Origin of the sequence: Mesorhizobium sp. M7A.F.Ca.US.008.03.1.1, from assembly GCF_003997495.1 — a bacterium.
GTDB lineage: Bacteria > Pseudomonadota > Alphaproteobacteria > Rhizobiales > Rhizobiaceae > Mesorhizobium.
Map to the genome: position 1 here is coordinate 1 of NZ_RZRU01000038.1, position 42,091 is coordinate 42,091.

Sequence of the window (42,091 nt, forward strand, 5' to 3'; positions counted from 1 at the left end):
CGCCGACAACTCCAGACATGCCAGCCCTTGGGCTGCAAAGGTCTATCAGGACGCCAGAAAGCGAGGGTGCAGACACCCTCATGCCGTTCGCATCCTTGCCAGAGCTTGGCTCAGAATCCTCTGGCGCACCTGGCAGGACGGTACACTCTACAATCCAGACAGACACCCCGCCGCAGCCGTCTTGCTCGCCAAAGGTTGACACAGGAAGTCTCATGCGGCAGGCCCCGCTGAAGTGCGGCCTTCCAAACCGATCATGTCGCCCAGTCTAGACATGCTTTTCCTTAGCCTCGCTCCGTCGGCTTCGCAATCGGTCGCCGCGCCGCAGTCATACGCCGCGTCAATCCGTGCCATGGCGCAACGCCAGCGCCGCCGAGACCGGACCCAGCACGCCAAGAAACAGGGTCAGCGCGGCAAGAATGAGGAAGGGCTGCAAAAACGGATCGGGATTGGCGGTCGCCCCATAGCTTGCCGAAACACCGAAGATCAGCACCGGGATGGTCAGCGGCAGCACCAGCACCGAGATCAGCAGCCCGCCACGCGGCAGCGCCACCGCCACCGCAGCACCGGCGGCGCCGATGAACGTGATGGCCGGCGTGCCGACCAGAAGGGTCAGCGCCGTGGCGCCGATGCCGAGCGGCTCCATGTTCATGAACAGGCCGAGCAAAGGAGCCGCGATGACCAGCGGCAGCACGCTGCCCGCCCAATGCGCCAGGCATTTCACTAGCACCGTCAAGGCCAGCATGTGGCGATCATTGCCAAGCACCAGGAGATCGAGTGAGCCGTCCTCGCGATCGGACTGGAACAGCCGGTCGAGGCCGAGCAGGCAGGACAGCAGCGCACCGATCCACAGGATCGCCGGACCGATGCGAGCCAGCAGCTTCAGATCCGGCCCGACTCCGAACGGGATGGTGGCGATGACGGCGAGGAAGAAGATGACCCCGGTCAGCGCCCCGCCGCCGGCACGGATGTTGAGGCGGATGTCGCGCAGGAAGAGGGCTAGCATGATTTGAGATGCCTTTGCCAAGGCACCCCCCTCTGGCCCGCCGGCCATCTCCCCCTCAAGGGGGAAGATTGGCAGTTCATGCGTCTCGCCGGCCTTCGGACGTTGGAGATTAGCGAAGGCCGACGCGAGTTCCGATCTCCCCCCTTGAGGGGGAGATGCCCGGCAGGGCAGAGGAGGGCGCCGTAGAGCACCCACATCAACCGGCTTCCCCCATCACCAACGCCTGTGCCCCGTCCAACCCCAGCGGCAGATGCGTCGCCGCGACAATCATCCCACCATCCGCGCAATGCTTCGTCATCAGTCCCGCGAACCGCGCCTCCGAAGCCTTGTCCAGCCCCGCCGTCGGCTCATCCAGCAGCCACAATGGCCGGTGGCTGACCAAAAGCTTGGCGATCGCCGCGCGGCGCCGTTGCCCGGTCGATAGATAGCCGAACGGCAGGTGGCCGATGCCGCCGAGCCCGACCGTTTCCAGCGCCTCTTCGACGCCGAGCTGTCCGTCGCCATTGAAATCGCGCCAGAAGCGCAAATTCTCAGCCACGCTGAGCGCCGGCTTCATTGCGTTATGGTGGCCAAGGTAATGACAGGCCGAGGCAACAGACGGGAACGCTTCGCCGCCACCCTCGATCCTCACGCTGCCTTCCGCCACCGGCAGCAGCCCGGCGATCACCCGCAGCAAGGTCGACTTGCCCGATCCGTTCGGCCCGGTGACGATGAGCGCCTGGCCCTCCTCAAGGGCAAGGCCGATGCCGGAAAACACCGCGTCGCCGCCTCGCTCGCCGCCCAGATTTTCGGCGATCAGCCGCATTCCTCGCCTGCCCTGAAACCATGTGTCGCGGTCGCTGCCGCATCGCACAAATTTGCTTTCCAACTGTCTAGAACTATTCCAGAAAATTCTCTATATGCGGTGCATCCGTGCCAGCGGTCGGCACGGGAACAGAATTAGCGCCGAACCAGCGCACGCGCCGCCTTGAACGGCTCGGGTTGCTTGGGAACGGACAGCGGAAATGGCCGTACCCGCACCTTTGCGCGTGATTGCATGCCATCGGCGTCCGTTCCCTTTCAGGCTGAACAGACAAGGATCGCACGTGTCAAAATCCCTCGACAGTTTCAATTGCCGCCGCACGCTGACCGCAGGCGGCGCGGAGTATGCCTATTTCGACCTCATCGAGGCCGAGAAGAACGGCCTCACCGGCATCTCTCAGCTGCCCTATTCGATGAAGGTGCTGCTGGAAAACCTGCTGCGCAACGAGGACGGCCGCTCCGTCACCAAGGAATCGATCCAGGCGGTGGCCGGCTGGCTGACCGACAAGGGCACCGCCGGCGTCGAGATCGCCTATCGCCCGGCCCGCGTGCTGATGCAGGACTTCACCGGCGTTCCGGCCGTGGTCGACCTTGCCGCGATGCGCGACGCCATGGCTTCGCTCGGCGGCGATCCGCAGAAGATCAACCCGCTGGTGCCGGTCGACCTCGTCATCGACCATTCCGTCATCGTCGACGAATTCGGCACGCCGATGGCCTTCGCCCGCAATGTCGAGCTCGAATATGAGCGCAACGAGGAGCGCTACAAATTCCTGAAATGGGGCCAGCAGGCGTTCCGCAACTTCCGCGTCGTGCCGCCCGGCACCGGCATCTGCCACCAGGTCAACCTCGAATATCTCGGCCAGGTGGTGTGGACCAACACCGAGGACGGCGAAACCACCGCCTATCCCGACACCTGCGTCGGCACCGATTCGCACACCACCATGATCAACGGCCTGGGCGTGCTCGGCTGGGGTGTCGGCGGCATCGAGGCCGAGGCGGCCATGCTCGGCCAGCCGGTCTCCATGCTTTTGCCTGAGGTGATCGGCTTCCGCCTCACCGGCAAGCTGAAAGAGGGCGTCACCGCCACCGACCTCGTGCTCACCGTCACCCAGATGCTGCGCAAGAAGGGCGTCGTCGGCAAATTCGTCGAGTTCTTTGGCCCGGGCCTCTCCAACATGACGCTGGCCGACCGCGCCACCATCGGCAACATGGCCCCCGAATATGGCGCCACCTGCGGCTTCTTCCCGGTCGACTCGGAAACCATCCGCTATCTCACAATGTCCGGCCGCAGCGAAGACCGCATCGCGCTGGTCGAAGCCTATGCCAAGGCGCAAGGCCTGTGGCGTGAAACCGGCTCGGCCGACCCTGTCTTCACCGACCTGCTCGAGCTGGAACTTGGCTCCGTCGTGCCGTCGATGGCCGGCCCCAAGCGGCCAGAGGGCCGCGTCGCCCTGGAAGGCATTCCGGAAGGCTTCGCCAAGGCGATGGAGACCGAATACAAGAAGGCCGCCGAAATCCACAAGCGCTACGCCGTCGAAGGCACCGACCATGATCTCGGTCACGGCGATGTCGTCATTGCCGCCATCACCTCCTGCACCAACACCTCGAACCCGAGCGTGCTGATCGGCGCCGGCCTCCTGGCCCGCAACGCCAACCGCCTCGGTTTGAAGCAGAAGCCATGGGTGAAGACCTCGCTGGCGCCGGGCAGCCAGGTGGTGGCTGAATATCTGGAGAAATCCGGCCTGCAGAAGGAACTCGACCAGATCGGCTTCAACCTGGTCGGCTTCGGCTGCACCACCTGCATCGGCAATTCCGGCCCGCTGCCGGCGCCGATCTCCAAGACCATCAACGACAAGGGCTTGATCGCCGCCGCGGTCTTGTCCGGCAACCGCAACTTCGAAGGCCGTGTTTCGCCCGACGTGCAGGCCAACTATCTGGCCTCGCCGCCGCTGGTCGTCGCGCACGCGCTGGCTGGAACCGTCACCAAGGACTTGACGACCGAGCCGCTTGGTGAGGACAAGAACGGCAACCCGGTCTATCTCAAGGACATCTGGCCAAGCTCGGCCGAGATCCAGGAGTTCATCGAGAAGAACGTCACCCGCGAACTGTTCGCCCGCAAATATGCCGACGTCTTCAAGGGCGACGAGTACTGGCAGAACGTCAAGGCGCCGGAAGGCCAGACCTATGCCTGGGACGACAACTCGACCTATGTGCAGAACCCGCCCTATTTCGCCGGCATGACGTCAGGTTTCGGCAAGATCGGCGACATCAAGGGCGCCCGGGTGCTCGGCCTGTTCGGCGACAAGATCACCACCGACCACATTTCGCCGGCCGGATCGATCAAGGCGGCCTCGCCGGCCGGCAAATACCTCACCGACCACGGCGTCGGCGTCGCCGACTTCAACCAGTACGGCACGCGGCGCGGCAATCACGAGGTGATGATGCGCGGCACCTTCGCCAACATCCGCATCCGCAACCACATGCTGGGCGAGAACGGCCGCGAGGGCGGCTACACCATCCACTACCCGTCGAAGGAAGAGGAATCGATCTACGACGCGGCGATGGAATACAAAAGGGAAGGCGTGCCGCTGGTTGTCTTCGCCGGCGTCGAATACGGCAACGGCTCGTCGCGCGACTGGGCGGCCAAGGGAACCAATCTCCTTGGTGTCCGCGCGGTCATCGCCCAGTCCTTCGAGCGCATCCATCGCTCGAACCTGGTCGGCATGGGCGTTATCCCCTTCGTCTTCGAGGAAGGCACTTCATGGGCATCGCTCAACCTCAAGGGAGACGAGCTGGTCGAGATCGACGGCTTGAGCACCATCAAACCGCGCCAGACGATGATCGCCAAGGTCACCTATGGCGACGGCACGGTGAGGAACGTGCCGATCATCTGCCGCATCGATACGCTGGATGAGCTCGATTACTTCAAGAATGGCGGCATCCTGCAATACGTGCTGCGCGACTTGGCTGCGTAGGAAATAGTGAGTAGGAAGTAGTGAGTAGGGGAAGAACCTCTCACTACTCACTACTCACTCACCTTCGGCGCCCCAAAACGCGCCGCTGCCGCCAGAAGCACGCCGAGCATCAGCCCGTTGAGGATGTGCCAGAGGAAGTGAGTGCCGAGCGGGAAGCTGCCGCAGACCAGCGGGTCGATCATCCGGCAGACAACTGACACCACGAAGATCGCCGATCCCGCCAGATTGTACCAGCCGGCCCGATTGCCGCTGGCCGCCACCAGCGTGCCGAAGAAGGCGAGCGCCAGGAACGGCGGCAGATAGCCCGTCGTGCCGTTCGACGCCTGGCGCAGCCAGTCCGGCACGGCCAGGGTTATCGCCCCGGCAATCACATAGAAGGCAATGAAGATGGCGATGGCCTTGCCCCATGGCAGGCCGAGGAAGCGGCGCAGGTTGAACAGCGTGTAGGCCAGCGTGAAGCCGGCGATCGGCAGCACGTCGGCCCAGACCGTGCCCTTGGTGGCAAAGGTGTGGAAGATCGTCGAGCCGATGCCGATTGCCACCACCCACCAGGCCAGCACCTCGGCGAAGGTGCCGGTACCCAGCCTTCGCACCTCGCGCACGCCCCACAGGCCGGCCGCGATGAAGGCGAGGTTGGTCAGGGCGTTGACCGGCTCGGACCAGAATTCCGGGCCGGTCCGCTCGCAATAGAGGTCGACCGGCGCCAAAAACGTTTGCCACATCGTGATTGCCGCCCGAATCGGTTTCTATCCTGAAGCGCAGACCTTCTCCTATTGCGCCGTTGCGGTCGGCTGCAATGGCAAAATTTCACCGCAACGTGACTTCCCGTTGACTTCCGCTTCTGCCACATATTTTAGCAATCAAGATAAAGCCGGCACCACCGGCGGGAATCGGAATGGCAATGGCCTCGCGAAAATCATTGTGGCTGGCAGCCTTTGCGCTGGCCTTCTCGGCGTCTGTCAGCGCCTTGTATGCCGGCGAGTCCGACAAGCCACAAATCGAAAAACCATTGGGTGTGGTCGAACTGTTCACCAGCCAGGGCTGCAGTTCCTGCCCCCCGGCCGATACGCTGTTCTCCGAACTTGCCGCCAAGGAAGACATCGTCGCGCTCGCCTATCACGTCGACTACTGGGACTATCTCGGCTGGCAGGACACGCTGGGCCGCAAGGAGAACACCGAGCGGCAATACGACTATATGCGCGCCTTCGGCAGCCGCTCCGTCTATACGCCGCAGGCCGTCATCAATGGCCGCGTCCACGTCAACGGCGCCAGCCGCGGCGAGGTCGATGGCGCGCTCGCCCGCATGGCCAAGAGCGGCGAAGGCATGCGCGTCCCCGTCAAGGTCAGCCGCACAAGCGACCGCGTGATGATCGACGCCGGCGATGCCGGCAACGGCCCCAGCGACGCCCATGTCGTCATCGTCTATTTCGACCCGCCGCAGACGGTCAAAGTCGGCGAGGGCGAGAATACCGGCCGCAAGATGACCTACTGGAACGCCGTCACCGGCATCCAAACCGCCGGCATGTGGCATGGCAAGGCACAGCGCTACGAACTGCCGATGAGCGAGATTGCCAAGAAGGGCGGCTGCGCCGTGCTGCTGCAGTCGGTCGGCAAGGACGGCATGCCCGGCCCCATTCTCGGCGCTGCGTTCATTCACAAGCCGTAACGGACGCCGGCGTCGCCCCCATCTTCGCTAGGACTGTGGATGGGAGGCCCCCCTCATCCGGCCGCTTCGCGGCCACCTTCTCCCCGGAGGGGAGAAGGTGTAAAGCGCCGCCGCGATCTCCTCTCCCCTCGGGGAGAGGTCGGATTGTCCCGAATTGCCCCTTCGCAATTCGGTTGGCAATTCGGGTGAGGGGGACGCGACGCTCGGTGAAAAACCGCACTCGACGCACCAGATATGAAAAAACCGACGTCAGCTTGCTTCTGACGTCGGTCATTTAGGTTTTGGGATCGTCGCACCCGGTTCTTCCGAAGAAGAGCCGAGGTTGGTTCGATCCGACGCAGACCCGTGGGCGGGGGGCTTGGGGTTTACGAGCCGGTGCCGGACCGAACCGTCTCAGGCAACGCCGGTAAATTCGTCGGACATTGGGGCATGAGCGCGGATAAAAAAAGGTGGAAATGTGGCGAAGCATCACCAATTCCAACACGGCGTTTCAAAAAAGTGACTGGACGTGACGGAAACAGCGCGGCGCAAGGCGCTTCGCCAGGTCTTGCAATTCAGCCGCGAACACGCCAACTTTGGTTGGCAAAGATTCATTTTGAAGGATCGAGGCATGACCGATGACAGCGGCGGGACAGGGGATGGGGACGCATCCGCAATACTGATCCCGCTGCACGAGGCGCGACGCGAGCGCCTCGATCAGCCGGTGCGGTTCGACCGGCGCGAGCTGGATCAGATCCTCAGGCTCTACGGACGCATGGTCGCCGCCAATGAATGGCGCGACTACGCCATCGATCATCTCGCAGACCGCGCGGTGTTTTCCGTATTCCGCCGCACCAGCGAAGTGCCGCTGTTCCAGATCGTCAAGGATCCGAAACTGGCCCGCAAGCAAGGCGCCTTTGCCGTCATCGCCGCCGGCGGCCGTATCTTGAAGCGAGGCCAGGAACTCGGCCGCGTGCTTGGGATATTCGATAGCAAGCTGAAAGTGGTCGAGGCCTGAGGAGGAGGTTAGGCAGGGAATTGAAGAACTGGAGAATTGATGAAAAGGCACTCGACGCCTGATCTAACCGCCTTCTTCTTCAGTTATTCAGTTATTCAGTTCTTCAGTTTCTCCAATTCCCCAATTTCCCAATTCTTCATTTCCTTCTTCAGTCCCCTCTAAGGCGAAACTTCCGCTCCGGCAGCGAACTGGGATCGGTGGCGCCGATGCCCCGCCATTCAGCGACAGCTGCATGAACACCGTGTCCAGCCAGCGCCCGTGCTTGTAACCGGAGCCTTCAAGGCGCCCCGAATGGCGAAAGCCGAGCTTTTCGTGCAGCCGCACCGAGGCACTGTCGGGACGGCCGTCGCCGATCACCGCGATGATCTGGCGAAAGCCCGCCGTCCGCACCGCCTCGATCAGGCTTTGCATGAGCTTGAGTCCGACGCCCTGGCCCTTGGCCTCGGGCGCGACATAGACCGAATCCTCGACGATGAAGCGATAGGCCGGGCGCGGCCGGAAGGCGCCGGCATAGGCATAGCCGAGCACGGCGCCGTCCTTTTCCGCCACCAGGTAAGGAAAGCCGCCGGCCACCAAAGCGTCGAATCGCGTGCCCATCTCGGCGCGGCTTGGCGGCTCCAGCTCATAGCTCGCCGTGCCTTGGGTCACCGCGTCGGCATAGATGTCCGTGATCCGGTCGAGGTCGGCCGCTGTCGCGGGTCGAATCGTAATAATGCTCATAATTTATGCATGCCATTTCTCTGCTTGCAATAACAGCAAAGCCCGGCACAAAAGGAAAGGGCGGCCGTTGGGCCGCCCTTTTGGAACTCGATGGTCCAGCGCTGCTGAACTAGCGACGGTCGCCCATGAACTGCAGCAGGAACATGAACAGGTTGATGAAGTCGAGATAGAGCCTGAGCGCGCCCATGATGGCCTTACGACCGGCGACATCGGTAGCATCGCCCTCGAAATACATCTCCTTGATCTTCTGCGTGTCGTAGGCGGTGAGGCCGGCGAAGACCAGCACACCGATCGCCGAGACGGCGAAAGACAGAGCCGACGACTGCAGGAAGATGTTGATCACCGACGCGATGATGATGCCGAACACGCCCATGATCAGGAACGAGCCCATCGCCGTCAGGTCACGCTTGGTCGTGTAGCCGAACAGCGACAGCGCACCGAAGGCCGCGGCGGTGGCGAAGAAGGTCTGCGAGATGCTCGCTGTGGTGTAGACCAGGAAGATCGACGACAGCGACAGGCCGACGAGACCGGCATAGACCCAGAACGTGGTCTGCGCGGCAGCGACGCTCATCGACTGAATCCTGAACGACAGGAAGAACACGGCGGCCAGCGGCGCCAGCATCACCACCCAGCGCAGCGGCGAGCCGAAGATCGCGTAGCCGAAGGAGGTCAGCATCTCGCCGCTCGGCAGCGTCGCGACAGCCGAAGCCGGATCGGTGGTTGTAGCCAGCATGATCGTGCCGACGGCGGCAAGACCGGTGATGAGGAGGCCAAGCCCCATCAGATTGTAAACCTTGATCATGTAGGCGCGCAGGCCCTGATCGATGTCGGCACCGACGCTGACGCCGGGCACGGCGCGCGTCTGGTAGTTGCGAATGGGATCAGCCATTGTAGTCCTCTATTTGCTTCTGCCCCGTCCGGTGTCAGGTCCTTCCGGACCCAGGCGCCGCTGGCAGGGCTCCAGCATGCCTGTGGCGAAATATGATGGTTATTCGCGTCAAGAACAAGACCGTAACCGGATGTAACGGTTCGTGAGGGGGCGAAGTGCCGATTCCTCGGCTTTTCGGACCGCTTTCTTACCAAGATTTAATCCAGGATGCCCATTCCGGCCTGTCGTCACAGGTTGCGCAGCACCGGTGCTGCCTTGTGGCCGAGCACCCGCCAGGTGCCGGCGAGACCAATGCCGACGGTGATCACCAGCGAGAACAAAATGGTCGCCGCCGCCACCTCGGGCATGAAATGCGACGGCAATGTCATGATGCGCGCGACGACGAACCAGGCGGCGGCGCTGCCTGCCGCCAGCGCGAAGATCGCCGTGGCCAGCCCGATCAGCATGTATTCGAGCGAGAAGGCCGATATCAGCGTCCTGCGCGTCGCGCCCAGCGTCTTCAGCACCACCGCGTCGTGGATGCGCGCCCGGTTGCCGGCGGCAAGCGCGCCGGCCAGCACCAGCACCGAGGCGATCAGCGCCACGCCGGCCGCGGCCCGGATCGCCGTGCCGAGTTGCCCGACCAGCCGGTTGACGACATCGAGCGCGTCCTTGACCCGCACCGTCGTCACCGCCGGGAAGGCGCGGGTGACGGCGTTGAGGATGCGGGCGTCGTCGGCCGTCGAGGCACTCTTTTCGGTCAGCGTCGCCATCCAGCCATGCGGGGCGCCTGCGAATGTGTTGGGCGAGAACACCATGACGAAATTGATGCCCATCGTCTCCCATTCGACCTGGCGGAAATTGGCGATCCTGGCCGTGACATTGCGGCCCAGCACATTGACGGTGATGGTGTCGCCGAGCTTCAGCCCGATCTCCTTGCCTTCTTGCGCCGAAAACGAAACCAGCGGTTCGCCGCTGTAATTTTCGGGCCACCAGCTGCCCTCGGTCAACGTCGCGTTCTCCGGCTGCCTGGTGTCATAGGTCAGGCCGCGGTCCCCCCTCAGCACCCAGGCGCCTTCCGCCGGCACTTTCACCTTGTCGACATCGACACCGTTCAGCGCCATCACCCGGCCGCGCAGCATCGGCACCTTGGCCAGCACGCCCTGCGGCGCCTCCTTGCCGATGAGCGCCGAGAAAGACGCGACATCGGCGCTCTGGATGTCGACGAAGAAGAAGTTCGGCGCCCGTTCCGGCAGGCTGCCGGAGATCTGCCGCCTGAGATTGCCGTCGATAAGCGCCAGCGTCACCAGCAGCGTCAGGCCGAGCCCCAAGGACAGCACCACCGATGGCGTCAAGGCGCCTGGCCGATGAATGTTGCCGATGGCGAGCCTGAGCGCCACGAAGCGCACGCGCGGGCTTTTCCTGGCTGCCCATTGCACCAGTGCGCCGACCACGCGCAGCACCAGGAAGGCGAAGACGGTAGCGCCGACAAAGATCGAGGCGATGCGCTGGTCGCCCGAGAACAGAATGGCCAGCGCCGCCAGCAACAGCGCGATGCCTATGGCCGCCGCGACATAGGCGGGGCGCGGCAAGCCGCGGCCTTCCAGCCCCATCTCGCGAAACAGCGCGGTTGCCGGCACATCGCGGGCGCGGCCGAGCGGCAGCAGCGCGAAAGCCAACGTCACCAGCAGGCCGAACAGCGCCGCCATGCCGAGCGCGCCGGGATAGAAGCCGCCTTCGGCCGGCACCGGAATGACGGATTGCAAGGCCGCACTCGCCGCGAACGGCATCAGTGCGCCGAGCACAAGGCCCAGCACGATACCCAATCCGGCTATGATCAGGATCTGCACGAGATAGACGGCAAAGACGAAGCCGCCCGAAGCGCCCAGGCTCTTGAAGGTGGCGATGACGCCGCGCTTGCCGTCGAGATAGGCGCGTACCGCATTGGCGACGCCCACACCGCCGACCACCAGCGCCGTCAGCCCGACCAGGGTCAGGAACTGCGAGAAACGTTCGATGTTGGACGACAGCGCGGGCGCCGCGTTGCTGCGTGTGCGGATCGACCAGCCTGCTTCGGGGAAATCCGTGGCGGCCTGGTCCTGGACGGCCTTCAGCCGCACCTCGTCGGCATCTGCCGGCAACCGGATCTTGTAGGCATTCTCGACCAGGCTGCCCGGCTGGATCAGTCCGGTGGCCGCCAGCCCTTCGGTCGAGATCATCAGCCTTGGCGCGAAGCCGAAACCGTCGGACACGGCATCCGGTTCGGCGACCAGCCTGGCGCGCAGTTCGAAAGTGGCGGTGCCGAGCTTCAGCCGGTCGCCGATCTTGACGTGCAACCGCTCGAACAGAAGATCGGGTGCCGCCGCACCGAAGACGCCGAACTCTTCGCCGAACAGTTCCTGTTTCGACAGTGCCGGCGCGGTCTCCAGCGTGCCATAGAGCGGATAGGCATGGTCGACCGCCTTGGCCTCGACCAGCGCCTGGTCGGATCCGTCAGCCAGACGCGCCATCGAACGCATGCTGGCGGTCCGGGAAACCGTGCCGAGCCCGTCAAGGAAGCTGCGCTCCGCCTGGCTGGCGTCACGCTGGTTGATCTGGAAGCGAAGATCGCCGCCAAGCAGCGTCTGGCCCTGATTGGCGACACCGGCGGTGATCGAACGCGCCACCGAGTTGACGCCGCCGATGGCCGCGACGCCGAGCGCGATGCAGGCGAGGAAGATCAGGAAACCGGACAGGCCGCCGCGCATCTCGCGCAGTGAGAAGCGGACCGCGAGCCTCAACGTCCGGGATAGCGGCATCAGGCCGTCACCTTGACAGGCGCCGGCGCCTCGATCCGGCCCGAGCGCATCGAAACCTGGCGCGAACAGCGTGCCGCAAGCGCCGGATCATGGGTCACCAGCACCAGCGTCATGCCGCGCTCGGCCGCCTTGGCGAACAGGAGGTCGGCGACCTGCCGCCCGGTCGCCTGGTCGAGATTGCCGGTCGGCTCGTCGGCGATCAGGATGCGCGCGGACGGCGCCAATGCCCGGGCGATCGCCACGCGCTGCTGCTCGCCGCCCGACAATTCGCCGGGATAGTGGGTGACGCGGTCGCTGAGGCCAACTGCCGCCAGCTCGCGTGCCGCCACCGAAAACGGATCGGCATGGCCGGCCAGCTCCAGCGGCACCGCGACATTTTCGAGAGCCGTCATGTTGGGAATAAGATGGAAGGACTGGAATACGATGCCAATGTTTCGGCCACGAAACGAAGCAATCTGGTCCTCACTTTTGCCGTTGAGCAATTCGCCGGCGATTCGGACCGTACCCGAATCGACCCTTTCCAGGCCTGCCAGGACCATCAGCAATGTCGACTTGCCGGAGCCCGAAGGTCCGACGATGCCGGTCGCCTCGCCAGCCGCCACATCGAGGCTGACGCCCTTCAGCACATGGACGGAAGAGGCCCCTTCGCCGAGGGTCAGGGATACGTCTTTCAGCGCGATGACGGCTTCTGTCAAAATGAAAGCGTCCTATATGGAGGATGAAGGCTCTGCTTGCCGGAAGCCGTCGCCGGAAGAATTCCTTGTTCATATGGGGCCTGCCGCATGTCTTTCAAACGCAGTATTGCCGCAGGCTTGGTGGTTTTCCTCACCGTTTGCGGCGCCATGTCGTCGGCGCGTGCCGAGCCGTTCAAGATCGTCGGCTTCGGTGACAGCCTGATGGCGGGCTTCGGCCTTGGCCCGGAGCAGGGCTTTACCGACAGGCTGCAGGCGGCGCTTGGCGCCAAGGGCCACGATGTGACCGTCGCCAATGCCGGCGTCTCCGGCGACACGACGAGCGGTGGCCTGGCGCGGCTCGACTGGTCGGTGCCGGACGGCACGCAGCTGGTCATCCTCGAACTCGGCGCCAACGACATGCTGCGCGGCGTTTCGCCCGACATCACCAGGAAGAACCTCGACGAGATGCTGAGCAAGCTGAAGCAGCGCAAGATTGCCGTGCTTCTGGCCGGCATGCGCGCCGCACCCAATCTCGGTCCCGACTACCAGAGCGCCTTCGACGCCATTTTTCCGGACCTGGCGAAGAAATACGACGTCGCGCTCTACCCGTTCTTTCTCGACGGCGTCGCCAGCCAGCCCGGCATGCAGCTCGAGGACGGCCTGCATCCGAGCGCACAAGGCGTCGACCAGATGGTCGAACGCATCCTGCCGACGGTAGAGAAGGTGATCGCGACCGTGCCGGGCGATTCCTAGCGGATTGGAACTGTTTCCGCCCGGCGAGCTTTTAACAGGGACTGTGGCCAACAAACCTCTTGCTCCGTTTGACTATCGATGATTCGCTATGGGTGACAGTTCGATTCGAGGAAGGGAGGCTCTTCATGCCGCGTCTTTTCACCGCCCTCGAAATTCCGCGTGACGCTGCCCTTTCGCTGTCCCTGCTGCGGGGCGGCTTGCCGGGAGCCCGCTGGATCGATGTCGAAAACTACCATCTGACGCTGCGCTTCATCGGCGATGTTCCCGGCCATGTCGCCGACGAGATCGCCAACGCGCTCGACCGCGTCCACCGCCCTTCCTTCTCGCTGGCGCTGTCCGGGGTCGGCGCTTTCGGCCAGAAGAAGCCGCATGCGGTGTGGGCGGGCGCTTCCGCCTCGCCTGATCTGGCCGCCCTTCAAGGTGAGATCGACCGCATCTGCCAGCGGCTCGGCATCCCGGCCGACCCGCGCAAATTCATGCCGCATGTGACGCTGGCGCGCTTACGCAATTCGACCCCGCTGGACGTCGCCCAATATCTGTCGGCGCGCGGCAATTTCTCGACGCTGCCGTTCCGCATCGGCCGTTTCGTGCTGATGTCGTCGCGCGATTCGGTCGGCGGCGGACCCTACATCGTCGAGGAGGCCTGGCCGCTGTCAGGCACGGACGCCCGCGCCTCCAGCCTTGTCGCCAGCGCCTCCGACGCCTCGCGGATCATGCGATAGGCGGAAGCGAAGGCTTCTGCCTCGTCATGATAAGGATCCGGCACGTCGCGTGCCTTTCCCTGCGCGAACTCCAGGAACAGATGGATGCGGTCCTGCACGGCCGCCGGCGCCAGCGCCTTCAGGTCGGCGACATTCGACCGGTCCATGCCGAGGATCAGGTCGAAACGGTGGAGGTCCTGCGGCGTGACCTTGCGCGCCCTCTGCCCGGAAATGTCGACGCCGTGCCGCACCGCAACCGCGATCGCGCGTCGATCGGGGGCAGAGCCGGCCTCCCAGTCACTGGTTCCCGCTGAATCGAGCAGCATATCCCGGGCCGACCCGCGCTCGGCCCAAACCGCGCGGAAGACACCTTCCGCCAGCGGCGACCGGCAGATGTTGCCGAGGCAGACGAAGAGAATGGAATTTATGGGCTTCGCGCTCATCGATCCGTCGCTATGGTGAGGGTCGTTTTCGAATAGCACAGGATAGGGACATGGCGAGAGAGAAACTGGGCAGGCAAGCCGCTGAAGCCGCATTGACCGGTCTCGACGGCTGGGCGCTGGCGGAAGACGGCGCCTCCATCAAGCGCACATTCACCTTCGCGAATTTCTCCGAGGCTTTCGCCTTCATGACCCGCGTCGCGCTCGCAGCCGAGACCATGGATCATCATCCCGACTGGTCGAATGTCTACAAGACCGTCGACGTGACGCTGAACACCCACGATGCCGGCGGCGTCACCGCGCTCGATATCGATCTGGCCAAGAAAATGAACCGTTTTGCCGGCGCCTGAGGCCTGGTATCGCCTCGGCAGGCCCAAATCGGCACCGGCATCTTGTAGCGGGGGTCGGGTTTCACCACATTTTCCCCCGCGGGCATGCGCCGGGATGCGCACGGGCTCTGCAAGGAGAAACTGATGGCGCAACAATCCGGTTTTGATTTCTTCGGCTTTGGCGGCAAGCTGGCAAACGAGGGCGAAGTGCGCGAGAAATTCTGGCGCACAGCCAAGAAGGCCGCGCGGCAGATCCCCTTCATGGAAGAGGTGGTGGCCGCCTACTACTGCGCCATGGACAAGAACACGCCGCTGCGCGCCAAAGGCATTCTGCTGGCCGCGCTCGGTTATTTCGTGCTGCCGGTGGATGTCATCCCCGACTTCGTCTTCGGGCTTGGCTTCACCGACGACATCGCCGTGCTCACCGCCGCGATCACCGCCGTCAGTGCCCACATCACCACTGCGCACCGGCAGGCCGCCAGGGACGCCATGGCCGACAAGGGCTGAACACGCGCGCGGAACGCCGTTGAAGCCGGCTTTCAGCGACAGCGTAAAAAGTCAAACTCTTGCCGCTTTCGTGGCCTCCAAGTCGCCAAAGGGATGTCGCGACACCCGCTCGCAAGGCGGCGGCGCGGGAATGGCGGTGGTTTCCTCGGGTGAGGGTCCTTTTCTCTTCGGAAATTCACCGTTTGGTAACCCAGATTAAATCAAAATGAAGCGACGGGCAGGACGCCAAGCCGGCCTGCCTCCGCACCATTTGGAATACGGGAAAAGCGATGCGCGGATTGATTGCTATAGTTTCGAGCCTGGTCCTGGTGGCCGTGGCAGCGCCGGCACTGGCGCAGTCGGCGACCAAGATCGGCCAGCACAATGCCTGGGGCACCTACAGTTACCAGGCATCGGGCGGCAAGGTCTGCTATGTCCTGACCGTGCCGACCGACAAGCAGCCGCCGACGCTCGACCATGGCGACATGTTCTTCTTCGTCAGCCAGCGGCCCGGCCAGCAAGTGTCATACGAGCCGCAATTCATTGCCGGCTACAGCTTCCAGGAAGGCTCAAAGGCCACCGTGACCATCGACAAGAAGACATTTTCGATGTTCACCCGCGGCAAATCGGCCTGGGTCGAGAATGCCGCCGAGGAGCCGGTGCTGATCGCCGCGATGAAAACCGGCACCGACATGAAGGTGACGGCCAAGTCCGGCCGCGGCAACCCGACCTCCTATGTCTTCTCGCTGAAGGGCATTTCGGCGGCGCTGACGTCGATTGCCAAGTGCAAATAGGCAAAGAGTGCAAGCACGCACTTCGTTTTGAATGAAAGGCCGGGCCGCAAGCCCGGCCTTTTTGCTTTCAGCCTTGCCCCGATCCCGGCCCGGCCTCCGCTCGCCGTCGCCGGATCGCCTCGGCGATGAAGACACGCGACAGCACGTGGTAGAGCGGTTCGTGCGAGATCATGCGCGCCGTGCCATAGCCCAGCATCGAGGCCAGCATCAGCGCGATGACATTGTCGTGATTGCCGGTCATCTCCAGGATGATGACGAAGGCTGTCATCGGCGCCTGCACCACGCCGGCGAAGTAGCCGGCCATGCCGAGTAGTGCCGCAGCCCCCGTGCTGACGCCGAAGAGGAGGCCGAGCGAACTGCCGATGCCGGCGCCGACCGCCAGCGAGGGCGCGAAGATGCCGCCCGGAATGCCCGAGATCATCGACAGCAGTCCCGCCAGGAACTTTTCGGCAAAGAAGATTGGGGGCAGCGGCGTGCCTTCGACGGCGCCGCGCGCCTGCATATAGCCGGTGCCGAAGGTCAGCCCGCCCGACGCGATGCCGATCACTGCAACCAGCAGCCCGCAGACGGCCGCGACCAGCAAGGCGCGCCGCAAAGGCTGCCCAGTGTTCCAGCGCCGGATCCGGCGTGTCGCCTTCAACGCCAGCAGCGAAAACAGCGCGCCGAACCCGCCGCCGATGATGCCGCAGGCAAGCACCAGCGGCCACTCGGCGGCAAACGAGATCGTCTCCCTGGCGACGCCGAAATAGGTGTAGTTGCCGAGCAGGCCGAGCGAGGCGAGGCCGGCCAGGATCACCGCCGTCAGCACCAGCCCGTTGGTGCGCGCCTCGTAGGTGCGGCCCATCTCCTCGATGGCGAAGACGATGCCGGCCAGCGGCGTGTTGAAGGCGGCGGCGATCCCGGCGGCCGACCCGGCCAGGATCAGGCCCCGGGCCTGCACCATGCCGCCCCAGCGTGCCGCCTGCAGCATCAGCGACGCGCCGACCTGCACGGTCGGACCCTCGCGGCCGATCGAGGCGCCGCAGAACAGGCCGACGATGGTGAGCATGATTTTGCCGACCACCAGTTTGAGGGACAGGATGTGGCCGCGGTCCTCGTCGTCGCGAAGATGGCGGGCGGCGATCGCCTGCGGAATGCCGCTGCCTTGCGAGCCGGGGAAAAAGGTGTGGGCAAGCCAGGCGCACAGCACGAAACCCAACGGCGTAATGGCAAGCGGGAGATAGAAACGCCAGCCGCCTGCGTTTCCTGTCATCAGGTGAAACAGTTCCTGCGCCCTGTCCGCCAGCACCGCGAAGAGCACGCTGATCACACCGATGCCAAGCGCCCCGGCCCAGAACACCAGGCGCGGCTGCCACACCCGCCGCGAGCCCCACATCGCGCGCGAACGCCGCAGCATGGGATATCTTCGCGATGTGCCGGCCATGTCTGTCCTCGGGCGGGGAGTATCGAGCTCTAACACGTGCAGGCCAGAGGTTAAACCGGCACAACCCATGACTCTGCGCTCAACCTGTGCTATGCGCCGCGCTTCCTTTCCGGCACGATGCGTGAAATCGGCCGCAAACCGCTTATATCAGTGCAACCATGACCCTTTCATTCGATCTCACCACTGACGGCGCCCGCGACGCGTTGCGCGCCCGCTCGGCAAAGCCCGAAAAGCCGTCGCTGATCGGCCTGACGCGGGTCGAACTCGCCGAGGCTCTGGTTGCATCAGGCACTGTGCCCGAGCGCCAGGCGAAAATGCGCGCACAGCAGCTGTGGCACTGGATGTATGTGCGCGGCGTTTCCGACTTTGCCGGCATGTTCAACATCTCCAAGGATCTGCGCGCCGAGCTGGACAAGCACTTCACCGTCGCCAGGCCCGAGATCGTCGAGGAGCAGATTTCCGCCGACGGCACGCGCAAATGGCTGTTCCGCTTTCCGCCGCGCGGCGCCGGCAGGCCGGTCGAGATCGAGACCGTCTATATTCCCGAAGAGGGTCGCGGCACGCTGTGCATCTCCTCGCAGGTGGGCTGCACGCTGACCTGCTCGTTCTGCCACACCGGCACGCAGAAGCTGGTGCGCAATCTGACGGCTGAAGAGATCCTCGCCCAGCTTTTGACCGCCCGCGACCGGCTCGGCGATTTTCCCGACCGCGACACGCCCGACGGCGCCATCGTGCCGGCCGAGGGCAGGAAAGTGTCCAACATCGTCATGATGGGCATGGGCGAGCCGCTCTACAATTTCGAGGCGGTGAAGAAGGCGCTGCTGATCGCTTCCGACGGTGACGGCCTGTCTCTGTCGAAGCGGCGCATCACGCTGTCGACCTCTGGCGTCGTGCCGGAAATCTTCCGCACCGGCGAGGAGATCGGCGTCATGCTGGCGATCTCGCTGCATGCCACCAACGACGATCTGCGCGACTTGCTTGTGCCGATCAACAAGAAGTATCCGCTCGCCGAGCTGATCGCCGCCTGCCGCGCCTATCCCGGCCTGTCGAACGCCAAGCGCATCACCTTCGAATATGTGATGCTGAAGGACGTCAACGATTCCATCGAGGACGCCAAGGGACTGATCAAGCTGCTCAAGGGCATTCCGGCCAAGATCAACCTGATCCCGTTCAACCCGTGGCCGGGCACCAATTACCAGTGCTCGGACTGGGAGACGATCGAGAAATTCGCCGATTACATCAACAATGCCGGCTATGCCTCGCCGATCCGCACGCCGCGCGGCCGCGACATTCTCGCCGCCTGCGGCCAGCTCAAATCCGACTCCGAGCGCATGCGCAAGGTCGACCGGCTGGCGCTGGAAGCGATGATGATAGCGGGGCACGGCGAGGCGTGAACCGCCGCTTCGCCCGGTTGAAACGTCTAGCCATCATGGCGGTCGGCTATGTCGCCGCGGTGCTGACCTCGATTCTGGTGCCGGTGCTGCTGATCGCGCTTCTGGAAGGCATCGATGATGGCAACTGGTCCATCATTTTCGCCTTCGACTGGCTGGGCTCCTTCCCGCTCGCCGTGTTGACCGTAATGATCGGCGCGCTGTTGATCGTCGGCCCGGCGCTCTTTGTCGCCGAACGGTTTTCACTTCGAGGATGGTTCTACTTCGCCGCCATCGGTGCGATCACGTCCATCGCCTTTGGCGTATCCATGCCGCGCTCGGCCAGCAGCTTTGTGTTCAATCCGGGCTTTCTGGGTTTTCTCGCCACCGCCGGCATCGCCGCCGGTTCGGTCTACTGGCTTCTGGCTGGACGCAGGTCCGGCACGCGACAGAATCCGGGCCGAGATTGATGGCGCGTCTCGTCGGCTACCTCGTCCGTTTCACCGTCATCCTGTTCGGCTATGCCGTCGCCTCGCTGGCGGCGAGCGCCTTCCTCAACATCCTGTTGCTGGCATCGCTCGGCTACACGCCGGAGCATGCGCACCCGACGGCAACGGCATCCCTGTATTTCTCAATTCCCTTCGCCGCCCTGTTCGTCGCCTATTTCGCCCTGATGCCGGCCTCTGTCGTCATCCTGCTTGCCGAAATCCTGGGCCGGCGCGACTGGCTGTTCTATGCGCTGGCAGGCGCGGTGGTTGCCGGTGTTTTCCTCGGGCTTTCCGACCACAGCGATGACACCGCCTTCGCCGTCAGGGACACCAGCGCCATCATGGCCGTGATCGGCAGCGGCATGGTCGGTGGTATCTTTTATTGGCTCAGCGCCGGGCGCTGGGCCGCAAGCTGGTGGCAAGGCGAATCAGGATCAGGAGAGGATAGCCGGACAGGATGACGGCGCCTACTTCGCCTGGGCTGTCAGGATCTTGAGCGCGAAAGCGGAAAACACGCCGGCAAAGAGATAGTCGACCACCCGTGTGACGCGGGGGCTGGCCTTCATCGCCGCCGAAAACTTTTCCGCCGCCAGCACCATCGGCACTGTCACCGGGACCGACAGCACGATGAACATCAGCCCAAGGAAAAACAGCTTTCCCGGTGCGTTCGGATCATGCGCGGAGACGAACTGCGGCAGGAAGGTCATGAAGAACAGGATGATCTTCGGGTTGAGCAGATTGACGCCAAGGCCCGCCGCCCAGCTGCGCAACAGTGAAATCTCGGGGCCTGTCTTCTTCTCCGGCGAAAAGGCCGAGCCCCTGGTGATTGCCTGCCAGGCCAGGAAGACGAGATAGCCGGCGCCAAAGATCTTCAGCACGAGGAAAGCCATCGGCGAGGCGACGATCAGCGCCGAGACGCCGACCACCACCAGCGTGGTGTGGATCAGCGTGCCGCACAGCGCGCCGGCCATCGAGGCAAAGCCGGTGGCGCGGCCCTGGCTCAGCGTGCGCGAGACGAACAGGGTCATGTCCGGCCCCGGTGTGATCGCCAGGATGATCGTGGCGATGGCGAACTGGATCAGCGTGGTGGTGTCTGGAATGAACGACATGAGCGGCCCCAGGGGATTGGAAGGGCCTATACAGGATGCGCCATGACGATGCCAGACACAGCAGCGACCCGATCTCGATCCAGCAGGCGTCCGCACGGCATTCGCTGGACGGCCGGCCTTGCAGCAGGTTGTTTCCGCTGCCGGCATCGCGCTCCCGCCATGCGCTGGACCAGAAGCCATGCACGCACGCGTGCTTGCTCGCTCTGCCGTTCCTGCTAAAAGGCCCTCCGGCAATCCGTGACGCCTCGCTGGGGCGTCCGTCACCGACGGAGTAGAAATGTCCAAGGCCAAAGACGTCAAGAAGGTCGTGCTCGCCTATTCCGGCGGCCTCGACACATCCATCATCCTGAAATGGCTGCAGACTGAACTCGGCGCCGAAGTCGTGACTTTCACCGCCGATCTTGGCCAGGGCGGCGAACTCGAGCCGGCCCGTCGCAAGGCCGAGATGATGGGCATCAAGGACATCCGCGTCGTTGACGTGCGTGAAGAATTCGTCGCCGACTTCGTCTTCCCGATGTTCCGCGCCAACACCGTCTACGAAGGCACCTATCTGCTCGGCACCTCGATCGCACGGCCGCTGATCTCCAAGCATCTGGTCGAGATCGCCAGGGAAACCGGCGCCGACGCGATCGCGCATGGCGCCACAGGCAAGGGCAACGATCAGGTTCGCTTCGAGCTTTCGGCTTACGCACTGAACCCCGACATCAAGGTCATCGCGCCGTGGCGCGACTGGTCGTTCAAGTCGCGCACCGACCTGATCAATTTCGCCGAACAGCACCAGATCCCGGTGCCGAAGGACAAGAAGGGCGACGCACCGTTCTCGGTCGACGCCAACCTTTTGCATTCGTCCTCCGAGGGCAAAGTGCTGGAAGACCCGTGGGTGGAGCCGCCCGAATTCGTCCACCAGCGCACCGTTTCTCCGATGGATGCGCCTGATACCGTCACCGAGATCGAGATCGAGTTCCTGAAGGGCGATCCGATCGCGCTGAACGGCAAGAAGCTGTCGCCGGCGACCATGCTGGCGGCGCTCAACGATCTTGGCCGCGACAACGGCATCGGCCGGCTCGACCTGGTCGAGAACCGCTTCGTCGGCATGAAGTCGCGCGGCGTCTACGAAACGCCAGGCGGCGCTATCCTGATCGTCGCGCATCGCGCCATCGAATCGATCACGCTCGACCGGGGTGCCGCCCACCTCAAGGACGAGTTCATGCCGCGCTACGCCGAGCTGATCTACAATGGCTTCTGGTTCGCGCCCGAACGGCTGATGCTGCAGGCGATGATCGACAAGAGCCAGGAAGACGTCGAGGGCACGGTGCGCCTCAAGCTCTACAAGGGCAATGTCATGGTCACCGGCCGCAAGTCGAAGAAGACGCTCTATTCGGATGCGCTGGTCACCTTCGAGGACGACCGCGGCGCCTACGACCAGAAGGACGCCGCCGGCTTCATCCGCCTCAATGCGCTGCGGCTCAGGACGCTGGCCGCGCGCAGCCGCACCAAGTAGCGCGGATGCGCGGTTTCGGTCGCTGCCTGGCGCCGCTGGTTGTTCTGGCGACGCCGGCGGCCAGCCAGGAGTTCGACCCCGCCTCTCTCGACCTTCCCGCACTGATCGAGTGCAGGGCGGACGTTCCGACCTACAACGACTTTGCCCTGTGGCTGTCCAGCGCACCGGGTGCCGTTGAAACGCTTGGCTGGAAGGAGGTTGCCTCGGGCAATCCGTTTCTCAGCCAATACGAACTGCCGGCCAAAATCCGCGTGTTCAACCGCGAGACAGGATCGATCGTGTTTACGGCTGCGGGGCCGATGGCCGTGCTCGACGGCGTTGCCGCGCCGGAGCTAGCCAAAGAACTCAACGTCATGGCCGTTTTTTCCACGCCGCAAAAATTCCTTGGCGAGAAGGTCGTTGTCCAAAGCACCGAAGAGTCGGAAGGACTGACCTTCTCCACGGACGTCAAGCTCAACGTCTCGACCGTCGAGTCTCACCCCGGCAAGACCCTGGCCGGCTGCTCCTACACGCTCGAAATCCGATAAAAACCCGGCATTTCGCGCCGGGTTTTCGAGCAAGTCAAAAATGGCCGGGGCCTTCTGCCCCGGGTATGATCCGTCAATCGCCGTCGATCGCCGTGGCAATGCGGGCGATGGCCTGCTGATAGACGCTCGCGGAATTCCAGCCGGCAATTGCCCCCATATTCGCGCTCGCGCTCGCGCCCGCCTGCCAGCCATGACCCTTGAGGAAGTTGGCGGTGGAAGCCAGCGCCGTGCTCTTGTCGCGCAGGTTTCCGCCGCCGACGCCATATTTCAGGACGTTTCCTGGCAGGAACTGCGTGTGTCCGATCTCGCCATGCGCGGCCCCGACCGACGAGGCTGTCAACGCCCCGCGATCGACCAGCTTCAGGGCTGCGATGGCATGCGGGTAGAAGAACCCCGGGCGGCGGCAATCATAGGCAAGCGTCAAAATGGCAGAGACGGTGTTCTGGTTGCCCATGGCCGAACCGAAGCCGGTTTCCATACCCCAGATGGCGAGCAACACGCCCGGCGACACGCCGTAATTCGCTTCGATCTTGGAGAAGAGCGCGGCATTCGACTTTTTCAGCGACCGGCCCTTGGAAATAATCGCTGCGCCACCACGACGCCGCATGAAATCGTCCACCGAGCCGCTGAAGGCCTTGTGAATGCCGCGGTCGACGGAGATCGTCTTTGTCGCGTAGTTTGCCCCGGCCAGAGCGGCCAGCCCCTTGGCGCCTACACCTTCCGACCTGGCCTGCGCGGCAAAGTCCTGCTTCCAGGCCTCGAAGCCGGCGCCGGTCTTGCCGCAGCTGGCCGCCGCCTGTGCGCCCGTCGCCAGCGCAAGCACCGCCACCACGGCCGCTGCAAACATCTTTCCCTTGGCAAGAAATGCCATGTTGTTCTCCTGGTTGCCTGAATCACGTCCCAATTGCGAACTTGCCAGCGAAACGCGCACTTGTCACTGTCACCGCTGCAATGCTGGCGAATGCCGTGGAATTTGCCTACGATCAAGTGATTATTGTGGCAGGGGTGCTCCATGCAAGACGTTGATGTCGTCATCATCGGCGCCGGTTCGGCGGGTCTTGCCGCCGCCAGGACGCTGCAGGCGGCGGGCCTTTCCTTCACGCTGCTCGAAGCAATGGACCGCATCGGCGGCCGCGCCTGGACCAGCGACCAGCATTTCGGCGTGCCTTTCGACATCGGCTGCGCCTGGCTGCATGCCGCCGACCGCAATCCATATTTTCCCGAAGCCCAGGCAGCAGGCTGGACGTTGCATCATCACGACATGAACGTCGATCATCTCTACTACCGCGAGCGCAAGGCGAGTGAAGCGGAAGAAGCCGACATGAAGGCCGCCGACGCAAAGCTGTTCGAACTGCTGGCCAGGCATGAAGTGAAGGACGGAGATGACGATCGTCTTTCGGCGCTGTTGGCCAAAGGCCATGCCCCGCGCGCCGCCGCCACCTTCGCCGGGCCGATGGATTTCGGTGCCGACGAGGACGAAATCTCGATACTGGACTTCCAGGCCGCTGCCGATCTCGACCCGAACTACTTCAGCAAGGAGGGCCTTGGCGCGCTGGTGGCGCGTTTCGGCGCCGGCGTGCCGGTCGAACTGTCGACGCCGGTGCGCAAGATCCTGTGGGACGTGCCCGGCATCGCCTGCGTCACCGATCGCGGCACCGTCCGCGCCAAAGCGGTGGTCGTCACGGCTTCGCCGGCGGTGCTCGCCTTCGAAGAGATCGCGTTCTCGCCGGCCCTGCCCGACACGCATTTCGGCGCCTTCTTCGACCTGCCGATGGGCATGTTGACCAAATTGCCGGTCGAAATATCGGGCACAAGGCTCGGGCTGCAGCCCTTCGACGACCTGCTGATCGAACGGATGGCCAGGCACGACATCTATTTCCTGTGCTTCCCGTTCGATCTTGACCTGATGGTCGGTTTCGTCGGCGGCGATTTCGCCTGGGAGATGTCGGCGGCCGGCGAGGCGGCCGGCATCGACTTCGTCGTCGACCGGCTGTGCGGCATCTTCGGCGGCGATACGCGCAAGCATGTCGGACGCGCCATGATGACCAATTGGGGCGGCGAGCGCTTCGTACGCGGCGCATACGCCGTCGCTCGCCCCGGCCGTTCACTGGCGCGCGCGGCACTCATGCAGCCGGTGGCCGATAAGATCTTCTTCGCCGGCGAGCACCTGGCCGGTCCGCTGATGCAGACCTGCGGCGGCGCACGCCTGTCGGGCGAAGCGGTGGCAAGACAGGTTGTCGCCCAGCTTGCGGCCAAATAGCTTCAGGAAAATGTGGAACGCCGCGCGGCTGTCCGCGTTGGGCACGGGCCGCCGTGAACATCTGTGTCACCTCCGGTGAATTGAGACCGACATGAAACTTTTCGACTGCCCGCATTGCGGCCATCGCATCTATTTCGAGAACGCCCAGTGCCTGAACTGCGGGAACCCCGTGCTCTACGATCCCGAGCACGCGCGCTTTGCGCTGGCGGGCGTCGACGGCGTCTTCCAGTGCACCAACGCCGACGAATGCGCCTGCAACTGGATGGCGGAACCGGGTCACGCCTTTTGCCGCGCCTGCGTGCTGAACCAGCTGATCCCGGATCTCTCCGTCGACGGCAACCGCCGTCGCTGGATCCGTGTCGAAGCGGCGAAGAAGCGCGCCATCTACTCGCTGCTGGCCTTCGGGCTGCCGGTGGCCCCCAAGCAGAACCCCGCCGACGAGATCGGCCTGGCGTTCGACTTCCTCGCCGATCCGATCGGCGGCGGTCCCGGCGGCGAGCGGATTCTGACCGGCCACGACAATGGCCTGATCACGCTCAACGTCGCCGAGGCGGATTCGGCCGAGCGCGAGAAGCGGCGCGTCGAGATGGGCGAGAACTATCGAACCTTGCTCGGCCATTTCCGCCATGAGCTCGGCCACTATTACTGGGACCGCCTGATCCGCGACGATCCGCAAAGGCTCGAAGCTTTCCGCGCACTGTTCGGCGATGACCGCGCCGATTACGAACAGGCGCTGAAGGCCTATTATGCCAATGGTGCGCCGCCCGACTGGCAGCAAGGCCACATCTCGGCCTATGCGACCTCGCATCCTTGGGAGGACTGGGCCGAGACCTGGGCCCACCACCTGCACATCACCGACACGCTGGAAATGGTGCACGCACTGAACTTTCCGCTCGGCCGGCTGGAGACGGTGGAGGCCAACGACTTGCCGCGCGGCGACACCGGCGGCGAATTGCAGGCGGCACCCTCGGAGCCGGCGACCGCGCCGGAGCCTTTCGAAAAGATCCTTGCCCGATGGCTGGTGCTGTCGGAAGCCTCCAATTCAATCAACCGCTGCATGGGCCTGCCCGACCTCTATCCCTTCGTCATTTCGGACGTCACGGCGCGGAAATTGGAATTCGTTCACGAACTTCTGACCGATTTGCCTGGAGAACAGGGAACAAATCGTGAGTTGGCGCAGACGCTTTAGCGGGAACGCGTAGGCCGCTGCCCCGTTTTTGCTGGCGAGGGTCCATGAAAACGGAGAGAAACCATGAAATCCCTGTTGTTTCCGGCGGTCGCCGGAATGCTGACCGTGATGTCGGGCGCCGCGTTTGCCGATACCGCCGTCTCAGCCGTCACCGACCTTAACGTGCGCGCCGGACCCGGCCCGCAATACCCTGTTATCGGCGTGCTCACCGCCGGCCAGTCGGCAACGCTCAATGGCTGCATCGAAAACAGCAAATGGTGCACTATAGCCGAGGCCGGCGGCCAGGGCTGGGTCTATTCCGACTATGTGACAGCCGATATTGGCGGCAGCCGGGTGGTGCTGACGGAACGGCGCTCCAGCGTTGCCGTCGTCTCGCCGCCGGAAGACATCGGCAACTACTCGACCGACTATACCGGCGCGATCGTTGCCGGTGAACCGGTCGAGGACGCCTTCCCGCCACCCCCGCCCGAAATCAGAACCTATGTCGATACGCATCGCCTCGACCCCGTCTATCTCGACGGCGAGGTGGTGACCGGCGCGACCTTGCCCGACACCGTCGAGCTGCGCGAAATTCCGGATTACAACTACCGCTATGTCTATGTGAACGGCCAGCCAGCGCTGATCGATCCGCAGACGCGGCGCATCATGTACGTCGTGCGCTGACGACAATTGGCACAAGCGGCCGCTGCGACTGCGGCGGCCGCCAGCAGGCGGCACCGCAGCGCGTCGCCTCTCCTGCGCTAACGCTGCTCTGAGCGTTGTCCTTTGCGGAAAACGATTCCGATTTTCCGGCCATCGGTTACTCAATAAGGCGATGACTTTGGCAAAGGAGCTCGCGTGACCATCGATCCGGCCGCCTTCGAGCGTTACAGGCATTCGCCGAACGTCAGGACGACCTTGCCGCGCCTGTTGCTCGGAACGGGGATCGTCGTCCTTTTTTGGGCAGCAACCACCGTGGCCGTGCTGGTCGGCGGCACCTATGCCTTCTTCGCCTGGCAGGCGGCCACATCATCCGGCATGCAGGGTTTCCTCGCTTCGCCCCTTGGCATCCTCACCGCACTCGTTTCGTTCGCCGGCATCTGGATCGGCCTGTGGGTCGCGATGCGCTGGGTGCATGGCGAGAAGCTGTCGGCGCTGCTCGGCAACAGCCGACGTGTTTCATGGTCCGGCTTCCTCAAGGGGCTGACCGCGGTGCTGATCACATCGTTCATATCCGAGGTCCTGCTCTATCTCTTGCAGCCGCAGATCGCGCGCGGCCCGATCGGCCTATCATCCTGGTTGCTGTTCGCGATCCCGATCGCCGCGCTCACCTTGTTGCAGACCTCGTCGGAAGAGCTGCTGTTTCGCGGCTACCTGCTGCGCGGCCTCGCCAGCCGGTTCAAGAGCCCGTTCGTCTGGGCGCTGTTGCCGGCTTTGCTGTTCACCTCGCTGCATTGGAGCGCGAATTCCTCGGCCGCGATCAACGCCTGTGTGCTGGCGTCGATCGCCGCTTTCGCGCTGCTGCTGACGCTTGTGGTTTACGCAACCGGCAATCTCGGCGCCGCCCTGGGTGCTCACCTCGGCAACAACCTGACCGGTTTTCTGCTGATCTCGCATCAGGAAAGCTACAATTCCTTCGCCCTGTTCAACGCCAGGCCGCTCGAAGGACCGGGCTGGGCGACGTCGGATGCGGTTCTCATTGCCTTCATCGGCATTGCCTGCAGCCTGCTGACCGTCGTGCTGCTTCTACATCCGCGTTCGCCGCTCAAGGTCGCCGCCGAGCTTCCGGACCGGGCGAGCACGGCCTGATTGCAGGCCCGGGAACGACGCAATCCGGTCTTTGTCTTGACTCCGCATCCGATTTCCTGTCTACACGCCCCGAATTCCGCGACGAGTATCCCTCCGAGCAAGCCGACCAGGACGCCGAAACCTCTTTGAGGTGAAGTGCTGTAAATCGATCCTGGAGGCCAACACCCGGCAGCGCTGAGCGCCCCCGGGTGCTTTTTGGTTTTGGCTTTTGGTTGGACACTGGGCGCGAACGCATTACCTCTCGGGCACCATCCGGGTGCCAGGGAAAAGGAAAACGAATGTTTGAATCGCTACAGGAACGTCTTGGTTCGATCCTGAACGGCCTCACCGGCCGCGGCGCGCTGTCGGAGGCTGATGTCTCGGCGGCGCTGCGCGAGGTGCGCCGTGCGCTGCTCGAGGCCGACGTTGCGCTGGAAGTGGTGCGCTCCTTCACCGACAAGGTGCGCGAGAAGGCCGTCGGCGCTGCCGTGGTCAAGTCGATCAAGCCCGGCCAGATGGTCGTCAAGATCGTTCATGACGAACTGGTCGACATGCTCGGCGCTGAAGGCGTCGCCATCGATCTCAATGCCCCGGCGCCGGTCGTCATCTTGATGGTCGGCCTGCAGGGTTCCGGCAAGACGACCACTTCGGCCAAGATCGCCAAGCGTCTTTCCGAGCGTCAGAACAAGAAGGTCCTGATGGCCTCGCTCGACACGCGGCGCCCCGCCGCGCAGGAGCAGCTTCGCCAGCTTGGCGAACAGGTCAAGGTCGCCACGCTGCCGATCATCGACGGCCAGTCGCCGGTCGACATCGCCCGCCGCGCCGTGCAGGCGGCCAGGCTCGGCGGCCACGACATCGTCATCCTCGACACTGCCGGCCGCACCCATATCGACGAGCCGCTGATGGTCGAGATGGCCGACATCAAGAAGGTGTCGAGCCCGCATGAAATCCTGCTGGTCGCCGATTCGCTGACCGGCCAGGACGCCGTCAACCTCGCCAAGAGCTTCGACGAGCGCGTCGGCATCACCGGCCTCGTGCTGACCCGCATGGACGGCGATGGCCGCGGTGGTGCTGCACTCTCCATGCGCGCCGTTACCGGCAAGCCGATCAAGCTGATCGGCACCGGCGAAAAGATGGACGGGCTGGAGGAATTCCACCCCAAGCGCATCGCCGACCGCATCCTCGGTATGGGCGACATTGTCTCGCTCGTCGAAAAGGCCGCCGAAAACATCGACGCCGAACAGGCGGCGGCGATGGCCAAGAAGATGCAGTCGGGCAAGTTCGACCTGAACGACCTTGCCGGCCAGCTTCAGCAGATGTCGAAAATGGGCGGCATGGGGGGCATCATGGGCATGATGCCCGGCATGGGCAAGATGAAGGACCAGATGGCCGCCGCCGGTCTCGACGACAAGATGTTCGGCCGCCAGCTCGCCATCATCTCGTCGATGACCAAGGCAGAGCGCGCCAATCCCGATTTGCTCAAGCATTCTCGCAAGAAGCGCATCGCCGCCGGTTCCGGCACCGACGCGGCCGAAATCAACAAGCTGCTCAAGATGCATCGCGGCATGGCCGACATGATGAAGGCGATGGGCGGCAAGGGCAAAGGCGGCGGCCTGATGCGCGGCATGATGGGCGGCCTCGCCTCCAAGATGGGCCTCGGCGGCATGATGCCGGGCGGCCCCGGGGGCATGGGTGGCATGCCGGACCTGTCGAAGATGGACCCCAAGCAGCTCGAAGCCTTGCAGAAGCAGGCACAGGCAGCCGGCCTTGGCGGTGGCATGAAAGGCCTTCCCGGCGGCGGTGGCCTGCCCGGACTGCCCAGTGGCATGCCTGGCCTTCCCGGCGGCATGAAGCTGCCCGGTTTGCCCGGAATGGGCGGCGGCCTGCCCGGCCTTGGCAAGAAGAAGTGAGGACGCCATGAACGAAGAAAAGGACATGGCCGACGCCCGCGCCCTCCTGGCCGATTACCGCGCCTCGATCGACAACATCGACGCGGCTCTCATCCACATGCTGGCCGAGCGCTTCCGCTGCACCAAGGCGGTTGGCGTGCTGAAGGCAACGCATGGCCTGCCGCCGGCCGACCCGGCACGCGAGCAGCAGCAGATCGCCCGGCTTCGCCAGCTGGCGAAGGATGCCCATCTCGACCCGGATTTCGCGGAAAAATTCCTCAACTTCGTCGTCCGCGAAGTGATCCGCCACCACGAACAGATCGCCGCTTCCGCTTCCAACGGCGTGACGAAAACCAACTGAAACCCAATCAACGAACTTAGTTTTAGGAGAAAAGAAATGCCCTTGAAGATCCGACTGGCCCGTGCGGGCTCAAAGAAGCGTCCTTACTACCACGTCGTCATTGCCGATGCCCGTTCGCCGCGTGACGGCCGGTTCATCGAGTCGATCGGCTCGTGGAACCCGCTGCTGCCCAAGGACGGCGAACGCGTCAAGGTCGACGCCGACCGCGTCAAGCATTGGCTGGCGCATGGCGCCCAGCCGACCGACCGCGTGCTGCGCTTCCTCGACGAGGCTGGCCTCGTCAAGCGCGACGCCCGCTCCAACCCGAAGAAGGCCGAGCCGGGCAAGAAGGCGCAGGAACGCGCTTCGCTCTTGAAGAAGGCGCAGGAAGACGCCGCTGCTGCTGCGGCCGCCGCTGCTGCACCGGCCGAGGCAGAAGCCGCCACCGCCGAATAAGTATTGCCCTATCGCATCCAGGAAACGGCGGGCCAAGGCCCGCCGTTTTGCTGTCCGGTTCTGTCTGTAAGAGCTGCCGATCAATAACCGCTCGGGCAGCGGTCGATGTAGACGCGGCCCCGGCGATCGCGATAGCGGCATTCACCGCTCTCGCTTGCCCGGCCGATCAGCGCACCGGCAACGGCGCCGACAGCACCACCGACGACGGCGCCTTGAACCGGATCGCCAGCGACCGCCGCACCGACGGCAGCGCCACCGAGGCCGCCTACGGCCGCGCCTTTTTCCGTTTGCGAACAAGCGGCGAGCGGCACCAGCAGCGCCATCAAAAGCATCGTTTTCTTCATCGTCGTTCCTCTCCGATAGGAGCCGCCTCCGCCGCCAAGCGAATCTCTAACTCGCAACTCGGCGATTCGATCCCTAAGACATTGCCCGGCAAAGGGTTCCAGGCTTAGAGTTGAAAGCGATGCTTCGATCGGATCTATCGGCTGAACGGGATCAGCGCGCGGACCTTGGCATCGCGCAGATACAGGCCACCCCACAGGATAATGCCGAGATAGACGCCGAACAGCATGTGCGAGAACAGCGGGTTGTCGACGCGGACATTGGTGGCGATGGCGCCGCCCATATAGGCGGTGAGCAGGATGGCGCCGAGCACCGCGGTGCGCGGCAAGGCGTAGAGCGCGGTCGAGATCAGGCCGATGACGCCAAGCATGCGCGCGACATTGGCATCGGCCGGCCAGCCGAGCGGCACCATCGTCTGGGTGACGATGTCGAGCGGCGGCAGCTTGATGGCGCCGTCGAAGATCATGAACAGCACGATGACGCCGCTGAGCGCGCGGCCAGTCCACAAAGCGCCCGGCGATACGGGCGCAGCTTCGGAAATGCTCATGATGGTCCCTCCTGGTGGTTCGAGCCCTTTTCGCTGGGGTCGAACCAAGGACGTGGCATGGGGCCGCGATCCGACAGCGGGGCGGATTCTTTTAAGCCGGCGCGCCTTCGCCTACGAAAAATAGAACTTTTCCGCCGGAATCATCTTCGGCGGCGTTTCGCCCAGCGCTTCGAACACCGAGATTTCGCAGACACGGCAGAGGCCGTCGAGTGCAAGGTCGTTGGCTTCGGTGCCGAACGGATCCTCGAGCTCTTCCGACAGCGCGTCGAGGCCGAAGAAAGTATAGGCGATCAACGCCGTGAACAGCGGCGTCGCCCAACCGGTGGTCGAGATCAGGCCGATCGGCAGCAGCAGGCAGACGATATAGGCCGTGCGATGCACCAGCAGCGTGTAGGCGAAGGGCAAGGGCGTACCGGCGATCCGCTCGCAGCCGGCCTGGATGGCGGCGATCGACGCGAGCCTCTCATCGAGGATACGAAATCCGATCGTGTCGACGTCGCCCGCCCGGCGCTGCGCATTGGCACGCCGGCCCATGCGCCTGACCATCTCGTCGGCCGGATTGGAAAAGGCTGCTGCCTTGTCCGCCTCGGCGTCGATGAAGGCACGGGCTTCCTTCATGCTGTCGATCTTGCGCAACTGCCCGCGCAGGAAATGACAGAAGGCGAGCGCTTCCATCAGCAAGGCGCGCTGTTCGGTCTGGTCCGGGATGAGGCTGGTGGTGGCGCGGGCCAGATTGCGCATTTCGAAGACCAGCGCGCCCCACAGCTTGCGCGCCTCCCACCAACGGTCATAGGCGGCGTTGTTGCGGAACGAGAGATAGATCGACAATGTCACGCCGACCAAGCCGAAAGGCGTGATGTTGAAGACGCTGAAATCAAGCTGGAACCGGCGCGCCACGGCCAGGATGATCGCTGAATAAAGCGCGAAGCCCAATATCTGCGGCAGGATGCGTGGCACGACCGAACCGCGCATGATGAAGAACAGCTGCAGGAATGTGGGGCGCGGGCGAACGATCATCGAAGGCCTTTCACGGACCGGCATCGGCCCTCAGCGTCTCTAGAGCAATCCCAGGAAAGGTGTGAGACGGTTTCCCCTTGGGGATTGCGTCAAATCAAAGCGATAGTGCGATACGACAGGCCGGCGAGCCCGGCCGTCAGCGACATCGCCATGTCGTCCTTGCAGGCTATCGGCGGTCGATGGACGCGCATACTGAGGAGCTCCGGGCCGCTGTCCGCGTCTCCAGTCGAGAAAAGAGCAAACATGGCCGGCGAAACCGATCTGAAGACACTGCTGGCATCGATGACACCGGAGCTGCTCGCCGGCGCCTATGTATTCGTCACGCTGGCACCCGGCGTCCCTCAGCCGGAAGGCGTTGAGCCGGTGATGGTGTTTCGCGAGCGCGAGGGCGTGACACTGATCGTGACCGAGGAGGCGGCCAGCGCCGCGGCACTGACCGCTTCGTTCCGCTGCCGGATGCTGACGCTGAACATCCATTCGTCGCTGGAAGCCGTCGGCTTCCTCGCCGCCATCACCACGCGCCTGGCCGCCGCCGGCATGGGCGTCAATCCGGTCTCGGCCTTCTACCACGACCATCTGTTCGTCCCGGCCGACAGGGCGGAGGAAGCGCTGGAGCTGTTGGAAAGGTTGGCGGCGGCCAATCGGACGTAAAGCCGGTGCTGCCCCTCATCCGCCTGCCGGCACCTTCTCCCCGTATAGTGACGGGGAGAAGAAAGCTAACGGCGGAAGGCCGAGCCCGCGACCGCGGGCCGCCGGTCGTCCGGCGCCCCCGCGGAGGGCCCGCCGCGGCAGCGGCGATACGGCCCGTGAGCGAAAATCAAGCCGCCTTCTTCTTCGGCTGGATCAGGCCGCGCTCGACCAAAAGCTCGGCGATCTGTACCGCATTGAGCGCCGCGCCCTTGCGCAGATTGTCGGAGACGATCCACATCGACAGGCCGTTGTCGATGGTCGAATCCTCACGGATGCGCGAGATGAAGGTGGCGTCCTCGCCGGCCGATTCCAGCGGCGTGATGTAGCCGCCGTCCTCGCGCTTGTCCAAGACCTGGCAGCCCGGCGCCTCACGCAGGATGTCGCGCGCCTCGTCGGCGGTGATCGGCTTTTCGAACTCGATGTTGACCGCTTCCGAATGGCCGATGAACACCGGCACGCGCACGCAGGTCGCCGTCAGCTTGATCTTGGGGTCGAGCATCTTCTTGGTCTCGGCGACCATCTTCCACTCTTCCTTGGTGGAGCCGTCGTCGAGGAAGACGTCGATATGCGGGATGACGTTGAAGGCGATGCGCTTGGTGAACTTCTTGACCTCGACCCCATCGGCGACGAAGACCGCGCGGGTCTGGGTAAAGAGTTCGTCCATGCCTTCCTTGCCGGCGCCCGATACCGATTGATAGGTGGCGACGACGACGCGCTTGATGGTGGCGAAGTCGTGCAGCGGCTTCAGCGCCACCACCAGCTGCGCCGTCGAGCAGTTCGGATTGGCGATGATGTTCTTGCGCGTGAACAGCGAGATCGCGTCCGGGTTCACTTCCGGCACGATCAGCGGCACGTCCTGGTCGTAGCGGAAGGCCGACGAATTATCGATGACGACGCAGCCCTGCTTGCCGATCTTCGGCGACCATTCCTTGGAGACGCTGCCGCCAGCCGACATGATGCAGATGTCGGTGTCGGAAAAATCGTACTGATCGAGCGTCTTCACCTTCAGCGTGCGGTCGCCGAACGACACTTCCGTGCCCTGGCTGCGCCGCGACGCCAGCGCCACGACTTCGCTTACCGGAAAGCCACGCTCTTCCAGTATGTTGAGCATTTCCCGGCCCACATTGCCCGTGGCGCCGACGATCGCTACCTTGAAACTCATCGAAAAATCTCCTGTCCCTCTCCGCTTGGTTTTTGGAGAAACCCGCTGGCCGGTGCGGGTTCCGTCCCCCGGGCCGGACCCGGGAGAGGGTGGTTAGGCCAAGGGAATCACACCGTTTTGGTGGTGGTTTTGGCCATAGTTTTGCTGGAACGAGGAGACGCGCCGACGCGCCCGGCCCAATGATGTGCATTGAGGCTGGGGGCATCGAATGCAAGAAGAGCCACCAAAAGGCCGCGCATCGAAACTGTCCCGTTCGGTGCCGGCTTTTACGCGGTTTGCGTCAAGAGTCAATTGCCGAGCGGCGCCTGGTTTTGCGCGCGCCCTGTACAATCGCGGCTGCGCGAAGTACGAACGGCCAAGATTGTTTGGCTGGCGCTAGGCCCGCCCCGGCATGTGCTCCGTGATGAGCGCGGACCCTAAAATTCCGAAAGAGTGAGATGTCCAACTTCGAAGCACTTGTTCCAGCGCTTGCCAGGGCGCTGGAGAAACGCGGCTATTCCGAGCTGACGCCCGTCCAGAAGGCGGTCGTGGCGCCCGAGCTCGGCGAGGCCGATGCGCTGGTTTCGGCGCAGACAGGCTCCGGCAAGACGGTGGCCTTCGGCCTCGCTCTGGCGCCGACCCTGCTTGGGGGCGCGGAGCGCTTTGGCCACGCCGCGGCACCGCTGGCGCTGGCGGTGGCGCCGACGCGCGAACTCGCCTTGCAGGTGACGCGCGAGCTGGAATGGCTCTACGAGCTGACCGGCGCAACCGTGGCGTCCTGCGTCGGCGGCATGGACATGCGCTCGGAGCGGCGTGTGCTGGAGCGCGGCGCCCATATCGTCGTCGGCACGCCCGGCCGGCTGCGCGACCACATCACCCGGCGCTCGCTCGACATGTCGGCGCTGAAGGCGGTGGTGCTCGACGAGGCCGACGAGATGCTCGATCTGGGCTTTCGCGAAGACCTCGAATTCATCCTCGACGCCGCTCCGGCCGAACGCCGGACGCTGATGTTCTCGGCCACGGTGCCGCGCTCGATCGCCACGCTCGCCCAGGGCTATCAGCGCGATGCGGTGCGCATTTCGGCCGCCGGCGAGGAGAAGCAGCATCTCGACATCGAGTACCGGGCGCTGAGCGTCGCCCAGCCCGACCGCGAGAACGCCATCATCAACGTGCTGCGCTATTACGAAGCCAAGAACGCGCTGGTGTTCTGCAACACGCGTGCCGCCGTCAATCATCTGACCGCGCGCTTCAACAACCGCAACTTCTCCGTCGTGGCGCTGTCGGGCGAGCTCAGCCAGAACGAGCGCAGCCATGCCTTGCAGGCGATGCGCGACGGCCGCGCCAAGGTTTGCATCGCCACCGATGTCGCGGCGCGCGGCATCGACCTGCCCAATCTCGAACTGGTCATCCACGCCGACCTGCCGACCAATCCCGAAACGCTGCTGCACCGCAGCGGCCGCACCGGCCGTGCCGGGCGCAAGGGCGTCAGCGCGCTGATCGTGCCCAACAGCGCCCGCAAGCGCACCGAACGGCTGCTGCAGAACGCCGGCCTCAAGGCAACATGGGCGAGCCCGCCCTCGGCCGACGATGTGATGCGGCGCGACGACGAGCGCATCCTTGCCGATCCGGCTTTCGACGAGCCGGTGAAGGAAGACGAGCGCGGTTTCATCGACGCGCTGCTCGCCAGGCATGGCGCCGAGCAGGTGGCCGCTGCCTTCGTGCGCCAGTGCCGCGCCAGCCGCTCGGCCCCCGAGGACCTCATGGAGATCGCGCCGTTCACGCCGTCGCGTGAAAGACCGGCAGGCGAAGGTTTCGCGCGTCGCGACGAGGCGCCCAGCCGCCGCGACGATTTCGGTGACAGCGTCTGGTTCTCGCTGTCGATCGGGCGCCGGCAGAATGCCGAGCCGCGCTGGCTGATCCCGATGCTGTGCCGCACCGGCAGCATCTCGAAGCGCGAGATCGGAGCGATCAAAATGCAGCCGGAAGAGACCTATGTGCAGATATCAGCCGACTGGGCCGACCGCTTCCTCGCCGCGATCGGTCCCGACCGCAAGCTGCAGGGCAACATCCTGGTGAAGCGGCTCGACGGCCAGCCCGATCTGTCGCGCGCCGGCTATCAGCCGCCAAGCCCCGACAAGAAGCCGCATCGCGGCAAGGCGCCGTTCGACCCCAACGCGCCGAAGCGCAAATTCGAGAAGCGTGCACCGGCAGCAGTCGATCAGCGCCCGGCCGCCGCGCATGAGGCAAAGCCATGGGCGAAGAAGCCGGGCAAGCCGAAATTCGACACCACCGGCGCGCCCAAGCACAAGAAGGCGAAGAAGCGGCCCGCCTAGGACTTTGGCCGGAGGGACGCGCTTGCCTGCAGGCCAGCCTTGATGGCAGCCCAGCTGGCCGATGCCGGCGTCGGGCGATGCTGCCTTGCGATGCGTTCCGTCAGCGACGAGCGCCAATCCGGGTCCTCCGCCATCTTGCGGATCGCCGCATACCAGCCGGCCTGGTCATTGGAATCGACCGCCGGCATCAGCTCGCGGCTCGCCTCGATCAGCGACGGTGCGGTCGAGACGATGACGGGAATGCCGAAATCGAGACATTCCGAGGCGCCGTAGCCCCAGCCCTCGATATGCGAGGGAAAGACGCCGAAGGAAGCGCTGCGATAATATTGGATGAGCTCCTCATCGCTGATCGCTCCGGTGAACGCAACCCGCTCGAGTAGTCTCGGATGGGCCTTGAGATAGGCGCGCAGCGGATCGATCATCCAGCCCCAGCGCCCGGCGCAGACGAGCCGCGGCAGCTTGACGCCCTCGTCGAGCGCCTGCTGCCAGATCCGTGCCAGCAGGATGTGGTTCTTGCGCACTTCGATGGTCGAACAATAGAGCACGAATGGCTCGGCGACCTTGATGGGCGAAGTCTCGCCCATGCGCGAAGCCGTCTCGTACAGGATGGAAGGCATCGGAAACCGGTATACTACCGGCTGCGTGACGCCTGCCTGTTGCATATGATCGGTCAGCGTCGCGCCAACTTCGTCGGATGCACAAAATGCCGGCGCGCCGGAGCGCACGAGGTGCTCGAGATATGACCCGAAACGACTCTCGCCATGGCTCATACCAACCAGGTCGGGGCGCAGTGTCGGGATGAGGTCGTGGCAAAGGAACGCGAGGCCACCGGCGCGCCCCGAGACGGCGGCTCGGTCATCCCCGGTCAGAATGTGATGGCTGATCAAGACAAGGCGTTCAGTCTCGGCCGGTTGGCTTGGAACATCCTGACGCGGGGCCGACCGGATCCGCGCCCGCTGGTACAGACGATAGGCCCGGATCAGCAGCCTCGTCGCCTGATAGGCAATGCCTTTGCGGCCATGGGTCACCGTCTTGGCGAGATGGCGGTCGGCGTCGCGCTTGCCCCATGGCTGTTGCCTCACCGCCTCGAAGGCCCGCACCAGCGCCATGCGTCTCCCCGGCCATGGTGTGAGGCGCCAAGGTGAAATCTCCCCAGTCGCGACATGGTCTTGCTCGAAAGGAGCGAGGGGGCGAAACCGGCCTTCCCACGGTCGGAACGCCACCACCTCCACGGAAGGGTCAGGATCAGCCAGGGCCGCGCCGATGAGAAAGCTTTCCACCCGTGGGATGCCGACAAGTCCCTGGCCAGACGGCCAGAACGTCAGGCCGGTGGCGTCGATGGCCAGCCTGGGAGGCTTTCTTTCCCTTCCGTCTTCAATCGCGGCTTTACTGTCAGGACTCTCGACTGTCATTGGCTGCTTCTGTCGAAGGCGGTTGGCACTCGATGTCTTATGCTTCATTTGCCGCCAAGACGGTAGCCGTGCTGCCCGGTATTGCCCATCGGCTCGGCCCTGTGCCACACCTTAGGCCGGGACGTGGCAAGAGGGGTGGCCTATGCGCGGTGAAGTGCTTCACTATGACGGCGACCAGGGGTTCGGCTTCATCACCGGATCTGACGGGAACCGCTACACCTTCACCCGTGAGAGTTTACGCCGGGAAACCGCCATGCCCAACGGTACCGTCGTCGAATTCCAGCCAGGCGGCGGGCAGGCGCGCGATGTTTTTTCGATCGCCGCTCCGACTGCCGCCGACCCCGGCATCAAGGCCCCACAAGCCCGGGCCGCCGTTCCGCCTGCAGCGGCCCCATCTCCCGCGCAGCCTTTCGGCCGCTCCTCCGAGCCAGCCGAGCCCACCGATCTCTGGGGCTACTTCTGGCGTGGCGTGACGCAGAACTATTTCAATTTCGCCGGGCGTGCCCGCCGCAAGGAATATTGGGGTTTTTTCCTGTTCTGGGTGGTCTCGCTGCTTGTCATCGGCGGCATCGGCCTTTTCGCCGACAACGAAATGGGCAATTTCGACAGCAGCGTATCGGCGGCGGTAACCGTCGGCCTTTGCGGCACCTTCGTTCTGGCGACATTGCTGCCCAGCCTCGGCATGACGGTTCGCCGCATTCATGACATCGGCCTGTCGGGCTGGTTTTATCTGGTGGTGCTGATCCCGACCATCGGCAGCCTGGTCATCCTGGTCTTCGCGCTGATCCCGACACAGGCCCGGGAAAACCAGTGGGGACCGGTGCCGGCGGACGTCGGGGTTTAATTATGACGTGCATATTGCAATCGTAAGCAACCCTGGGTAGTATTGCCTATCGCAGCATAGATGGGGGTAAGCATGCGGGGCGCGGTGCTTCACTACGACAAGGATCAGGACTACGGCTATATCAACGGAGTTGACGGCAAGCGCTACTTCTTCGTCTCTAACGACCTGACTCAGGGGGCAGCCCTCGTCAGCGGCACCCTCGTAGAATTCCAGCCGGATGACGGGACGGCGCACAATATCGTCGCTGTCACCCCGACCGCGCCATCGTCGAGCGCGGGCCAGCCACAGCAGCCCCGCCGTTCCGCCGAGAGCGGGCCTGCCTCTTCCACGGGTCTGGGGGCTTACTTCTGGCGCGCGATAATCGCGGACTATAGCAATTTCAGCGGACGCGCCCGCCGCAAGGAATTCTGGGCCTTTTGCCTATGTTTTAATCTTGTGCTGGTGGCGCTTCTTGGCTTTGGGATACTCGTCAATCTGGCCGTCAACGGTTTCGGCATCAACGCGGGCAAGACGTCGATCGGATTCCTACCCGCCGCTGTCTTCGTCTTGGCATTCGGCCTGCCATGGACCGCGCTTACCGTGCGGCGTTTGCACGATGTCGGTCTGAGCGGCTGGTTTGTCCTGCTCGGCTACATTCCGGCTATCGGCGCGGTGGCCTTGCTGGTCTTGGGGCTTGCGCCGTCTCAGCTGGGCGAAAATCCCTGGGGGCGGATGCCGGCGGGCGTCAGAGTTTAGCCGCCTTCAGCGCCTCGCCCGAAAGCCTGAGGAAGACCTTCTGGCCGTGGCGCTCGGCGCCAAGCCCGCCGTAGAAGCGCAGTGCGCCCTCGTTCCAGTCCTCGGTGGTCAGGTCGATGCGGCCGATGCCGTGGCTGAGGCAATGATCAGCAAGAAAGCCGATCAGCGCCCGGCCGGTGCCGGCGTTGCGGGCTTTTTCGCACACGAACAGGCCTTTCAGGAACAGCAACCGTTCGAGATCGATACCTGGATGCACGATCGCCACCGACGCCAGGCCGCTGACCTCGCCGTCGACGAAGGCCAGCGCGAAATGCGGATAGGCTGGGCTTTCCTCGCCAAGCCATTTGCGTGCGGCAGACAGGGCCCGGTCGGCATCGAGAGGCGGCGGCCGGTAGTGAACAGCCATCTCGCACAATATGGCCGCGAGTGCCGCGGCGTCCTCGATCGTCGCCCAGCGGACGTCGACCGCCATGGTATCAGCCCAGGAATTTGGCGATGATCGCGTCGCCCATTTCGACGGTGCCGACCTCGGTCATGCCGTCGGACATGATGTCTTTGGTGCGCAAGCCCTGATCAAGCACGGCGGCGATCGCGCTTTCGACGCGGTCGGCTTCCTCGACCATCCCGAAGGAATAGCGCAGGCACATGGCGAAGGAAGCGATCATGGCGATCGGGTTGGCGATGCCCTTGCCGGCAATGTCGGGCGCCGAGCCGTGCACCGGTTCGTACAGTGCCTTGCGCTTCTTGGTCTTCACATCAGGCGCGCCGAGCGAGGCCGACGGCAGCATGCCGATCGAGCCGGTCAGCATGGCGGCAATGTCGGACAGCATGTCGCCGAACAGATTGTCGGTGACGATGACGTCGAACTGTTTTGGCCAGCGCACCAGCTGCATGCCGCCGGCATCGGCCAGCATGTGGTCGAGCTTGACGTCGGAATAGCGCGCCTTGTGGGTCTGGGTGACGACCTCGTTCCACAGCACGCCCGACTTCATCACATTGCGCTTTTCCATCGAGGTGACGTGGTTCTTGCGCGTCCGGGCCAATTCGAAGGCGACGCCCGAAATGCGCTCGATCTCGAAGGTGTCGTAGACCTGCGTGTCGATGCCGCGTTTCTGGCCGTTGCCGAGATCGATGATCTGCTTGGGCTCGCCGAAATAGACGCCGCCAGTCAGCTCGCGCACGATCAAAATGTCGAGACCCTCGACCACCTCCTGCTTGAGCGAGGAGGACGCCGCCAGCGCCGGATAGCAGATGGCCGGACGCAGATTGGCAAACAGCTCCATGTCCTTGCGCAGGCGCAGCAAGCCGGCTTCAGGGCGCACCTCATAGGGCACCGCATCCCATTTCGGACCGCCCACGGCGCCGAACAGCACCGCGTCGGCCGCCATCGCCTTTTCCATGTCGGTATCGGAGATCGCCGCGCCATGCGCGTCATAGGCGCAGCCGCCGACCAGCCCCTCATCGGTGGCAAACCCGCTGCCGAGCTTGTCGTTCATGACCGCGATCAGTTTCTTGACCTCGGCCATGGCCTCGGGACCGATGCCGTCACCGGGGAGCAGGAAAAGATGCTTCGTTGCCATGGAGAAACCGTCCTGGAAAGATTTGAACCGGCGCTTTGCTAAACGCCAAGCGGCCCGTGCGCAAGGAGGAACGCAGCGATCAAGGACAACCTCGTTCGTTTGCGATCCTTCGCGCCCCCCTCTGCCCCGCCGGCCTCCCGCAAATTGCAGCGCCTTGCCATCACCGATGCGAGAGAATGTTGACCAGCCGGCCGAACGGATCGCGGACGTAGAAGCGCCGCACGCCCCATTGCTCGTCGGCCGGTCCGTATTCGATGGCAAAGCCCGCGGTCTTCATGGCATCGAGCGCCGCATCGACATCGTCGACCTCGATGGAGAGGTCGGGCACCGGCGTGCCGGAGCCGCCCTGTGCCATGAAACTGACCTGGACATCCATCTTTGCTTGCGAGCCATAGGTGGCGATCCAGCCAAGGTCCATCAGCACATCGAGGCCGAGGACATCCTGGTAGAAACGCTTCGCCGCGGCGACATCCGATGTCTCGATGTTGACAACGATACGACGGACCTTCATCGTCGAACTTTCATGCCGCGCGCCGCAGCGCCGTCACCTCGATCTCGATCTTCATCTCCGGTCTGTTGAGCTGGCAGACGATCATCGTCGCCGCCGGCCTGATGTCGCCGAACGTCTCGCCGAGGATCGGGAAGACGATGTCCACGAAGGCCTGGTCGGTGATGTAGTAATGCGCCCGCACCACGTCAGCCAACTCGAAGCCGCCATCCTTGAGCGCCTTGCCGATCGTCGCCAGGCAATTGCGCGTCTGCGCCTCCACCGTCTCCGGCATCGTCATCGTCGCATAGTCGTAGCCGGTCGTTCCGGACACGAAGCACCATTCGCCCTGCACCACGGCACGCGAATAGCCGGCGGTCTTTTCGAACGGAGAACCGGTGGAGATCAGTTTTCGCATGGGGTTTCCTTGCAGGATTGTGGTGGTCATCTTGCAGGGAAAGGGCAGAGCAGGCCATGGGCCAAGGTTGTGTGCGTCAAGTTCTGCAAAATTTGGCGGCCATGGTGCTGGTCATGCGGCTTGGCGTAGAGCGAGCTTCTTGTGCTCGCGCAGGTCGTCCATGTTGATGTATCGGTTGGCCTCCATCCAGTTTTCGTTGGTCTCGACGGCCAACGCCCTGA

Annotated in this window: 43 protein-coding genes and 1 pseudogene; 24 read left to right on the forward strand and 20 right to left on the reverse strand. The window is 64.0% G+C overall.

Going from position 1 to position 42,091, the window contains the following annotated elements; all coding sequences use genetic code 11:
* Nucleotides 1–337 precede the first annotated feature (337 nt).
* Both ccmB and ccmA read right to left on the reverse strand, forming a co-directional pair.
* Entirely contained in the window at nucleotides 338–1,003 is a 666-nt protein-coding gene (ccmB, locus tag EOA16_RS31075) for a heme exporter protein CcmB (RefSeq protein ID WP_127261543.1), read from the reverse strand.
* Nucleotides 1,004–1,199: 196 nt separating this feature from the next.
* Complete coding sequence (gene ccmA, locus EOA16_RS31085) at nucleotides 1,200–1,808, reverse strand: heme ABC exporter ATP-binding protein CcmA (RefSeq protein WP_127261544.1); 609 nt, start codon at nucleotides 1,806–1,808, stop codon at nucleotides 1,200–1,202.
* A gap of 280 nt (nucleotides 1,809–2,088) precedes the next feature.
* Here ccmA and acnA point away from each other — a divergent pair, with 280 nt between their 5' ends.
* Nucleotides 2,089–4,779 (forward strand): aconitate hydratase AcnA, encoded by a 2,691-nt coding sequence (gene acnA, locus EOA16_RS31090; protein WP_127261545.1) that lies wholly within the window; start codon nucleotides 2,089–2,091, stop codon nucleotides 4,777–4,779.
* Nucleotides 4,780–4,829: 50 nt separating this feature from the next.
* Here the strand turns inward: acnA and EOA16_RS31095 are convergent, their stop codons facing one another.
* Nucleotides 4,830–5,501, reverse strand: coding sequence for a ceramidase domain-containing protein (locus EOA16_RS31095; RefSeq protein ID WP_127261546.1), 672 nt, complete (start codon nucleotides 5,499–5,501; stop codon nucleotides 4,830–4,832).
* A 173-nt stretch (nucleotides 5,502–5,674) separates the two neighbouring features.
* Here EOA16_RS31095 and EOA16_RS31100 point away from each other — a divergent pair, with 173 nt between their 5' ends.
* Complete coding sequence (locus EOA16_RS31100; RefSeq protein ID WP_127261547.1) at nucleotides 5,675–6,445, forward strand: thioredoxin family protein; 771 nt, start codon at nucleotides 5,675–5,677, stop codon at nucleotides 6,443–6,445.
* A gap of 610 nt (nucleotides 6,446–7,055) precedes the next feature.
* Nucleotides 7,056–7,442, forward strand: a complete 387-nt coding sequence (locus tag EOA16_RS31105; RefSeq protein WP_127261548.1) for a DUF2794 domain-containing protein — start codon at nucleotides 7,056–7,058, stop codon at nucleotides 7,440–7,442.
* Between the two features lie 148 nt (nucleotides 7,443–7,590).
* On the opposite strand, the pseudogene EOA16_RS31110 reads toward EOA16_RS31105, so the two are convergent.
* The 4 genes and pseudogenes from EOA16_RS31110 to EOA16_RS31125 all read right to left on the reverse strand — a co-directional run bounded on the left by EOA16_RS31110 (nucleotide 7,591) and on the right by EOA16_RS31125 (nucleotide 12,523).
* Nucleotides 7,591–8,162: pseudogene (locus EOA16_RS31110) on the reverse strand (N-acetyltransferase family protein).
* 109 nt (nucleotides 8,163–8,271) lie between these two features.
* Nucleotides 8,272–9,051 (reverse strand): Bax inhibitor-1/YccA family protein, encoded by a 780-nt coding sequence (locus EOA16_RS31115; RefSeq protein ID WP_023811308.1) that lies wholly within the window; start codon nucleotides 9,049–9,051, stop codon nucleotides 8,272–8,274.
* 227 nt (nucleotides 9,052–9,278) lie between these two features.
* Nucleotides 9,279–11,828 (reverse strand): ABC transporter permease, encoded by a 2,550-nt coding sequence (locus EOA16_RS31120; RefSeq protein ID WP_127261549.1) that lies wholly within the window; start codon nucleotides 11,826–11,828, stop codon nucleotides 9,279–9,281.
* Complete coding sequence (locus tag EOA16_RS31125; RefSeq protein WP_127261550.1) at nucleotides 11,828–12,523, reverse strand: ABC transporter ATP-binding protein; 696 nt, start codon at nucleotides 12,521–12,523, stop codon at nucleotides 11,828–11,830. Before EOA16_RS31125 ends, EOA16_RS31120 begins: the two co-directional genes overlap by 1 nt.
* A gap of 87 nt (nucleotides 12,524–12,610) precedes the next feature.
* Here EOA16_RS31125 and EOA16_RS31130 point away from each other — a divergent pair, with 87 nt between their 5' ends.
* Together EOA16_RS31130 and thpR are read left to right on the forward strand one after the other, a co-directional pair.
* On the forward strand, nucleotides 12,611–13,255 hold the full coding sequence (locus EOA16_RS31130) for an arylesterase (protein WP_127261551.1): 645 nt from the start codon (nucleotides 12,611–12,613) through the stop codon (nucleotides 13,253–13,255).
* 125 nt (nucleotides 13,256–13,380) lie between these two features.
* Nucleotides 13,381–13,977 carry an RNA 2',3'-cyclic phosphodiesterase gene (gene thpR / locus EOA16_RS31135; RefSeq protein WP_023811312.1) on the forward strand — a complete coding sequence of 199 codons (597 nt, stop codon included), beginning with the start codon at nucleotides 13,381–13,383 and terminating at the stop codon, nucleotides 13,975–13,977.
* On the opposite strand, the gene EOA16_RS31140 is transcribed toward thpR, so the two are convergent.
* On the reverse strand, nucleotides 13,881–14,399 hold the full coding sequence (locus tag EOA16_RS31140; protein ID WP_127261552.1) for a low molecular weight protein-tyrosine-phosphatase: 519 nt from the start codon (nucleotides 14,397–14,399) through the stop codon (nucleotides 13,881–13,883). The two genes, thpR and EOA16_RS31140, sit on opposite strands and share 97 nt — an antisense overlap.
* 50 nt (nucleotides 14,400–14,449) lie before the next feature.
* Here EOA16_RS31140 and EOA16_RS31145 point away from each other — a divergent pair, with 50 nt between their 5' ends.
* The 3 genes from EOA16_RS31145 to EOA16_RS31155 all read left to right on the forward strand — a co-directional run bounded on the left by EOA16_RS31145 (nucleotide 14,450) and on the right by EOA16_RS31155 (nucleotide 16,005).
* Complete coding sequence (locus tag EOA16_RS31145) at nucleotides 14,450–14,746, forward strand: 4a-hydroxytetrahydrobiopterin dehydratase (protein ID WP_023811314.1); 297 nt, start codon at nucleotides 14,450–14,452, stop codon at nucleotides 14,744–14,746.
* Nucleotides 14,747–14,869: 123 nt separating this feature from the next.
* On the forward strand, nucleotides 14,870–15,232 hold the full coding sequence (locus EOA16_RS31150; protein ID WP_127261553.1) for a YkvA family protein: 363 nt from the start codon (nucleotides 14,870–14,872) through the stop codon (nucleotides 15,230–15,232).
* 269 nt (nucleotides 15,233–15,501) lie between these two features.
* Nucleotides 15,502–16,005, forward strand: a complete 504-nt coding sequence (locus EOA16_RS31155) for an invasion associated locus B family protein (protein WP_127261554.1) — start codon at nucleotides 15,502–15,504, stop codon at nucleotides 16,003–16,005.
* Nucleotides 16,006–16,072: 67 nt separating this feature from the next.
* Here the strand turns inward: EOA16_RS31155 and EOA16_RS31160 are convergent, their stop codons facing one another.
* On the reverse strand, nucleotides 16,073–17,428 hold the full coding sequence (locus EOA16_RS31160) for a chloride channel protein (protein ID WP_127261555.1): 1,356 nt from the start codon (nucleotides 17,426–17,428) through the stop codon (nucleotides 16,073–16,075).
* A 158-nt stretch (nucleotides 17,429–17,586) separates the two neighbouring features.
* Here EOA16_RS31160 and rlmN point away from each other — a divergent pair, with 158 nt between their 5' ends.
* From rlmN to EOA16_RS31175, 3 genes are read left to right on the forward strand one after another with little or no spacing between them, the layout of a single operon-like run.
* On the forward strand, nucleotides 17,587–18,822 hold the full coding sequence (gene rlmN / locus EOA16_RS31165; protein ID WP_127261556.1) for a 23S rRNA (adenine(2503)-C(2))-methyltransferase RlmN: 1,236 nt from the start codon (nucleotides 17,587–17,589) through the stop codon (nucleotides 18,820–18,822).
* Nucleotides 18,819–19,268: a hypothetical protein gene (locus EOA16_RS31170; RefSeq protein WP_127261557.1), complete on the forward strand. Its 450-nt coding sequence runs from the start codon at nucleotides 18,819–18,821 to the stop codon at nucleotides 19,266–19,268. The genes rlmN and EOA16_RS31170 overlap by 4 nt, the downstream gene beginning before the upstream one ends.
* On the forward strand, nucleotides 19,268–19,747 hold the full coding sequence (locus EOA16_RS31175) for a hypothetical protein (protein ID WP_127261558.1): 480 nt from the start codon (nucleotides 19,268–19,270) through the stop codon (nucleotides 19,745–19,747). The genes EOA16_RS31170 and EOA16_RS31175 overlap by 1 nt, the downstream gene beginning before the upstream one ends.
* A 6-nt stretch (nucleotides 19,748–19,753) precedes the next feature.
* Here the strand turns inward: EOA16_RS31175 and EOA16_RS31180 are convergent, their stop codons facing one another.
* Nucleotides 19,754–20,395 (reverse strand): LysE family translocator, encoded by a 642-nt coding sequence (locus tag EOA16_RS31180; RefSeq protein ID WP_127261559.1) that lies wholly within the window; start codon nucleotides 20,393–20,395, stop codon nucleotides 19,754–19,756.
* A gap of 277 nt (nucleotides 20,396–20,672) precedes the next feature.
* Here EOA16_RS31180 and EOA16_RS31185 point away from each other — a divergent pair, with 277 nt between their 5' ends.
* Both EOA16_RS31185 and EOA16_RS31190 read left to right on the forward strand, forming a co-directional pair.
* On the forward strand, nucleotides 20,673–21,896 hold the full coding sequence (locus EOA16_RS31185; RefSeq protein ID WP_127261560.1) for an argininosuccinate synthase: 1,224 nt from the start codon (nucleotides 20,673–20,675) through the stop codon (nucleotides 21,894–21,896).
* Between the two features lie 5 nt (nucleotides 21,897–21,901).
* Complete coding sequence (locus EOA16_RS31190) at nucleotides 21,902–22,423, forward strand: hypothetical protein (protein WP_127261561.1); 522 nt, start codon at nucleotides 21,902–21,904, stop codon at nucleotides 22,421–22,423.
* A gap of 73 nt (nucleotides 22,424–22,496) precedes the next feature.
* On the opposite strand, the gene EOA16_RS31195 is transcribed toward EOA16_RS31190, so the two are convergent.
* Nucleotides 22,497–23,294 carry a lytic transglycosylase domain-containing protein gene (locus EOA16_RS31195; RefSeq protein WP_127261562.1) on the reverse strand — a complete coding sequence of 266 codons (798 nt, stop codon included), beginning with the start codon at nucleotides 23,292–23,294 and terminating at the stop codon, nucleotides 22,497–22,499.
* A 141-nt stretch (nucleotides 23,295–23,435) separates the two neighbouring features.
* Here EOA16_RS31195 and EOA16_RS31200 point away from each other — a divergent pair, with 141 nt between their 5' ends.
* The 7 genes from EOA16_RS31200 to rpsP all read left to right on the forward strand — a co-directional run bounded on the left by EOA16_RS31200 (nucleotide 23,436) and on the right by rpsP (nucleotide 30,324).
* Nucleotides 23,436–24,683 carry an NAD(P)/FAD-dependent oxidoreductase gene (locus tag EOA16_RS31200; protein ID WP_127261563.1) on the forward strand — a complete coding sequence of 416 codons (1,248 nt, stop codon included), beginning with the start codon at nucleotides 23,436–23,438 and terminating at the stop codon, nucleotides 24,681–24,683.
* 91 nt (nucleotides 24,684–24,774) lie between these two features.
* The gene (locus tag EOA16_RS31205; RefSeq protein ID WP_127261564.1) at nucleotides 24,775–25,872 is read left to right on the forward strand and encodes a putative zinc-binding metallopeptidase; all 1,098 of its coding nucleotides are present in this window, start codon (nucleotides 24,775–24,777) and stop codon (nucleotides 25,870–25,872) included.
* A gap of 63 nt (nucleotides 25,873–25,935) precedes the next feature.
* Nucleotides 25,936–26,535, forward strand: a complete 600-nt coding sequence (locus EOA16_RS31210) for a DUF1236 domain-containing protein (protein ID WP_127261565.1) — start codon at nucleotides 25,936–25,938, stop codon at nucleotides 26,533–26,535.
* Nucleotides 26,536–26,709: 174 nt separating this feature from the next.
* A complete protein-coding gene (locus EOA16_RS31215) occupies nucleotides 26,710–27,660 on the forward strand; it encodes a type II CAAX endopeptidase family protein (protein ID WP_127261566.1) in 951 nt (316 codons plus the stop codon).
* A 278-nt stretch (nucleotides 27,661–27,938) separates the two neighbouring features.
* Complete coding sequence (gene ffh, locus EOA16_RS31220; protein ID WP_127261567.1) at nucleotides 27,939–29,549, forward strand: signal recognition particle protein; 1,611 nt, start codon at nucleotides 27,939–27,941, stop codon at nucleotides 29,547–29,549.
* A 7-nt stretch (nucleotides 29,550–29,556) separates the two neighbouring features.
* Entirely contained in the window at nucleotides 29,557–29,889 is a 333-nt protein-coding gene (locus EOA16_RS31225; protein ID WP_127261568.1) for a chorismate mutase, read from the forward strand.
* 36 nt (nucleotides 29,890–29,925) lie between these two features.
* Nucleotides 29,926–30,324, forward strand: coding sequence for a 30S ribosomal protein S16 (gene rpsP / locus EOA16_RS31230; protein WP_127261569.1), 399 nt, complete (start codon nucleotides 29,926–29,928; stop codon nucleotides 30,322–30,324).
* An 80-nt stretch (nucleotides 30,325–30,404) separates the two neighbouring features.
* Here rpsP and EOA16_RS31235 read toward each other — a convergent pair whose 3' ends face one another.
* The 3 genes from EOA16_RS31235 to EOA16_RS31245 all read right to left on the reverse strand — a co-directional run bounded on the left by EOA16_RS31235 (nucleotide 30,405) and on the right by EOA16_RS31245 (nucleotide 32,230).
* On the reverse strand, nucleotides 30,405–30,668 hold the full coding sequence (locus tag EOA16_RS31235; RefSeq protein ID WP_127261570.1) for a YMGG-like glycine zipper-containing protein: 264 nt from the start codon (nucleotides 30,666–30,668) through the stop codon (nucleotides 30,405–30,407).
* 134 nt (nucleotides 30,669–30,802) lie between these two features.
* Nucleotides 30,803–31,213 carry a DoxX family protein gene (locus tag EOA16_RS31240; protein ID WP_127261571.1) on the reverse strand — a complete coding sequence of 137 codons (411 nt, stop codon included), beginning with the start codon at nucleotides 31,211–31,213 and terminating at the stop codon, nucleotides 30,803–30,805.
* 111 nt (nucleotides 31,214–31,324) lie between these two features.
* The gene (locus EOA16_RS31245) at nucleotides 31,325–32,230 is read right to left on the reverse strand and encodes a bestrophin family ion channel (RefSeq protein WP_127261572.1); all 906 of its coding nucleotides are present in this window, start codon (nucleotides 32,228–32,230) and stop codon (nucleotides 31,325–31,327) included.
* A gap of 243 nt (nucleotides 32,231–32,473) precedes the next feature.
* On the opposite strand from EOA16_RS31245, the gene EOA16_RS31250 reads away from it, so the two are divergent.
* Complete coding sequence (locus EOA16_RS31250) at nucleotides 32,474–32,881, forward strand: ACT domain-containing protein (protein WP_127261573.1); 408 nt, start codon at nucleotides 32,474–32,476, stop codon at nucleotides 32,879–32,881.
* Between the two features lie 166 nt (nucleotides 32,882–33,047).
* On the opposite strand, the gene EOA16_RS31255 is transcribed toward EOA16_RS31250, so the two are convergent.
* Nucleotides 33,048–34,082 carry an aspartate-semialdehyde dehydrogenase gene (locus EOA16_RS31255; protein WP_023814446.1) on the reverse strand — a complete coding sequence of 345 codons (1,035 nt, stop codon included), beginning with the start codon at nucleotides 34,080–34,082 and terminating at the stop codon, nucleotides 33,048–33,050.
* A 437-nt stretch (nucleotides 34,083–34,519) separates the two neighbouring features.
* On the opposite strand from EOA16_RS31255, the gene EOA16_RS31260 reads away from it, so the two are divergent.
* The gene (locus EOA16_RS31260; RefSeq protein ID WP_127261574.1) at nucleotides 34,520–36,394 is read left to right on the forward strand and encodes a DEAD/DEAH box helicase; all 1,875 of its coding nucleotides are present in this window, start codon (nucleotides 34,520–34,522) and stop codon (nucleotides 36,392–36,394) included.
* Here the strand turns inward: EOA16_RS31260 and EOA16_RS31265 are convergent.
* A complete protein-coding gene (locus EOA16_RS31265; protein ID WP_245456068.1) occupies nucleotides 36,391–37,503 on the reverse strand; it encodes a glycosyltransferase in 1,113 nt (370 codons plus the stop codon). The genes EOA16_RS31260 and EOA16_RS31265 overlap by 4 nt on opposite strands.
* A gap of 445 nt (nucleotides 37,504–37,948) precedes the next feature.
* Between EOA16_RS31265 and EOA16_RS31270 the strand changes: the two genes are divergently transcribed.
* A complete protein-coding gene (locus EOA16_RS31270) occupies nucleotides 37,949–38,650 on the forward strand; it encodes a DUF805 domain-containing protein (RefSeq protein WP_127261576.1) in 702 nt (233 codons plus the stop codon).
* 72 nt (nucleotides 38,651–38,722) lie between these two features.
* Nucleotides 38,723–39,385: a DUF805 domain-containing protein gene (locus tag EOA16_RS31275; protein WP_127261577.1), complete on the forward strand. Its 663-nt coding sequence runs from the start codon at nucleotides 38,723–38,725 to the stop codon at nucleotides 39,383–39,385.
* Here the strand turns inward: EOA16_RS31275 and EOA16_RS31280 are convergent.
* The 4 genes from EOA16_RS31280 to EOA16_RS31295 all read right to left on the reverse strand — a co-directional run bounded on the left by EOA16_RS31280 (nucleotide 39,375) and on the right by EOA16_RS31295 (nucleotide 41,870).
* A complete protein-coding gene (locus tag EOA16_RS31280) occupies nucleotides 39,375–39,857 on the reverse strand; it encodes a GNAT family N-acetyltransferase (protein WP_127261578.1) in 483 nt (160 codons plus the stop codon). The genes EOA16_RS31275 and EOA16_RS31280 overlap by 11 nt on opposite strands.
* 4 nt (nucleotides 39,858–39,861) lie before the next feature.
* The gene (gene leuB / locus EOA16_RS31285) at nucleotides 39,862–40,965 is read right to left on the reverse strand and encodes a 3-isopropylmalate dehydrogenase (protein WP_127261579.1); all 1,104 of its coding nucleotides are present in this window, start codon (nucleotides 40,963–40,965) and stop codon (nucleotides 39,862–39,864) included.
* 160 nt (nucleotides 40,966–41,125) lie between these two features.
* The gene (locus EOA16_RS31290; RefSeq protein ID WP_127261580.1) at nucleotides 41,126–41,476 is read right to left on the reverse strand and encodes a VOC family protein; all 351 of its coding nucleotides are present in this window, start codon (nucleotides 41,474–41,476) and stop codon (nucleotides 41,126–41,128) included.
* A gap of 10 nt (nucleotides 41,477–41,486) precedes the next feature.
* On the reverse strand, nucleotides 41,487–41,870 hold the full coding sequence (locus EOA16_RS31295; RefSeq protein WP_127261581.1) for a RidA family protein: 384 nt from the start codon (nucleotides 41,868–41,870) through the stop codon (nucleotides 41,487–41,489).
* Between the last annotated feature and the right edge of the window lie 221 nt (nucleotides 41,871–42,091).

Bases quoted from the DNA above. Each gene is read 5' to 3' on its own strand.
- ccmB (WP_127261543.1), bottom strand. From the start codon at position 1,003: ATGCTAGCCCTCTTCCTGCGCGACATCCGCCTCAACATCCGTGCCGGC.
- ccmA (WP_127261544.1), bottom strand. From the start codon at position 1,808: ATGCGGCTGATCGCCGAAAATCTGGGCGGCGAGCGAGGCGGCGACGCG.
- EOA16_RS31095 (WP_127261546.1), bottom strand. From the start codon at position 5,501: ATGTGGCAAACGTTTTTGGCGCCGGTCGACCTCTATTGCGAGCGGACC.
- EOA16_RS31100 (WP_127261547.1), top strand. From the start codon at position 5,675: ATGGCAATGGCCTCGCGAAAATCATTGTGGCTGGCAGCCTTTGCGCTG.
- EOA16_RS31105 (WP_127261548.1), top strand. From the start codon at position 7,056: ATGACCGATGACAGCGGCGGGACAGGGGATGGGGACGCATCCGCAATA.
- EOA16_RS31115 (WP_023811308.1), bottom strand. From the start codon at position 9,051: ATGGCTGATCCCATTCGCAACTACCAGACGCGCGCCGTGCCCGGCGTC.
- EOA16_RS31120 (WP_127261549.1), bottom strand. From the start codon at position 11,828: ATGCCGCTATCCCGGACGTTGAGGCTCGCGGTCCGCTTCTCACTGCGC.
- EOA16_RS31130 (WP_127261551.1), top strand. From the start codon at position 12,611: ATGTCTTTCAAACGCAGTATTGCCGCAGGCTTGGTGGTTTTCCTCACC.
- thpR (WP_023811312.1), top strand. From the start codon at position 13,381: ATGCCGCGTCTTTTCACCGCCCTCGAAATTCCGCGTGACGCTGCCCTT.
- EOA16_RS31140 (WP_127261552.1), bottom strand. From the start codon at position 14,399: ATGAGCGCGAAGCCCATAAATTCCATTCTCTTCGTCTGCCTCGGCAAC.
- EOA16_RS31145 (WP_023811314.1), top strand. From the start codon at position 14,450: ATGGCGAGAGAGAAACTGGGCAGGCAAGCCGCTGAAGCCGCATTGACC.
- EOA16_RS31150 (WP_127261553.1), top strand. From the start codon at position 14,870: ATGGCGCAACAATCCGGTTTTGATTTCTTCGGCTTTGGCGGCAAGCTG.
- EOA16_RS31155 (WP_127261554.1), top strand. From the start codon at position 15,502: ATGCGCGGATTGATTGCTATAGTTTCGAGCCTGGTCCTGGTGGCCGTG.
- EOA16_RS31160 (WP_127261555.1), bottom strand. From the start codon at position 17,428: ATGGCCGGCACATCGCGAAGATATCCCATGCTGCGGCGTTCGCGCGCG.
- rlmN (WP_127261556.1), top strand. From the start codon at position 17,587: ATGACCCTTTCATTCGATCTCACCACTGACGGCGCCCGCGACGCGTTG.
- EOA16_RS31175 (WP_127261558.1), top strand. From the start codon at position 19,268: ATGGCGCGTCTCGTCGGCTACCTCGTCCGTTTCACCGTCATCCTGTTC.
- EOA16_RS31180 (WP_127261559.1), bottom strand. From the start codon at position 20,395: ATGTCGTTCATTCCAGACACCACCACGCTGATCCAGTTCGCCATCGCC.
- EOA16_RS31185 (WP_127261560.1), top strand. From the start codon at position 20,673: ATGTCCAAGGCCAAAGACGTCAAGAAGGTCGTGCTCGCCTATTCCGGC.
- EOA16_RS31190 (WP_127261561.1), top strand. From the start codon at position 21,902: ATGCGCGGTTTCGGTCGCTGCCTGGCGCCGCTGGTTGTTCTGGCGACG.
- EOA16_RS31195 (WP_127261562.1), bottom strand. From the start codon at position 23,294: ATGGCATTTCTTGCCAAGGGAAAGATGTTTGCAGCGGCCGTGGTGGCG.
- EOA16_RS31200 (WP_127261563.1), top strand. From the start codon at position 23,436: ATGCAAGACGTTGATGTCGTCATCATCGGCGCCGGTTCGGCGGGTCTT.
- EOA16_RS31205 (WP_127261564.1), top strand. From the start codon at position 24,775: ATGAAACTTTTCGACTGCCCGCATTGCGGCCATCGCATCTATTTCGAG.
- EOA16_RS31210 (WP_127261565.1), top strand. From the start codon at position 25,936: ATGAAATCCCTGTTGTTTCCGGCGGTCGCCGGAATGCTGACCGTGATG.
- ffh (WP_127261567.1), top strand. From the start codon at position 27,939: ATGTTTGAATCGCTACAGGAACGTCTTGGTTCGATCCTGAACGGCCTC.
- EOA16_RS31225 (WP_127261568.1), top strand. From the start codon at position 29,557: ATGAACGAAGAAAAGGACATGGCCGACGCCCGCGCCCTCCTGGCCGAT.
- rpsP (WP_127261569.1), top strand. From the start codon at position 29,926: ATGCCCTTGAAGATCCGACTGGCCCGTGCGGGCTCAAAGAAGCGTCCT.
- EOA16_RS31235 (WP_127261570.1), bottom strand. From the start codon at position 30,668: ATGAAGAAAACGATGCTTTTGATGGCGCTGCTGGTGCCGCTCGCCGCT.
- EOA16_RS31240 (WP_127261571.1), bottom strand. From the start codon at position 31,213: ATGAGCATTTCCGAAGCTGCGCCCGTATCGCCGGGCGCTTTGTGGACT.
- EOA16_RS31245 (WP_127261572.1), bottom strand. From the start codon at position 32,230: ATGATCGTTCGCCCGCGCCCCACATTCCTGCAGCTGTTCTTCATCATG.
- EOA16_RS31250 (WP_127261573.1), top strand. From the start codon at position 32,474: ATGGCCGGCGAAACCGATCTGAAGACACTGCTGGCATCGATGACACCG.
- EOA16_RS31255 (WP_023814446.1), bottom strand. From the start codon at position 34,082: ATGAGTTTCAAGGTAGCGATCGTCGGCGCCACGGGCAATGTGGGCCGG.
- EOA16_RS31260 (WP_127261574.1), top strand. From the start codon at position 34,520: ATGTCCAACTTCGAAGCACTTGTTCCAGCGCTTGCCAGGGCGCTGGAG.
- EOA16_RS31265 (WP_245456068.1), bottom strand. From the start codon at position 37,503: ATGGCGCTGGTGCGGGCCTTCGAGGCGGTGAGGCAACAGCCATGGGGC.
- EOA16_RS31270 (WP_127261576.1), top strand. From the start codon at position 37,949: ATGCGCGGTGAAGTGCTTCACTATGACGGCGACCAGGGGTTCGGCTTC.
- EOA16_RS31275 (WP_127261577.1), top strand. From the start codon at position 38,723: ATGCGGGGCGCGGTGCTTCACTACGACAAGGATCAGGACTACGGCTAT.
- EOA16_RS31280 (WP_127261578.1), bottom strand. From the start codon at position 39,857: ATGGCGGTCGACGTCCGCTGGGCGACGATCGAGGACGCCGCGGCACTC.
- leuB (WP_127261579.1), bottom strand. From the start codon at position 40,965: ATGGCAACGAAGCATCTTTTCCTGCTCCCCGGTGACGGCATCGGTCCC.
- EOA16_RS31290 (WP_127261580.1), bottom strand. From the start codon at position 41,476: ATGAAGGTCCGTCGTATCGTTGTCAACATCGAGACATCGGATGTCGCC.
- EOA16_RS31295 (WP_127261581.1), bottom strand. From the start codon at position 41,870: ATGCGAAAACTGATCTCCACCGGTTCTCCGTTCGAAAAGACCGCCGGC.